42 protein-coding genes are annotated in these 57,671 nt (G+C 64.9%); 15 read left to right on the top strand and 27 right to left on the bottom strand.

Features of this window, described 5'->3' with window-relative positions; all coding sequences use genetic code 11:
• Window positions 1-20 precede the first annotated feature (20 nt).
• The 8 genes from KF708C_RS18890 (at window position 21) to KF708C_RS18865 (ending at window position 8,216) form a co-directional block, all read left to right on the top strand.
• Complete coding sequence (locus tag KF708C_RS18890) at window positions 21-1,859, top strand: copper resistance system multicopper oxidase (protein ID WP_029044097.1); 1,839 nt, start codon at window positions 21-23, stop codon at window positions 1,857-1,859.
• A gap of 28 nt (window positions 1,860-1,887) precedes the next feature.
• Entirely contained in the window at window positions 1,888-2,895 is a 1,008-nt protein-coding gene (locus tag KF708C_RS18885; RefSeq protein WP_186296745.1) for a copper resistance protein B, read from the top strand.
• A gap of 87 nt (window positions 2,896-2,982) precedes the next feature.
• A complete protein-coding gene (gene copC / locus KF708C_RS18880; protein WP_020205278.1) occupies window positions 2,983-3,369 on the top strand; it encodes a copper homeostasis periplasmic binding protein CopC in 387 nt (128 codons plus the stop codon).
• A gap of 3 nt (window positions 3,370-3,372) precedes the next feature.
• Window positions 3,373-4,314, top strand: a complete 942-nt coding sequence (copD, locus tag KF708C_RS18875; RefSeq protein ID WP_020205277.1) for a copper homeostasis membrane protein CopD — start codon at window positions 3,373-3,375, stop codon at window positions 4,312-4,314.
• Window positions 4,315-4,370: 56 nt separating this feature from the next.
• Entirely contained in the window at window positions 4,371-4,694 is a 324-nt protein-coding gene (locus tag KF708C_RS34725) for a DUF2933 domain-containing protein (RefSeq protein WP_081651510.1), read from the top strand.
• Window positions 4,691-5,338 carry a methyltransferase family protein gene (locus KF708C_RS18870; RefSeq protein ID WP_020205276.1) on the top strand — a complete coding sequence of 216 codons (648 nt, stop codon included), beginning with the start codon at window positions 4,691-4,693 and terminating at the stop codon, window positions 5,336-5,338. Before KF708C_RS34725 ends, KF708C_RS18870 begins: the two co-directional genes overlap by 4 nt.
• Window positions 5,339-5,381: 43 nt before the next feature.
• A complete protein-coding gene (locus KF708C_RS34720) occupies window positions 5,382-5,645 on the top strand; it encodes a heavy-metal-associated domain-containing protein (RefSeq protein ID WP_081651511.1) in 264 nt (87 codons plus the stop codon).
• 93 nt (window positions 5,646-5,738) lie between these two features.
• Window positions 5,739-8,216, top strand: coding sequence for a copper-transporting P-type ATPase (locus KF708C_RS18865; protein ID WP_222104603.1), 2,478 nt, complete (start codon window positions 5,739-5,741; stop codon window positions 8,214-8,216).
• 293 nt (window positions 8,217-8,509) lie between these two features.
• Here KF708C_RS18865 and KF708C_RS18860 read toward each other — a convergent pair whose 3' ends face one another.
• From KF708C_RS18860 to KF708C_RS18830, 7 genes are all read right to left on the bottom strand, one after another.
• Window positions 8,510-9,850 carry an MFS transporter gene (locus KF708C_RS18860; protein ID WP_020423910.1) on the bottom strand — a complete coding sequence of 447 codons (1,341 nt, stop codon included), beginning with the start codon at window positions 9,848-9,850 and terminating at the stop codon, window positions 8,510-8,512.
• Window positions 9,851-9,877: 27 nt separating this feature from the next.
• Complete coding sequence (cnrA, locus tag KF708C_RS18855; RefSeq protein WP_020205273.1) at window positions 9,878-13,108, bottom strand: nickel efflux RND transporter permease subunit CnrA; 3,231 nt, start codon at window positions 13,106-13,108, stop codon at window positions 9,878-9,880.
• Window positions 13,105-14,292, bottom strand: coding sequence for a CzcB/NccB family metal efflux transporter periplasmic adaptor subunit (gene czcB, locus KF708C_RS18850; protein ID WP_029044095.1), 1,188 nt, complete (start codon window positions 14,290-14,292; stop codon window positions 13,105-13,107). The genes cnrA and czcB overlap by 4 nt, the downstream gene beginning before the upstream one ends.
• Window positions 14,289-15,545, bottom strand: a complete 1,257-nt coding sequence (locus KF708C_RS18845; protein ID WP_029044094.1) for a TolC family protein — start codon at window positions 15,543-15,545, stop codon at window positions 14,289-14,291. Before KF708C_RS18845 ends, czcB begins: the two co-directional genes overlap by 4 nt.
• A gap of 75 nt (window positions 15,546-15,620) precedes the next feature.
• Window positions 15,621-16,196, bottom strand: coding sequence for an RNA polymerase sigma factor (locus tag KF708C_RS18840; protein WP_020205270.1), 576 nt, complete (start codon window positions 16,194-16,196; stop codon window positions 15,621-15,623).
• On the bottom strand, window positions 16,193-16,639 hold the full coding sequence (locus tag KF708C_RS18835) for a periplasmic heavy metal sensor (protein WP_029044093.1): 447 nt from the start codon (window positions 16,637-16,639) through the stop codon (window positions 16,193-16,195). The genes KF708C_RS18840 and KF708C_RS18835 overlap by 4 nt, the downstream gene beginning before the upstream one ends.
• The gene (locus tag KF708C_RS18830; RefSeq protein ID WP_020205268.1) at window positions 16,636-16,923 is read right to left on the bottom strand and encodes a CnrY/NccY family anti-sigma factor; all 288 of its coding nucleotides are present in this window, start codon (window positions 16,921-16,923) and stop codon (window positions 16,636-16,638) included. The genes KF708C_RS18835 and KF708C_RS18830 overlap by 4 nt, the downstream gene beginning before the upstream one ends.
• Before the next feature lie 134 nt (window positions 16,924-17,057).
• On the opposite strand from KF708C_RS18830, the gene KF708C_RS18825 reads away from it, so the two are divergent.
• The 4 genes from KF708C_RS18825 to KF708C_RS18810 are packed head-to-tail and all read left to right on the top strand — an operon-like array spanning window position 17,058 to window position 20,380.
• Window positions 17,058-18,032 (top strand): chromate resistance protein ChrB domain-containing protein, encoded by a 975-nt coding sequence (locus KF708C_RS18825; RefSeq protein WP_020205267.1) that lies wholly within the window; start codon window positions 17,058-17,060, stop codon window positions 18,030-18,032.
• Window positions 18,033-18,071: 39 nt separating this feature from the next.
• Window positions 18,072-19,277, top strand: a complete 1,206-nt coding sequence (locus KF708C_RS18820; RefSeq protein ID WP_029044092.1) for a chromate transporter — start codon at window positions 18,072-18,074, stop codon at window positions 19,275-19,277.
• Between the two features lie 18 nt (window positions 19,278-19,295).
• Entirely contained in the window at window positions 19,296-19,907 is a 612-nt protein-coding gene (locus tag KF708C_RS18815) for a superoxide dismutase (RefSeq protein ID WP_020205265.1), read from the top strand.
• An 11-nt stretch (window positions 19,908-19,918) separates the two neighbouring features.
• Window positions 19,919-20,380 (top strand): chromate resistance protein ChrB domain-containing protein, encoded by a 462-nt coding sequence (locus KF708C_RS18810; protein ID WP_020205264.1) that lies wholly within the window; start codon window positions 19,919-19,921, stop codon window positions 20,378-20,380.
• A 37-nt stretch (window positions 20,381-20,417) separates the two neighbouring features.
• On the opposite strand, the gene KF708C_RS34715 is transcribed toward KF708C_RS18810, so the two are convergent.
• On the bottom strand, window positions 20,418-21,584 hold the full coding sequence (locus tag KF708C_RS34715; protein ID WP_081651507.1) for an inovirus-type Gp2 protein: 1,167 nt from the start codon (window positions 21,582-21,584) through the stop codon (window positions 20,418-20,420).
• Window positions 21,585-22,245: 661 nt separating this feature from the next.
• Between KF708C_RS34715 and KF708C_RS35775 the strand changes: the two genes are divergently transcribed.
• Window positions 22,246-23,274, top strand: a complete 1,029-nt coding sequence (locus KF708C_RS35775; protein WP_144195994.1) for a hypothetical protein — start codon at window positions 22,246-22,248, stop codon at window positions 23,272-23,274.
• 217 nt (window positions 23,275-23,491) lie between these two features.
• Here the strand turns inward: KF708C_RS35775 and KF708C_RS34710 are convergent, their stop codons facing one another.
• The 5 genes from KF708C_RS34710 to KF708C_RS18775 all read right to left on the bottom strand — a co-directional run bounded on the left by KF708C_RS34710 (window position 23,492) and on the right by KF708C_RS18775 (window position 31,603).
• Entirely contained in the window at window positions 23,492-24,700 is a 1,209-nt protein-coding gene (locus KF708C_RS34710; RefSeq protein ID WP_231401679.1) for a tyrosine-type recombinase/integrase, read from the bottom strand.
• Window positions 24,701-25,146: 446 nt separating this feature from the next.
• Window positions 25,147-26,604 (bottom strand): TolC family protein, encoded by a 1,458-nt coding sequence (locus KF708C_RS18790; protein ID WP_059412922.1) that lies wholly within the window; start codon window positions 26,602-26,604, stop codon window positions 25,147-25,149.
• A 63-nt stretch (window positions 26,605-26,667) separates the two neighbouring features.
• The gene (locus KF708C_RS18785) at window positions 26,668-27,795 is read right to left on the bottom strand and encodes an ABC transporter permease (RefSeq protein WP_059412921.1); all 1,128 of its coding nucleotides are present in this window, start codon (window positions 27,793-27,795) and stop codon (window positions 26,668-26,670) included.
• 15 nt (window positions 27,796-27,810) lie between these two features.
• Window positions 27,811-30,612 carry a ribosome-associated ATPase/putative transporter RbbA gene (rbbA, locus tag KF708C_RS18780; protein WP_059412920.1) on the bottom strand — a complete coding sequence of 934 codons (2,802 nt, stop codon included), beginning with the start codon at window positions 30,610-30,612 and terminating at the stop codon, window positions 27,811-27,813.
• Window positions 30,613-30,616: 4 nt separating this feature from the next.
• Complete coding sequence (locus KF708C_RS18775) at window positions 30,617-31,603, bottom strand: HlyD family secretion protein (protein WP_059412919.1); 987 nt, start codon at window positions 31,601-31,603, stop codon at window positions 30,617-30,619.
• A gap of 374 nt (window positions 31,604-31,977) precedes the next feature.
• Between KF708C_RS18775 and KF708C_RS18770 the strand changes: the two genes are divergently transcribed.
• Window positions 31,978-32,229 (top strand): type II toxin-antitoxin system Phd/YefM family antitoxin, encoded by a 252-nt coding sequence (locus tag KF708C_RS18770; protein WP_059412918.1) that lies wholly within the window; start codon window positions 31,978-31,980, stop codon window positions 32,227-32,229.
• Window positions 32,219-32,638, top strand: a complete 420-nt coding sequence (locus tag KF708C_RS18765) for a putative toxin-antitoxin system toxin component, PIN family (protein ID WP_059412917.1) — start codon at window positions 32,219-32,221, stop codon at window positions 32,636-32,638. Before KF708C_RS18770 ends, KF708C_RS18765 begins: the two co-directional genes overlap by 11 nt.
• A 186-nt stretch (window positions 32,639-32,824) precedes the next feature.
• Here the strand turns inward: KF708C_RS18765 and KF708C_RS18760 are convergent, their stop codons facing one another.
• From KF708C_RS18760 to KF708C_RS36465, 14 genes are all read right to left on the bottom strand, one after another.
• Complete coding sequence (locus tag KF708C_RS18760; protein WP_269432158.1) at window positions 32,825-33,256, bottom strand: fimbrial protein; 432 nt, start codon at window positions 33,254-33,256, stop codon at window positions 32,825-32,827.
• A gap of 473 nt (window positions 33,257-33,729) precedes the next feature.
• On the bottom strand, window positions 33,730-34,152 hold the full coding sequence (locus KF708C_RS18750) for an SRPBCC family protein (RefSeq protein WP_059412914.1): 423 nt from the start codon (window positions 34,150-34,152) through the stop codon (window positions 33,730-33,732).
• A gap of 100 nt (window positions 34,153-34,252) precedes the next feature.
• The gene (locus KF708C_RS36925; RefSeq protein WP_269432157.1) at window positions 34,253-34,384 is read right to left on the bottom strand and encodes a hypothetical protein; all 132 of its coding nucleotides are present in this window, start codon (window positions 34,382-34,384) and stop codon (window positions 34,253-34,255) included.
• 58 nt (window positions 34,385-34,442) lie between these two features.
• Window positions 34,443-35,549 (bottom strand): fatty acid desaturase family protein, encoded by a 1,107-nt coding sequence (locus KF708C_RS18745; protein WP_059412913.1) that lies wholly within the window; start codon window positions 35,547-35,549, stop codon window positions 34,443-34,445.
• 4 nt (window positions 35,550-35,553) lie between these two features.
• Window positions 35,554-36,651 (bottom strand): sterol desaturase family protein, encoded by a 1,098-nt coding sequence (locus tag KF708C_RS18740; protein ID WP_059412912.1) that lies wholly within the window; start codon window positions 36,649-36,651, stop codon window positions 35,554-35,556.
• The gene (locus KF708C_RS18735) at window positions 36,648-37,253 is read right to left on the bottom strand and encodes a phosphatase PAP2 family protein (RefSeq protein WP_059412911.1); all 606 of its coding nucleotides are present in this window, start codon (window positions 37,251-37,253) and stop codon (window positions 36,648-36,650) included. Before KF708C_RS18735 ends, KF708C_RS18740 begins: the two co-directional genes overlap by 4 nt.
• Complete coding sequence (locus tag KF708C_RS18730) at window positions 37,250-38,548, bottom strand: F390 synthetase-related protein (protein ID WP_059412910.1); 1,299 nt, start codon at window positions 38,546-38,548, stop codon at window positions 37,250-37,252. The genes KF708C_RS18735 and KF708C_RS18730 overlap by 4 nt, the downstream gene beginning before the upstream one ends.
• Window positions 38,548-39,354, bottom strand: coding sequence for an MBL fold metallo-hydrolase (locus KF708C_RS18725; protein WP_059412909.1), 807 nt, complete (start codon window positions 39,352-39,354; stop codon window positions 38,548-38,550). The genes KF708C_RS18730 and KF708C_RS18725 overlap by 1 nt, the downstream gene beginning before the upstream one ends.
• A complete protein-coding gene (locus tag KF708C_RS18720; protein WP_059412908.1) occupies window positions 39,332-40,345 on the bottom strand; it encodes an NAD-dependent epimerase/dehydratase family protein in 1,014 nt (337 codons plus the stop codon). The genes KF708C_RS18725 and KF708C_RS18720 overlap by 23 nt, the downstream gene beginning before the upstream one ends.
• Complete coding sequence (locus KF708C_RS18715; RefSeq protein ID WP_059412907.1) at window positions 40,342-41,322, bottom strand: 3-oxoacyl-[acyl-carrier-protein] synthase III C-terminal domain-containing protein; 981 nt, start codon at window positions 41,320-41,322, stop codon at window positions 40,342-40,344. The genes KF708C_RS18720 and KF708C_RS18715 overlap by 4 nt, the downstream gene beginning before the upstream one ends.
• Before the next feature lie 531 nt (window positions 41,323-41,853).
• Complete coding sequence (locus KF708C_RS18710; RefSeq protein WP_059412906.1) at window positions 41,854-43,728, bottom strand: sensor histidine kinase; 1,875 nt, start codon at window positions 43,726-43,728, stop codon at window positions 41,854-41,856.
• Window positions 43,725-44,378 carry a response regulator transcription factor gene (locus tag KF708C_RS18705; RefSeq protein WP_059412905.1) on the bottom strand — a complete coding sequence of 218 codons (654 nt, stop codon included), beginning with the start codon at window positions 44,376-44,378 and terminating at the stop codon, window positions 43,725-43,727. The genes KF708C_RS18710 and KF708C_RS18705 overlap by 4 nt, the downstream gene beginning before the upstream one ends.
• 224 nt (window positions 44,379-44,602) lie before the next feature.
• Window positions 44,603-56,182 carry a GLUG motif-containing protein gene (locus KF708C_RS18700; protein WP_059412904.1) on the bottom strand — a complete coding sequence of 3,860 codons (11,580 nt, stop codon included), beginning with the start codon at window positions 56,180-56,182 and terminating at the stop codon, window positions 44,603-44,605.
• A 42-nt stretch (window positions 56,183-56,224) separates the two neighbouring features.
• Window positions 56,225-57,671, bottom strand: a 1,447-nt coding sequence (locus KF708C_RS36465; protein ID WP_197090387.1) for an MBG domain-containing protein, incomplete at its 5' end; no start/stop codon positions are given.

Here is a 57,671-nt window from a genome sequence, read left to right as displayed (position 1 = left end):
TGTTTCTGGAGTTTTTCGTCATGACGCGCTATCCCCCTCATGCCCCACGGCCACTAATGCTGTCGCGGCGGCGATTCGTACAGGGATTGGCGGCGGGCGGTGTCCTGCTGGGGCTGTCAACGACCGCATTGAAAGCCGTAGCCCAGCAAGCGCGGGCCGCCAGCGGAACCGCCCCAGTCCTGCAAGGTACGGAGTTCGATCTGGTGATTGCCGAGTCACCCGTAAACTTCACCGGCCAACCGGGCATGGCCACCACGATCAACGGCTCGCTGCCTGCGCCGACGCTGCGCTGGCGCGAAGGGGATACGGTCACCATCCGCGTCACCAACCGGCTGCATGAGTCCACCTCCGTCCACTGGCACGGCATCATCCTTCCCTACCAGATGGACGGCGTGCCGGGCATCAGCTTTGGTGGTATCGCGCCGGGGGAAACCTTCACCTACCGCTTCAAGGTCAGCCAGAGCGGCACCTACTGGTACCACTCGCATTCCGGCTTCCAAGAGCTGACCGGCATGTACGGGGCGATCATCATCGACCCCGCCGGCCCTGAAACCATCCGTGCCGAGCGCGACCACGTCGTGCTGCTTTCGGACTGGACCGATGAAGACCCCATGCGCGTCTTCATGAAGCTCAAGATTCAGAGCGGCTACTACAACTACCATCAGCCGACGGCGGTGGACTTCTTCCGCGACGCCTCGCGCGATGGCCTCTCGGCCGCGCTGGACAAGCGCAAGATGTGGAACCAGATGCGTATGAGCCCGACGGATCTCTCGGACCTTTCGGCACAGACCTTGACCTATCTGGCCAACGGCACCACGCCCGCAGGAAACTGGACCGGCCTGTTCCGTCCGGGAGAGCGCGTGCGCCTGCGCTTCATCAACGGCGCCGGCAACACCTTCTACGACGTGCGCATTCCTGGCCTGAAACTGAAGGTGGTGCATGTCGATGGCGTGGACGTCGAGCCGGTCACGGTGGACGAGTTCCGCTTCGGCCCAGGCGAGACCTGCGATGTGTTGGTCGAGCCGCACGACGATGCCTACACGATCTTCGCGCAATCCATGGATCGCACAGGCTATGCCAGAGGCACGCTTGCGGTACGTGCCGGGCTCAGTGCGCCCGTGCCGCCGATGGACGCGGCCCCGTGGCTGTCGATGGCGGACATGATGGGAGCGATGGACCACGGCGACATGTCGGGCATGTCCGGGATGGACCACGGCTCCATGGCCGGCATGGACCACGGTGCCATGCAGGGAATGACAGGCATGACAGGCATGACAGGCATGGATTCCGGCCAGATGCAGGGCATGGACAGCGCGAATCCCCTGGCCGCGCCCAGTACCACCGTGCGACACGCCCGAACGGAGTACGGGCCGGGTACGGACATGCGCGTGGACATGCCGCGCACCGCGCTGGACGATCCGGGCATCGGATTGCGCAATAACGGCCGGCGCGTGCTGACCCTGGCCGACCTGCACACGCCCGGCGGTCCGCTCGACCTGCGCGGCCCTGGTCGCGAGGTCGAACTGCACCTCACCGGCAACATGGAGCGCTACACCTGGTCCATCGACGGGCTTCAATTCGGCAAGTCCAAGCCAGTGCATTTCCGCCACGGTGAGCGGCTGCGCGTCATCTTGCACAACGACACGATGATGACCCACCCGATGCACCTACATGGGATGTGGAGCGAGCTGGAGAGCCCCGACGGGCGCTTCCTGGCACGTCGCCACACCCTGTCCGTGCAGCCGGCTCAGCGCCTCAGTTTGCTGGTCACTGCCGACGCACTGGGGCGCTGGGCCTGGCACTGCCACCTGATGCTTCACATGGATGCGGGCATGTTCCGCGAGGTCGTGGTGTCTTGAGCGCCGCTTGAAGAGAAGTGCACAAACGATGAAAACGACACACCTCCACGCATTGACCCTGGCACTGATTGTCACGATGGCGAACCCCGTGCTGGCGCAGTCACAGGCTGGTCAGGAAGACGACCATTCAGCGCACCATGGTGCGGCGGCCACGCCGCCCCCGCCAGCGGCTTCGCCGGGCGCGGCCCAAGCCGATCCTCATGCCGGCCATAGTGCGCCCCCAGCGCCCGCTACAGCGCTTGCCACACCGGTTTCCACGCCGCTCATGGACCATGGCGACATGCAGATGCAAGGCGGCTCCGCGCCCGCCGACGCGCGTGATCCCAATGCCTATTCCGATGGCCTGATCCGCGGCGCGGGCGCGTATGCGGTTCCCGGCGTTCCCGCCCTGAGTCTTGCCGATGGGCATAGCTTCGGTGCGCTGCTGGTCGATCGGCTGGAACGCTCCTATGCGAACCATGGCGGTAACGCCATCGCCTACGACCTGCAAGGCTGGTTCGGCTACGACTTCGACAAGGCAGTCCTCAAGGCCGAAGGCGAGGTGGCCCGCGGCAAGCTCCAGGACGCCCGCACCGAATTGCTGTGGGGGCACGCCATCACGCCGTACTGGGACACCCAGTTGGGCCTGCGCTATGACACGGGCACTGGCCCCGATCGTGGATGGCTTGCCTTCGGGGTCCAGGGGCTGGCGCCATACTGGTTCGATGTCGAAGCGACGGGCTATGTCGGCAATGGCGGCAGGACCGCGCTGAGGCTGGCCGCGAGCTACGACCTGCTTCTGACCCAGAAGCTCATTCTGCAGCCGCGCGCCGAGGCGCAGTTCTACGGCAAGAGCGACCCGGAGCGGGACATTGGTAGCGGCCTGTCGAACGCCACGGTCGGGCTTCGCCTGCGCTACGAGTTCAGCCGGCAGTTCGCCCCCTACATCGGCGTGGAGAGCAGCGGCAGTTTCGGCAAGACCGCTGGCTTCGTGCGCGCTTCGGGCGAACGCGCGCAGGAGATTCGCTGGGTCGCGGGTGTACGTTTCTGGTTCTAGGGGGCTGGCGCCCAGGCTCGTCCTGCCGATCACCGTCTGGACAGACAACCGTTTTTCAACCACCGACCACCCAACAGAGGAATGACCATGTTCTCGATTCGCAAATTTCTCCTCCCCATTGCCGCTGCCACCAGCATTCTGCTGTTCAGCGTCGCCGCGCAGGCCCATCCAAGGCTACTGACCTCCGATCCGCAAGCGAACGCTGAAGTGGCGGCTCCGGCGAAGATCGAACTGCATTTTTCCGAAACGCTGACCACTCAGTTCTCCGGCGCCAAGCTGGTCATGACCGGCATGCCGGGAATGTCCCACAGTCCCATGCCGGTGGACGTCAAGGTATCCGGTGGCGAGGACGGCAAGACCATGGTGATCACACCTGCCAAGCCGCCGATGTCGGGGGACTACCGCGTGGAGTGGCGCGCCGTGTCGGCCGATACCCATCCCGTGACGGGCGACTTCTCCTTCAAGGTGAAGTGAGCCATGGAGGGTTGGGGCAACATCATTGTCCGCTTCGTCAGCTACACCGATCTGATGCTGCTGTTCGGGCTGCCGCTGTTCGGCCTGTACGGCGTGAAGGGTAACGCGGCCGACGCCCATGCAGCTTTCGGTTTTCGAAGGCTGTTCTCCTGGCTCGCGGGCGTTGGTCTGCTGGTGTCGGGCGTCGGCATGCTGATGCTTGCGGTGACCATGAGCGGAGTGGCGGAGTTTGGCGAACTTGAACGCCATGTGTTCGGCATGATCATCACCGGCACCAACGTCGGTATCGCGTGGGTGGTCAAGATAGCGACGCTCGTGGGCATCCTGTTTTGCGCCGGCTTCTACGGACGGTCGCCCACGGCGAGCCTGGCGCTCGCCTCGTTGTTAGCAGCGGTTGGGCTGTCCACGCTGGTCTGGTCGGGACATGGAGCGATGGATACCGGCACACGCGGCGGTATCCATCTCGCGGCCGACACCTTGCACCTGCTCGGTGCTGGCGCCTGGCTCGGTGCACTGGCCGCCTTTCTGCTGTTGCTGCTGCGCCCGGTCCAGGGCGATGCCTACCGGCATCTGTTGCTCTTGCGCCAGGCCGTGACAGGGTTTTCGGCGGCCGGCACGCTCATCGTCGCGGTGCTGATCGTCACCGGCGTCGTGAACTATCTGCTTATCGTCGGCCCGAGCCTTCAGGGCATGGCATCCAGCCTTTACGGTATCTTGCTGCTGGTGAAGCTGGGCCTGTTCGGCACCATGCTCGCGCTGGCCGCGGCAAATCGTTTTCGGTTGGGGCCGCTGTTGGAGCGGGCAAGAAGTTCCACCGAGATCGCTTGCGCCAAGCGTGCCTTGTGCAAGAGCCTGGCGATTGAGGCGACGGCCATGACGCTGATCCTGCTGGCAGTGGCCTGGCTGGGCACCTTGAGTCCACCCGGCAACACGAGACCCTATTGATTTCGACAGGCATGGTCGGCGCTCGCTGGGCCGACCCTTTTGAAGGAAGGTTCATCATGAACGAACATCACCGTCACAACGAATCGCCTCCACGTTTCTGGCGCTCCCGATACGGGATCGGCCTGCTCGTTCTTGGCGCGATTGCGGGCTACTTCCTGCTCAAGGAACACGCCGCCCATGTGGTCGGGTTCCTGCCCTTCCTGTTGCTCGCGGCTTGCCCGTTGATGCACATCTTCATGCACCACGGCCATGGCCACGGCGGGCATGACCATTCCTCCCGCACACCGCCTGATACGACGCCGGGCACGCCGACCCAAACACCGAATCCAGGCGCCGGCTCCGACATCAACGCACGCGATCAACGCGGAGACCAGCCATGAGCCACGATCAACCCGCCTACGGCCTGTGGCTGCTGGTGTTCTTCAACTCGGCCATCTTCATCCTGTTCGCCTTCAGCTTCTTCAAACCGGCGACGGCGCGCGACTGGCGGACCTTCGGCGCGTTTGCCGCTTTCATCGTCGCGCTGTTCGTCGAGATGTATGGGTTTCCGCTGACCATCTATCTGCTCTCGGGCTGGCTGCAGACCCGCTATCCCGGCCTCGACCTTCTTTCCCACGACGCCGGCCATCTGTGGTGGACCTTGCTGGGTGAGAAGGGCGACCCGCATTTCGGCGTGCTGCACATCGCCAGCTACGTCTTGCTCGCCTACGGCTTCTATCTGCTGTCCAGATCCTGGCAGGTGCTTTATCACGCGCAGCGCCGGGGCACCTTGGCCACGGCAGGCCCCTACGCCCGCGTCCGTCACCCCCAGTATGTGGCGTTCGTGCTTATCCTGCTGGGCTTCCTGCTGCAATGGCCGACGCTGCTCACGTTGCTGATGTTCCCGATCCTGCTGATCATGTACGGCCGTCTGGCGGTGAATGAGGAAGCCGAGATGCGAGCCCGATTCGGGGCGGAGTTCGAGCGCTATACGCAAGCCACGCCGCGTTTTTTCCCCCGGTGGCGGCGGTCCGCCGCAACCTGATGCGCCCGATCCATTGGCGCCAATCCATCTGGAGATCACGACCATGACCACCATCGATCTTGACGTCCAGGGCATGTCCTGCGGCGCCTGCGTCAAACACGTCACTGAAGCACTCAAACCTCTGCCGGGCGTGCGAGAGGTGGAGGTTGACCTGGGCGCAGGCCGTGTTCGTGTCCATGGCGATCTTGCCGAAGGCATCGATCCGCTGGTGTCGGCGCTGAAACAGGCCGGCTACCCGGCGCAAGCCAGTGGCGCCGGGGCCAGCAAAGCGCCCGGCGCCGGCCGCGGGCGTTGCTGCTGCGGATAATCCGCTCGGTACCTCCCGTGTGGAATCAGAACACAGTTTCGTCCACCAGGTCGAAGCCGATATACCCATCCAAGAGAACTCGGAGAAACCGTCATGAGCCAGCCCCCGGGAAAAACACCCGAACGGGATCTTCCCGCACAGGGGACACTGCCGTCGGGCAACATGGTTCCCGGAGCGCATGTGTATTGCGGCCACACAGGCGCACCCGCAGCCGAGGGTCGGTCGGGCGCAACGCCGACGGGCGTGATCTACACCTGTCCGATGCACCCCGAAGTCCGGCAGGATCATCCTGGCGCCTGCCCGAAATGCGGCATGACGCTTCAACCCGTCCCGGCAGGGCAGACGCATGCCGGAGCCCCCGGCACCAGCGGCAGCACGGCGGGCCATCACCGCCATGGGCAGGACCATGGGCACGCACCGCAAGCAGCCCCGGTAGTAGCGGACTCGGCGCAACCGCCGAAGCCTGCGGCTCCAGGCACAATTTACACCTGCCCGATGCACCCGCAGATCCGCCAGGATCACCCCGGCAATTGCCCTATCTGCGGCATGACCCTCGAGCCGCTGCTGCCGGACCTGGAGGACGACAACCCAGAGCTGCGCGATTTCTCCCGGCGCTTCTGGTGGACGCTGCCGCTGACCTTGGTGGTGCTGGCACTGGCGATGTTCGGCGAACGTCTGCATCTGATGGACATGGCCACGCAGAGCTGGATGGAACTGGTGCTGTCGCTGCCGATCGTGCTGTGGGCCGGCTGGCCGTTTTTCTCGCGCGGCTGGCAGTCCGTGCTCAACCGCAGCCCGAACATGTGGACGCTGATCGGCCTGGGCACGGGCGCTGCCTTCGTTTACAGCGTCGTTGCCACCGTCGCGCCAGGGATCTTTCCGGCGTCGTTCATCTCGATGGGTCGGGTCGGCGTTTACTTCGAGGCCGCGGGGGTCATCATCTCGCTGACGCTGCTCGGGCAGGTTCTCGAACTCAAGGCGCGCTCGCAGACCTCGGCGGCGATCAAGTCGCTGCTGGGGCTGGCTCCCAAGACCGCGCGCCGCATCGGCGCCGACGGTAGTGAGGAGGATGTGCCGCTGACCCACGTGCACGTCGGCGACCTCCTGCGCGTGCGGCCCGGCGAGAAAGTGCCCGTCGATGGCGCGGTGGTCGAGGGTGCAAGCTCGGTGGACGAGTCCATGCTGACCGGCGAACCCCTGCCGGTGAGCAAGCGCGAGGGTGACAAGGTCATCGGCGCCACGCTCAATACCAGCGGCGCGCTCGTCATTCGCTCCGAGCGCATCGGCTCGGAGACCGTGCTCTCGCAGATCGTGCAGATGGTGGCTCAGGCCCAGCGGTCCAAGGCGCCCATGCAGCGCATGGCAGATGTGGTCGCCGGCTACTTCGTGATGGTGGTCGTCGCCATCGCCATCGCTACCTTCTTCATCTGGGGTTTGTTCGGCCCGCAGCCGTCCTGGGTGTTCGGTCTGATCAACGCCGTGTCGGTGCTGATCATCGCCTGCCCCTGCGCGCTGGGGCTGGCAACGCCGATGTCGATCATGGTCGCCACCGGGCGCGGTGCGACCCAGGGCGTGCTGTTCCGCGATGCCGCCGCGATCGAGAACCTGCGCCGGGTCGATACCCTGGTCATCGACAAGACCGGCACGCTGACCGAAGGCCGCCCTGCCTTCGATCAGGTGGTCCCGGCGGACGGCTTCACTTCCGCGGAGGTGCTGCGCCTGGCGGCCAGCCTGGACCAGGGCAGCGAGCACCCGCTGGCCGATGCGATCGTGCAGGCCGCGCGCGCCCAGGGCCTCGCACTGAGCAAGCCGGAGAACTTCGAGTCCGGTTCTGGCATCGGTGTGCGCGGACAAGTGGAAGGGCAGCCTCTCGCGCTTGGTAACACCGTCCTCATGGCGCAGGTCGGTGTCGCCGTCGATTCACGCGCGCAGCAGGCCGAATCTCTGCGCAGGGAAGGGGCTAGCGTGATGTACCTGGCGGTGGGCGGACGCCTTGCCGGCCTGCTGGCAGTCTCCGACCCAGTGAAGGCGAGTACGCCGGAGGCGCTGGCGACCCTCAAGGCGGCTGGCCTGCGGGTGATCATGGCGACTGGCGACGGCCTGACGACCGCGAAGTCGGTGGGGGCCCGCCTGGGCATCGACGAGGTCCACGGCGAAGTGAAGCCGGTCGACAAGCTGACGCTGATCGAGCGCCTGCAGAAGGAAGGTCGTGTGGTCGCCATGGCTGGCGACGGCATCAATGACGCCCCGGCGCTCGCCAAGGCTGACGTCGGCATCGCCATGGGTACTGGCACCGACGTGGCGATGAACAGCGCCCAGATCACGCTGGTCAAGGGTGACCTGCGCGGCATTGCCACCGCGCGCGGGCTGTCGGTGGGGACGGTGCGCAACATGAAGGAGAATCTGGTGTTCGCCTTTCTCTACAACGGCCTGGGCATCCCGGTTGCTGCTGGGGTGCTGTACCCGTTTACCGGCTGGCTGCTGTCGCCGCTGATCGCCGCGCTGGCGATGAGCCTGAGTTCGGCTTCGGTGGTCGGCAATGCGCTGCGCCTGCGGCACAGCAAGGTGTGAACCCCGGTTCCCTGCATCCTATCAGCATGACGTCTCAGGGCGCAAAACGGGCTGGTTCGATCTACCGCTCCGCCCTTGCCTTTGTCGATCAGGGGGAAATGCGATCAACGGATTCGCCAACGGAGTAGGGCGACGGACTGCGGCAGGTCGGAGACGGCCGCTTGTCCGGTAAAGACGACCGGCAACTTCCAGCGAAGAACAGTGCCCGGCGGCCATGAGTCGAACGGCCGAACTGAGATTGATCGGACGTCTCAATCTTGCTCGTCAGACCACCAGTGAACGGGCGACGCAGATCACCACTTGCCGGGCCATTCCCCGTGAAGGTCATCAATCGTGAAAGCGTGGCGATGCCTGCGTTGCCCCGTCCTCTCTCCCTCTTCCAGATGTCCATCCAATTCGTCGCCATCAGGGTGCTCGTGCTCGAGCATATCGGGATCATCGGCAGGCCATAGCCGCCATGCGCAAAGGACGCCAATCAGTGAGAGACCCGCCAACACCGCGAACGCCGCAGTCATCCCATACCCGGCACCGATCTGGCCAGCCAGCGGATAGGCGATCAACCAGCAGGCGTGCGACAGCGAGAACTGGGCGGCAAATACTGCGGGGCGATCGGGCGAGGCGGCAGATCGCCTGAGCAGGCGCCCGCTCGGTGTCTGTGTCATCGAGTAGCCAACGCCGATCACAAACCATGTCAGAAGAAATTCGGGCCATTCGACCGCCGGCGCAAAGCTGGTCAGCACCACGCCGAACGCAAGGCCAAGGGTCATGATGAACGCCCCGGTCAGCATTGGGGGCCGGTCTGGACGCTCATTGAGGAACCGCGGCAATATCAGTGCAACCAGCATCGAGCCGCATCCGAATGCCGCCAGTCCGAACGGAACGTCCGATGCCGGCCGCTGTAGTTTGCTCTGCACGTAGACTACCGTGTTGACGATCACCATCGAACTGGCGGCTGCCGCGGCAAGGTTCAGCGCGAGCAATCCTCGCAGACGCGGGGTGCGCAGATAGATGGAAATCCCGCGGAAGGTCTTCGCGTAGATGCTGCCGGTACGGTCCACGGCGCGGGACTGCGGCAGGCGTACCGATACCACGAGTGCGGCTGAGCAAAGGAAGCCAATGACCGTGCCACCAAACAGCCAGTGAAAGCTGATGACTGAGAGCAGCGCGGCAGCGAGCGCGGGACTCGCCAGGCTCTCCATGTCATAGGCCAGACGCGACAACGATAGTGCCCGGGTGTAGTCCTTCTCCTCCGGCAACACGTCTGGTATCGTCGCCTGGAAAGTTGGCGTGAACGCTGCCGAGGCAGATTGCAGCAGGAAGATCAGCACGTAAATCTCCCAGACTTGTGTCACGAACGGCAACGAGATGGCCACTGCGGCTCGCACCAAATCCATTGCCACCAGGAATGCCCGGCGCGGTAGCCGGTTGGCGAAGGCGCCCACCACCGGTGCGATGCCGACATAGGCGACCATCTTGATGGCGAGCGCCGTGCCGAGGACGCTTCCGGCGTTTGCTCCGGCGAGGTCGTAGGCCAGCAACCCAAGGGCAACGGTTGCGAGCCCGGTCCCGACCAATGCAATCACCTGCGCGGCAAACAAGTGCCTGTATGTGCGATTTCCCAGTACTTCAAGCATGACGTCTCCGACGCTTCATAACGATCACTACGCTTCGATCAGATCGCGGCCACCTGAGATGACCTGCGGTTGCCGGCGCAAAACGATACCGCACAGGGCGGGCAGGACAAACAATGTCAGCACGGTCGCCGTGATCAAGCCACCGATGACGACCGTCGCCAACGGCTTCTGGACTTCGGCACCCGTGCCCGTTGCAATTGCCATCGGCACAAAGCCCAGCGAAGCCACCAACGCAGTCATCAACACCGGCCTGACGCGCTCCATCGCGCCCTCGATCACGGCCGTGTCAGGCATCATGCCGTCTTCCAGACGTTTGCGGATGGCGGAGATCAGTACCAGTCCGTTCAGCACCGCCACGCCGGACACCGCAATGAAGCCAACTGCCGCCGAGATCGAGAACGGGATCCCGCGCAGTAGCAGCGCGAAGACGCCGCCAGCCAATGCCAGGGGTACCGCCGTCAGCACGGTTGCCGTCAGCGCGGCGCTGCCGATTGCCATATACAGCGTCGCGGCGATCAGGATGAAGCACAGGGGCACAATGATGGCCAGGCGCTTGGTAGCCGCCTGAAGGTTCTGGAATTGGCCGCCCCATTCGATATACATGCCCGGGGGCAGTTTGACTTCCTTGGCGATGCGCTCCGCGGCATCGTCAACGAAGCTGCCGAGATCCCGGCCGCCTACATTGGCTTCCACGTACACGCGGCGCTTGCCGTTGTCGCGACTGACCTCGTTGAGACCCTGCGTGAACCGGAATTGCACCAGTTGGCGCAGCGGCACGGAAGCGCGAGCCTGACCGTCGGTCACAGGCAGCATGACGGGAAGCGCGCCAAGGACATCGAGATTTTCGCGTTGGTCGCCCGGCAGGCGGATCACGATGTCGAAGCGACGGTCGCCATCGAAGATCTGTCCGGACGCCCGACCTGCCATGGCTGCGGAAAGGGTATCAGCCACCTCCTTGACCGTCAGGCCATACCGGGCGATCGCGGCGCGGTCAAAGACGATGTCGAACGTCGGAAATCCGCTGGTCAGTGGCACGCGAACGTCCGTGGCGCCCGGGGTTTTCTTCAACACGCCGGCGATGCGCTGAGCCGTGGCCGCCAGTTCATCCAGGTTTTCACCGTAGATTTTCACGGCGACGTCGCTACGCACTCCGCCGATCAGTTCGTTAAACCGCATCTCGATCGGCTGCGTCACGTCGTAGTTGTTGCCGACCATCGGCGCGGTCTTCTCGCGGATACGCTCGATGACCTGTTCCTTGGTCGTCACGCCTTTCGGCCACTCGCTCTTCGGTTTCAGGATGATGTAGTTGTCCGAGGCGTTCGGCGGCATGGGGTCGGCCGCCAGGCTGGCCGTCCCCGCCTTGGAGTACACGGTCTTGACTTCCGGCAGCGACAGCACGGCGCGCTCGAGCGGCAGATCGATGGCGACCGACTGGTCAATCGACGTCGACGGGATGCGCACCGACGACAGATTCAGATTCTGCTCGTCGAGCGTCGGCATGAATTCGCGCCCGACGAACGTGAATGCCACCGCCGCGATCGCCAGCGTCGCGACGCCGGCGCCAATGAACGGCATCGGACGAGCTACCGCATGCTCCAGCCAGGGCCGATAGCGCCGCTTGGTCACAACGATGACGCGCACCTCGTTCTCGGAGACCTTCTTGCGCAGCAGCACCGCCACCATGGCCGGCACGAAGGTCAGTGACAGCACGAAGGCAGACGCGAGCGCCAGCATCAGCGTGATCACCATCGGCGAAAACATCTTGCCTTCCACCCCCTGGAAGGTCAGGCATGGCAGGAAGACCATGAAGATCACGAGTTGCCCGTACACCGTCGGACGGACCATTTCGCGGGACGACTGGATGACTTCCTCCAGCCGCTCATGGAGCGTGAGCAGGCGTCCCTCGTGGCGCTGCCGTTCGGCCAGCCGCCTGAGCGAGTTCTCCACGATGATGACCGCGCCGTCAATGATCAAGCCGAAGTCCAGCGCCCCCAGGCTCATCAGGTTGCCGGAGATGTTGAACTGGTTCATGCCGATCGCACTGACCAGCAGGGAGAGCGGAATAACCAGGGCCGCGATGGCCGCCGCGCGCCAGTTGCCCAGCAGGGCGAACAGGATCGCTGCCACCAGTAGCGCCCCTTCCACCAGGTTCTTCGCCACCGTCTCGATGGTCGCAATTACCAATTGGGAGCGATTGAGCGTGGGAACGATCACCACGCCCGGCGGCAGCGTCTTCGAGATCTGTTCGAGCTTGTCGCCTACGGCTTGTGCCACCGTGCGGCTGTTTGCGCCGACGAGCATCAGCGCACTGCCCACCACCGTTTCGTTGCCGTTGCGGCTGGCGGCACCGGACCGCAATTCCCCGCCGATCTTGACGGCAGCGACCTGCGCCACTGTGATCGGCACGTTTTGGCGCTGGGCAATTACCGCCCGGGAAATTTCGTCGACGGACTTGATCCGGGCATCGGCGCGTACCAGATACGATTCCCCCGAGCGCCGGATGAAATTCGCGCCGACCGATAGGTTGGCATCCTCAAGTGCCCGGGCGAGTTCCCCGTAGGAGATGCCGTAGGCGGCCATCTTTGCCGCGTCGGGTTCTACGACGAACTGCTTGACGTAACCGCCGAGCGAGTCGACGTCGGCCACGCCAGGCGTCGTGCGCAATTGCGGCCGGATAATCCAGTCCTGCACCGTGCGCAGATAGGCCAGCCTGGAGACGCGATCGTCCAGACGCTCGCCACGCTCGGTGAGAAAGCTGCCGTCGCCCTGCCAGCCGGGCTCGCCGTCCTTGACGGGAGCGCCTGTGCCGTCCGGATGCTGGTATTCGACGCTGTAGTGGAAGACCTCGCCAAGCCCGGTCGACACGGGTCCCATCTGCGGCTCGACGTTCTCCGGCAGGTTCGGACGCGCCTGCGCCAGCCGCTCCGATACCTGCTGACGCATGAAGTACAGGTTCGCGCTTTCCTTGAAGATCACAGTCACCTGGCTGAAGCCGTTGCGGGACATCGACCGCGTGCTCTCTACACCGTTCAGGCCGGCGATCGCGGTCTCGATCGGATACGTGACGCGCTTCTCCACTTCCACCGGGCTCATCGTCGGCACCACGGTGTTGATCTGGACCTGCTTGTTGGTGATGTCAGGCGTGACGTCGATCGGCAGCAGGTTGAGTTGCCAGGCGCCGATCATCGCGACGACCGCCGTCATGAACAGCACCAGCCAGCGATAGCGGACCGAGCCGCTGAGGATACCTTCGATCATTCCTCGTCCCCGCCGCCCTTGTTCATTTCCGCCTTGACCAGGAAGGCGTTGCGGGTGGCCACCTGTTCACCAGCCCGCACGCCGGAGAGGATCTGTGCCGCGCCGCCGCTACGGGTCCCAACCAGCACGGCCCTTGGGCGGAAGCCGTCCTGCGTGCGAACGAACAGGACGTCACGGCCATCGAGGTTCTGTACGGCGTCTTCTGGCACCGAAAGGGACGCGGCCTCGCTCGCCGCCGTGCGCAGGCGCACTTGCACACCTTCGCCCACGACGAGGCGATCGGTCGGCCGCACCGGCTCCACGACCACGGTCGCGGCGCGCGCGGCGCCTGTTGCCGTCGGCGTGACGGCCTGTACGCGCGCTGGTAGCGGCGAGCCGTTGGCTAGCAGGATCGTGGCGTCGCTGCCAGCGGCAATGCGGCTCGTGTCGGCGGCGGTCACGGCGGCCTCCACCTGCACGGCGCCGGCTCCGGCCACACGGAAGAGCTCCGCCTGGGGGGCCACGAAGGCGCCGAGCGTCACGGATTGCGCCGTGATCTTGCCCGCAATCGGGCTCACGACCGCCACCGAGCGCCCGTCGCTGGACAGATGCGCGGACTGGGCCACCGTCGCAGCACGCAGCGCCTCGGCTTGGGCGACATCGAGCGCGGCCTTTGCCGCTTCCATTTCCTGGCGCGGCGTGACGCCTTGCTGGAACAGCGTCACCTCGCGCTCGTAGGTCTTGCGCGCCAGATCGGCCTTGGCCTGCGCGACCTTGCGCTCGGCCGCCATAGCAGCCGCGTCGGGGCTATCGACCACGGCCAGCACGTCGCCCGCGTGCACGACATCGCCGAGCCGGCGCTGGATGCGCTGCACCGCGCCGGCGGCGCGCGACGCGATGGCCGCTTCGCTGCCTGGCACGGCTGTCACCGTGGCCGGCGCCAGGATTTCCGTGCCGACTGCCGCGCTCGCCACCGGCTCCACGGCGATGTTGGCGGCCGCAAGGTAGGCGGCAGGTATCTTGACCTCCTGTTCACTGGGCTTCTTCGCGGCGGCTTCCGGCTTCTGTACTTCTGCTGCCAGCGAGGATGCGGAGGACTTCTCCGATCCCGACAGGCGCGCTGCACCGAAACCCACAGCCGCCGCCACTGCGGCCGCCCCCGCAACCATCGGCCAGTTCACAGACCGGCGCTCGTTTTTCATCATCGTGATTCCTCAAATGCCAGGCGGCCGTCCACCTGAGCCAGCGCCGCCAGAGCGCGCACGCGCGCCAGGCGCGCGTCGATCGTCAGTTGCCGGGCTTCGACCAATGCACGGCGCACGGCCAGCAGTTCCATTAGCGGCGTCTTGCCTGATTCATAGCCAATGCGCCCCATGCGATAGGCTTGTGCAGCGGCCTGTTCTCCTTCGCTGGCCGCGACGAGCTGCTTTTCCGTTGTGGCCACCTGGGATACGGCGGACTGACGCGCGGCATTGGCTTCCAGCCGGACGCTGTCCAGCCGCGCCTGGGCGGCCGCAACTCGCTCGACGGCGGCGTTGATGCCGTTGCGGTTCTGGTCGAACAACGGAATGGAGGCCGTGACACCTACCACGTAGCCACTGGCATTGGTCCAGCCGTAACGCCGTATGCCAGCGCTGACCCCGACGTCGGGAATCCAGCGCCGTCTTTCGACATCCACCTGTGCGTCCAGCGCACTGCGTTCTGCTTCGGCGGCCCGCACCGACGGCGACTCGCCGATCGTCATGGATGCGCCCGGGATGGCTGGCAGTGCGGTCAGCAATGAACTGGCAAGGGCGGTGTAGGGCTCAGCGGCGCCAGACATCGCGGACAACCTTGCCAGAGCCTGCGTGGCGTCGTTGATGGCTGCGGCCTCGGTGGCCTGCGCCGCTGCCACGCTGGCCTTTGCCTGCGCGCTGCGCAAGCTGGCCTCCTTCCCGGAATCGACTAGGGCGCGCGCGGCTGCCAGTTCCTCATTGGCGCGCGCCAGGTTCTCGGTTGCCAGCGCTTGGCGACCCAGCATGGCTTCCGCCGTTGCGTAAGCGACGGCGAGTTCCGCGGCATAGGCTACCTGCGCCTGCCGCTCCCGCGCCTGTGCGGCGGCAAAGTTGCGCTCGCCGACCGCGACGCGGGCTCCCCGCTTGCCCCCGATTTCAAAGGGCTGCGTGATCGAGTAGGTGTTCTGGCGCTGACTCACGCCATCGCTGGCCGGGGCGCCTAGGTTCTCGAGCACGGTATCGACCCGCGGATTGAGCCACGCCCGCGCTTGGGCAGCATCTGCGCCGGCAGCTCGAACATCGGCGGCCTGCGCAACCATTGCCGGGGCAAGTGCCAGCGATTGCTGCAACAAATTCGAATAGGGAGGCGCCTCGGCGGCATGGCTCAACGCTGCGGGCACGAGCCACACTGCGGCGCCGATGTAGCGAGGTCGACAAAGCAACGAAAGGTTCACCTGTTTCATCGAAAGGAGAGACGGTTGACGGCTATCCCTCTCTATACGAGGCAGGTCGGTGCTTCCCCTCGGCGAGTTCCAGTTTTATTTTTCCAAGACGGTTTCGAGCACGGCGGCAAGTTTGGCCCGCGCGCGCGCGATTCGCCCTTCGACGGCCTTCGCGCTCATCCCCAGCACGGCTGCCGCCTCCGGCTGGGACATCCCTACAATGGCCGTCAGCACGATGGCTTCGCGCGAGCTCCTGTCCAGCTTGTCCAGGGTCCTGATCACACGCGCCAGATCCCGGCGAGCCGCCACGCGCTGTTCCGGGCCGGGCTCTTCATTGGCGACGCCGCCTGCTAGCTCCATTTCGCCAAGGTCCTCGGCACCAAAAAGAAATTGCCTGACGCGCCGGAAGCGATACAGGTCCCGCATCTTGTTCAGCCCAATACGGAAAAGCCAGGCGCGGAATGGCCTGTCCGGATCGAAATCATCAAGCGCGTGCCATGCGGCGACAAAGGTATCCTGCACGACGTCGTCAATGTCGGTTTCGGGAACGCCGAAACTGCGCGCAGCCTGGGCCAGGGCGATGCCATGTCGTTCCACGAGCTGGCCGAATGCGCGCTGGTTGCCGTCAGCCGCCTGTCGGGCGAGCAGCCTGTCCGCGTCGTCCAGATTCACTGCGATCCACGGCGAAGCGCATCGACAAGGACGTGGTCGTATGCAGGCCGATGCTCGGGCTTGAGGCCTGCACGCATTTCAAACACGTGGACCAACGTGGCGCGCTGCAGGTCGCCGGCTGCGCGCTCGACCTCTTGGATCGCGGCCTCCACCTCGGGCGACCAGTTCGGATTTCTGGCAATGGCGTCCGCCAGCTTGCCGTTCGCAGCCCGCAACCGCATCTCGATTTCCCGCCGGCGCTGCGCAAATGCCTCTTCTTTCAGCTCCAGAATTTCGCGCTCATTGGCGTCGAGCGGCACAGCTTCGTGCAGCATTTCATGCAAGTCGGTATGTCGGTCATGCGCGGAACGCGTGGCATAGACACCTGCGATGGCCACAGAGATGCCGACCAGCGCTCCAACCAGCGTGGAAATGGATAGACGTCGAGTTCGCGGCGTCATCATTCGCCTATCAGCAAGCCGAACGGCGACGCGGCAGAAGGCGTGGCGACCCATGTCGGCGCTGTCTTGACCATCAGGCTCGTCGCTACCCGGTCCATTGCCGCATAGGCCACCAGCGCCGCAACGGCAGCGCACAGGACAGCGCGCCACACATCGTGGCGCGCCACGAGTACTTCCTGCGTCGGCTCTGCTGCGATGCGCTGCTGAATGGCTGCGACGCGCGTGCCGGAAGATGCCTCAAATGTGATTTTTGAGGCGCTATTAAGCCATTCGTCGACGTCAGCCATTGCTCATCTCCATACCCTTGACCTAGCTAATACGGCGCGCGACAGCAAACACCCTCGCACCTGTATCCAATTTTCGAGATTGTAGAGGTCTCTACAACATTGAAGACAAGGCTACGGACGGCTACGCTTGGCGCATGATTCCTCTCCAATCGAGCCCCCGGGCCACCTGGCTGCTGCTGATCGTCAGCCTGCCGACATCGTCCGCTACTCCGCGCATGCGACTGTGGCGCGGCATCAAGTCGCTCGGCGGCGCACCACTGCGCGATGGCGCCTATCTTTTGCCCGATCAGCCGGGATTGCGCGGCCAGCTCGAAAAGATGGCCGAGGACGCGACCAGCGAGGACGGCAAAGTCTGGATCCTCTCGGTCCAGACGAAAGATGCACAGGAAGATGCCGAGTATCGCGCATTGTTCGACCGGTCTGCCGAGTATGCGGCCTGGACGGCCGAACTCTCCGGCGCGCGCGCAACGTTGGGCGACGCGGACGAAGCGGAACTGCTGCGCCTGGTGCGCCGTCACGGCCGGGGATTCGACGCGATCCGGCATATCGATTTTTTCCCCAACGACGCGTCGGCGCGAGCGGAAGCGCAATGGCGCGACTTCAACGCGGCCGTCGATATCCTGCTGTCGCCGGGCGAACCGCACGAGGTAGCCGGCAGAATTCCGCGACGCGATCCCAGCCAATATCAGGGAAGGCGCTGGGCAACCCGCCGGCACCTCTGGGTGGACCGGATCGCATGTGCCTGGCTGATCCGGCGCTTCATCGACCCCCATGCCACGTTTCTCTGGCTCGACGACGTTCGCCAATGCCCGGACGACGCGCTGGGATTCGATTTCGACGGCGCAACCTTCACGCATGTCGGCGACCGCGTTTCTTTTGAGGTGCTGCTCGCCAGCTTTGGGCTCGACGAGGACAAAGGACTGACGCGCCTCGGCCAGATGATTCATGTACTCGACATCGGCGGCACGCCCGTCGCGGAAGCGAGCGGCTTTGAGGCCGTACTGACCGGTGCCCGCGAGAGGCTGCCCGATGACGATGCCCTGCTGGGCGAGATGAGCCATGTCCTCGATTCGCTCCATGCGCATTTCTCCAGCAGCCGCAGGCGCTAACCACTTTCCACCAATCAGGCTCACCCTTCAAGGCTGACGATGAACTCGCCCCAACCAACCGATACCTCCTCGGCGCAGTCAACTCAGAAGCGCCCCGGATACACGCTACGGCAACTGGTGCTTTACTTCCTGCGGCTTGGCACCTTGGGCTTTGGCGGCCCGGTGGCCCTCGCCGGCTACATGCACCGTGACCTGGTCGATGCGCGGCAGTGGATCACCGATGCCGACTATAAGGAGGGCATCGCGCTGGCACAACTGGCGCCAGGGCCGCTGGCGGCCCAGTTGGCGATCTATCTTGGCTATGTGCACTACCGCATCCTGGGTGCCACGCTCGTCGGGATCGCCTTTGTGTTGCCATCCTTCCTGATAGTGCTGGCGCTCGGCTGGGCGTACGTGCGCTTCGGTGGGCTGACGTGGATGCAGTCGGTGTTCTATGGCGTGGGTGCGGCCGTCATCGGCATCATCGCGATCAGTGCCTACAAGCTGACCAAGAAGAGCGTGGGCAAAGACAAACTGCTGTGGTTCATCTACCTGGTTCTCACCGCAGTGACGGTCATTACGGAGTCGGAGGTGGCCTGGTTGTTTCTCGCGGCCGGCGTGCTGGTCTGGTTTTGGCGTGCGCCGCCCAAGTGGCTGCGTCAAGGCAAGCTGAATGCGATAGCCGCAATGCCCTTGCCGGCGGCGAGCAACCTGCTGAGCACTGTGGACTGGCCTCTGCTCTCGCAGATCGGTGTGTTCTTTGCCAAAGCCGGCGCGTTCGTCTTCGGTTCGGGGCTCGCCATCGTGCCGTTCTTGTACGGCGGTGTGGTGACGGAACACCACTGGTTGAACGACAAGCAGTTTGTCGACGCCGTGGCGGTGGCAATGATCACGCCTGGCCCGGTCGTCATCACCGTCGGCTTCATTGGCTATCTGGTCGCGGGCCTGCCAGGCGCCTGCGTGGCAGCGGCTGCGACATTCCTGCCGTGCTACCTCTTCACGATTCTGCCGGCGCCGTACTTCAAGAAGTACGGCAAGCTGCCGGGCATCCTGGCGTTCGTGGATGGCGTTACCGCAGCGGCCATCGGTGCCATTACAGGAGCGGTCATCGTGCTCGCCAAGCGCTCGATCGTCGATATTCCCACCGTGCTGCTGGCGCTAGTCACCGTTGCGCTGCTGCTGAAGTTCAAGAAGCTGTCCGAGCCCATGATCGTTGCGGGTGCTGCCTTGATCGGGCTCGTGGCCTATCCGCTGCTGCATCACTGACTTGCCACAGGAGACGCCATGATTTACCAGATGACACCGCTCTCATGCGATTCAGCCAGGCTGCCTGGCCTGTCCGAGAAACTGATCGTCAGTCACTACGAGAACAACTATGGTGGTGCGGTAAAGCGACTTAACGCCATTGCGGCCGAGCTTGCTGTCATGGATGCGGCGACCTCGCCCGTGTTCGTGCTCAATGGGTTGAAGCGCGAGGAACTGCTCGCCACAAACTCGATGATCTTGCATGAGGTCTATTTCGACAGCCTAGGTGATGGTGGGCCGCTGGAAGGCAATCTGAAGGCCGCTATCGAGCGCGATTTCGGTTCGCTCGCACGCTGGCAAGCCGAATTCACGGCAATGGGCAAGGCGCTTGGCGGCGGCTCGGGATGGGTATTGCTCACCTACTCGCCGCGCAACCGGCGCCTCGTCAACCAGTGGGCGTCGGATCACGCCCATACGCTCGCAGGTGCTACACCCATCCTGGCGCTCGATATGTACGAGCACTCCTACCAGATGGACTACGGCGCCAAGGCAGCGGCCTATGTGGACGCGTTCATGCAGAACATCCACTGGAAACACGTGGCCGACCGTCTGGCGGCCCTACAGCAGCAAGCTGTTCATCCCGCAAACTAGCGGAGGCTGTCATGCAATGGATTACGCGGGAGCGCCCCAAGATCGATCGTATCGCCTGTCCTTGGCTGATCGCGCGCTTTATCGACGAAACACCGGACTTCTTGTACGTGCAGGCCGGGGATGTCCTGCGCATCGCCAACGAGAGTGGCGCAGTTCCCTATGACATCCCCGGTGTCGAACTTACGCATGTGGGCGAGCTTTGCAGCTTCGATGCCTTCCTCGCCAAGTACAACCTTGGTGGTGATCCGGCCCTGCAGCAAATGGCCGGAGTCGTGCGCGGCGCGGATACATCACGGCTGGACCTGACGCCGCAGTCCAGCGGGCTCTATGCGATTTCATTGGGACTGTCTCACGTTTTCGCCGACGACCATGAAATGCTTGAACACGGCATGGTGATGTACGACGCGCTATATGCGTGGTGTCAAAGCTGCCAGGCGGAGACACATGTGTGGCCACCAAGAATGTCCGTATGAAAGCACTTGGAGGCATTGGCAGTGGCTCAGTATCTGATCAGCAAGGAGTCGAGCGAGGGCGCCCAGGCCCTTTAGTACGCTTTTTTATCGCACGGCCCATCGTCAGCGCGCGTGCTTTGAGACTGGGTTTTACACGAAGAAGTTGGCCGTCCTTCGTGAAGTACTCGGCAACGTTGTCGATCATTCTCTCGAGCGCTGCGGTATCTCGGCAGTCAATGTTTCCGAAGTCCCACCGACCTTGATCGATCAGCACTTTCTTCCGATAGTGAGTACTGTGACCATACCCGGCATCACCGGTTATCGCCTCCCACCGATTGAACACGTGTTCGATGCGTTGAATATCATCTCGAACCCTCTGGCCATCGAAAATGAGCAGGACATGGTGATGAATGGCTGTCGATTGTTCGATCTTCCAGACATAGCCAATGAGATATTTGAAGAGTTCGGCATCTTTCCCATGAGGGTTGGAGAAGAAGCGCTTCCGATGATTCATGGCCTCCTTGATGTCGATTCGACCTCGATATTCGGCCCTGTATTTATCGTGAATGTGAGAGCGCTCGATGCCCATGTGAGTACCGAAGGCCTCCCGAAAGACAATATCTTCCTCAGTAACTGCCTCTTCCCTGTATTGCAGTTCACAACGGACAGCCAGGAGCTTCGTCGTTCGGATCGGCATAGTACGAAGGTAAGCCTTAATGAGCTCTCGCTGTATGCTTGTCTGTCCGTACCGCCAGTCGTGGAGCTCTTTCTTGATTCCCAATCGGATGGCTTCATCGCGTAGGTACGCAATGAACTCATCGAATACCTCGGCCTCCATGCGCCCGTCAGCGACATACCGTCGAGGACTAGTAAATAAGCAAGCTCCAATTCCAGGGTGGGTTATATGGCAGCGACGGAATAGCTCAATATCCGGCGTGTAGACATAGTGCTCAAAGAGCACGCTATGCAGATAACCGAAGTGACGGAAGTGGGTTGCCAGCTTTGAGCACTCCTTTACTGACCGTCGACCATGTCGTTCCTGAATTACATAGGCCTTGTCCTGAGTATAGAGTACGGCTTCGAGGAAGCTCACAAGCTTCTTGAACAGTTTGCTGTACTCTCCAACTTCCCATATGGTTGGTACATCCTCTACCTCGATGACATCCCATGTTGGAGTATGGTTGACTCTGAGTATATCGGGTATGTCGATTGTTGAGTTCAGCATGATCGCGTCCTTATCAGGTTCTCTGGTGGTCAATCAAAGGGAACATGTTGGCGACTTCGAGTCAGCTCATTCTTGCCGGTACTGTTGGAGCTGCTATATCATGCTGCCTTGTTGAGTTATTATTTCTCTGCTACTTCTCCATTTCTCCATTGCTATACTACTTCTCTGCTACCTTATTACTTTCCTAAATTGGAGGGTGATGGACGACCAGTCATTACTGGAGCTTGGTCGTGAACATCCTTCGTTATTGTGGCTCTTGTGCCTCAGGCATATTCTTCCGAATTGTCCAGTCTCGCTGCTATCAGTCTTCGCTAGATCCCGAGGGGCATCAAGCATCCCGCATGCAGTCCTGATGGAGACATGGGGTTCCACAGTAGCATCGGGTGCGGTGCTTCCCAACGAGTTTGCTAGCTTGGGAACTAACTTTATATCTCTGATGAACTAACAAATAGCTCATCAGAACTAACTAGAAGCCCACTGAGAACCAAGTATACGATGCTGCTGCTACCAACTCTGCTACCACTTCGTGCTAACCTAATAATTCTTTCGATACTTTGCTGTGCTCCGAGCAGAATTTGCAGGGCTACGTACCCGTTGGGTATTTGCTGAAATGAAGTATTGATTTTTGCGAGGGTTTTTAAATGGAGTGGAGTATAAACTGATGCTGGGAAAGCCGAGCATTGAGCAGGTGGAGGAGTTCTGGGGGAGAGATGCGGATCGATTTATTCGGACTGTCAAAGGAATATCGGTATGGATTGCCGGTCTGATAATTGAATACCGTAGAGGCAGGAGGTCAATTTTTAAGGTTGAGAATGATGTGGTGAATTACTCGAGAAATTATGACCTTGAGAATTTTGTGGGCTTGGTGTTTTCTGAGGATATTCTCAATGAAGTGGTGAAGATTTCGGTGAATCATCATCGGGAGTGTCGCCATCCATATTTTCGTTTGTGTGTGGATGTCATTTTGGAATGGGCCGGTAGCCAAGGTGTGTACGGAAATGATCCAAAAGATATCCGGCGTCTTGCGGTGCCGAAACTTATAATGGATCGCAAGGCTAGGTTAAAGGATTGCGAGGAGACTCGCCGATCCTTGTATGACCATTTTGATAAAGCTCTTGAGCGGGAGGCAAAGTCAAAGGAGCTTGTGCGGGAGATCAATTCTTGGCGGAAAGCTGCGGAAAAAGTTCAGAGTAGCATGCTGCGACTGACAAGTACGATAGTTATGTCTCATGAAGGCTTGCATGTATATCGACTGCAATTCAAAGGATTGGCGGTGCAGATTTATGATGCCATGCGAAGATTACGAAACGGCTTGGCTAGGAATCTAAAACATGAATTGAGAGATCAATATCTTGGGCACGCAATCTTCTTGAAGCAAGATGAAGGTGGCAGGTATTATATTGAGGTTTTGTTGTTTACAAAAAATAATGTCATTTGGCTCTTTGATAGATTAATAGAAATGGCTTCTCGTGAGGTGCTGCCGGTATTCGGGACGGTGGAGTTCTATGTGCGAGACCACATTCAGTGTGGAAAGATGAATGGTGAGATGGCATTAAGATTTGTCGTAATATTGACGGAGCCTGAATTTTATTTTAGAGCGAAGGTATTGAATGGTGATCGACGATTCTGGAGTGGTCGGAGGATAGTCAAGCCTAAACAAGTCGAGCGGATATCGCGGCAAAAAAAATAGTATTGTAGGTATATCAAGGCCGTTTTTTAGTTTCATTGGTCGAATATCAATTGTTGATTGTATTGGCCGGTTGGTGTAAGTGTTTTTGTAGTCGGAGACCGTAATGGCTACTGTTCTGGAGATGAAGCTTGTGAACTGTTTGTAGCTAGACAGTTACTCTGTTGGCCTATAGCTGCGGCGATGGAGGAGCAAGGGGAGTGTTGTCCGAACCTGGGGATTATGATTCTGTGGGAGCCACCGAGGCGTAGACATGGTTCGCCCACGACTCCATCAGCGGCCGCCGCTGCTCCAGTAAGTCCGTGCGATGGTAAGCCGCCTCAACTTTGTTAGCGACGGTATGTGCAAGTGCCCGCTCTGCAAGATCGCGCGCGTAGCCGTGCTCACTTGCCCAGTCGCGGAAGCTTGATCGAAATCCATGGGCCGTAGCAAAGCGGCCGGGGGTATCGCTTTCGGCCTTGGCCCTACGAAGGAATGCTGTGAGGGTCATGTCGCTAAGTATCTTTTCCCGCGGGGAGGGAAAGACTAGCGTATCGTGCAATTGACGTTCCTTTATCCTTTCGAGTAGCGAGACCGCTTTTTCCGACAGTGGCACACGGTGCATTTCGGCAGCTTTCATCCGATCCGCTGGAATGCTCCAGACGCGATTACGTAGATCGAACTCAGCCCAGGTCGCACCGCGAATCTCGCCGCTGCGTGTCGCGGTGAGGATCAGGAACAGGAGGGCCATGCGCGTGCTGTCGCCAGCATCAATCTCCTTGAGATGCTGAGAGACGAACGTCGGAACTTGCCGCCACGGCATGGCAGGTTGGTGGGTCTTCTTTCCCGATTGCTTTGGCAGGATGTGGTCGATAACGGTAAGCGGATTTGCCGCGATGTGGCCATGTGCCCAGGCCCATTGCATGACGGCGTGCATTCTTTGTCGGGTGCGACCAGCCGTTTCAGCCTTCGACAGCCAGATCGGACGCAGGGCATCGGCGCAATCCGCGGGCGTGATCGCATCCAGTTTTCTTGCTCCTATCTTCGGAAATACATAGGTTTCGAGCGTGCTGATCCATTGCGCTGCATGCTTCTTGTTCTTCCAGCCAGGCTTGAGTTCTTCATGCACTTGGCGGGCCGCTTTCTCGAAAGTGAGGGCCGCCGCGACAACAGCGGCGGCTTCGCGTTCTCGGTTCCGCTGGTCGATGGGGTCTTCCCCATTGTCGATGAGCTTGCGCATGGCGAGCGCCTTTTCGCGTGCCTCTGCAATTGACGTTTCGGGATAGGTGCCAAGACCCGCGTCGCGTCGTTTGCCTGTCGTCGGGCTGGTGAAGCGCAGAGTCCATTTGCAGCCGGATTTTGCTGGTGTCAGCAGTAGCCCAGTGACTTTCCCATCGAAGACAGGCTTGTCGTTTGGCTTGAGTGCTCTTGCTTGTTTGTCGGTTAGCATCGAATTCTGGCCCATCATTCAGCCCATCAGGAAACGTTGGATGGGGTTGGAAGATGCTAGCGTACATTGGACGGAGGGACGGTGCAAGCTATTGAATTTATTGAGAAATATTGGATGCCGTTGAACTGCCTTGGATCGGTATTTGGCAGACTCCGTCTCCGCCAGCAATGGCGGCAGAACCCCGGAAGATTGCGGTCTTCCGGGGTTTTGTTTTTTGTGGGCCGTCAGCGGACACATCACTGGGTGAATCCGTCTGTCGATTGCCCGCTTCCGCGTTGTCACGCGCCGCGCGTCCCGGCACGTTTTCACGGTCACGTCGGCACAGTGCACGTCGGCACGGCGCACGGTCGACGCCGCCCCGGCACTGCCAGCCGGTCACGCCAGAAAAGCCGATCCCGTTCTGCCGGTCTGGGCGGAACGCCCGATGCCGCTCACTTGCGCGCTGCTCATTCGCTGGCGTTCGTCGCCCGGCCGGCGGGCCATCCTCCGCCCAGCGCCCGGTACAGTTGCACGGAGGCAATGGCCTGGCCCGTCTGCGTCTGGACCTGCTCGTCCTCGCGCCGCAGCGCGTCGACGCGCGCATCCAGCACGTCCTGCAGCGTGCGCAGGCCGCCTTCATAGAGGCGCACGGCGCTTTCGCTGTTGCGCCGCGCGGTGGCCACCACCGTATCCAGCGTGGCGTTGCGCTGGTCCAGGCCACGGCGAACGCCGTAGGCGTTGTCCACCTCTTCGAGCGCGCGCAGCACGACCATGTCGTAGTTCGCCTGCGCCGCTTGCAGGCGGGCATCCGCGGCGTCGATATTGGCCTGGACGCGCCCGGCCGTGAAGATCGGCAGCTGCACGCCGACGCCCAGCAAGCCGCCGGAGCCGCTCAGCGCCGGCAGTCCCTCCAGGTGCAGGCGCCCGTCCTGGCCGAGGAAGGTCAGGTAGAAGCGCGGGAACAGCTCCGCCTTGGCGCTGCCGAGCTTGGCGGCCTGTGCCTGCACGAGCGCGGCGTTGGCGCGCACGTCGGGCCGCCGCTGGATGACCTCGGACGGCAACTGTCCGGCGGGAGGCGCCGGCACGAAGAACGCCGCCGGCGCGGGCAGCGCGGCGGTGCCCTGGGGCGCGTCGCCGGCGAGCACGGCCAGGCGGCGCTCGCGGACCGAGATCTGGCTCAGCAGCACGGGCCGCTGCGCGCGCAGCGCGTCGAGCTGTTCGCTCACGCGATCCACGTCGAACGGCAGCGCCTGCCCGGCGGCACGGCGCGCGCGGGTGTAGCGCAGCAACTGCGCCACGGTGTCGACGCTGCGGTCCAGCACCTGCAGGCGGCGCTGCAGGCCGCGCGCCGCGAAGTAGTTTTCGGCCACGTCGGCGGCGATCATCAGGCGCGTGCCGCGCATCTGCTCTTCGGCGCCGAGCGCGACGGCCGCGGCGGCCTGCGCGTCGCTGCGCCGGCCGCCGAAGACATCGATCTCCCATGCCACGGTGGCCCCGGCAAGGTAGCCGTCCACGCCCGGCGACATGTCGGGCAGGCCGGCCGGGCTGCGCAGGTCGGTCACGCCGCGCGCGGCGCGCGCCTGCGCCGAGAGCGTCGGGTAGAGCGCCGAATCGGCGATCCGGCCGGTGGCGTGCGCCTCCGCCACGCGGGCCTGCGCCAGGCGCAGATCGGGATTGGCCTGCAGGGTGCGGGTGATCCGCTGCGTCAGTTCGGGGTCATCCCAGTTCTGCCACCACTGCGACAAGTCCTGCCCGGCGCCCGGCGCGGCCGGATCGGGGGCTTCCGTGAACGCGGCGGGCAGCGCGACGCTGCCCGGCACGGCGACGCTCACCGTGGTGCAGCCGGGCAGGCCGAGCGCGACGCACGCGACAAGGCCGGCAACGGTGACAAGGGTGGCGAGGGTGGCTCCTGGACTATGGCTCAAGGCAGAAATCCGCTTGGGTGGCGTGGTTGCGGGGGAATGTGCGTGGCGTTCCGGCATGGCGGCCTAGCCCTGCTGCGCCAGCATGGAGCGAAAGCGCGCGAGCGCCAGCGCGAGGAAGATCCCGCCCGCGGCCGTGACGCCCAGCAACTGCGGCCACACGACCTCCAGGCCCGCGCTGCGGAACAGGATGGCCTGGGTGAGGTTGACGAACTGGGTGGTCGGCAGGAATTGCACGGCGCGCTGCATGGCGGCCGGCATGCTTTGCACCGGCGTGGCGGCGCCGGACAGCAGGTAGGCCACGGCGTAGGTCGGCACCGCCAGCAGGCCGAACTGCGGCATCGACGGCGCCACCGTGGCCAGCCACATGCCCAGCGCCGTGACGGAAAACAGGTACAGCGCCGTGCTCAGCGCGAACAGCGCCGGCGAGCCCGAGAGCGGCACCTTCAGCCACAGATGGACCACCAGCCACAGCGACAGCAGGGAGGCCACGAAGATCACCGCGCCGTTGGCGAGGATCTTGGCCACCGCGATCTCGCTGGCGCGCACCGGCATCACCAGCAGGTGTTCGATGGTGCCGTGCTCGCGTTCGCGGATGACCGCGGCGCCGACCAGGATGATGGCCAGCACGGTGATGTTGACCACGATCTGCATGGTGGACGTAAACCAGTGCGATTCCGTATTGGGATTGAACATCACCGTGCTTTCCACGCGCACCGGAAGCTGCGCCTCGATGTCGGCGGCGTGCAGGAATTCGAGCACCTCGCGCGTGAAGATCTGCTGCAGGTAGGCCGAGCCGAGCCCGGCCTGCGTCATCGCCGTGGCATCGACGAGCACCTGCACGGTCGGCGTCCTGCCGGCGAGCACGTCGGCCTCGAGGCGCGGCGGGATCTCGATGGCGAAGATATAGCGTCCGCGGTCCATCTCCTCGTCCACGGCATGCCGGTCCACGTCGACGGGCGTCTTGAAATACGGCGGGCGGATCGCGTTGCGCAGGCGGCGCGAGAGTTCGGAATGGTCGGCGTCGACGATGGCCACCGATGCGTTCGATACTTCCGCCTTGATGCCCTTGGCCACCGACTGCACGGCCAGCGTAAAGGCGAACGCGATCAGCACCATCAGCGTGATGTCGCTCGACAGGCTGCGCAATTCCTTGCCGCACAGCCGCGCCACGTTCTTGCACCACTGGTTCATCTCGGCGGCTCCGGGCTAGGTTTCCTGCTTGCGCAACAGCAGGCGCGCGGCAGCGAGGTATGACAGCGCAAAACCCAGCAAGGCCAGGTACATGGAGCCGAAGCTGCCCGCGCCCAGGCCCTTGGTGAAGCTGCCCAGGCTGACCAGCTGGAACCACGACGACGGAAATCCCAGCCCGATCCAGTAGCTGCTGCCGGTCAGCGTGGACACCGGATAGAGCAGGCCGGAGAAGTTGACGGACGGGATCAGGCACAGGATGGCGGTGCCGAAGATGGCCGCCACCTGCGAGCGCACGAAGGTGGACACCAGCAGGCCGAGGGCGGTCGCGGCCAGCACGAACAGCGCCGCGCCCAGCGACAGGGCGAAGAAGGAGCCCTTGAGCGGCACCTGGAGCAGCACGATCGCCAGCGCCACCAGGGTCAGGTAGCTGACCATCGCCAGCGCCACATAGGGCATCTGCTTGCCGATCAGGTATTCGCCCACGCTCGCCGGCGAGGCATACAGGTTGGTGATGGATCCCATCTCCTTTTCACGCACCACGCCGAGCGCGGTCAGCATGGTGGGGATCAGGATCAGCGCCAGCATGACGATGCCCGGCGTGATGGCGTAGATGCTGCGGAATTCCTGGTTGTAGACGAAGCGGGATTCGATGGCAATCGGCAGCGCCGGCGCCCGGGCCGGCTGCGCGCGCATCTGCGCCTCGGCATAGGCCAGCAGCACGCCGGTGACGTAGGCGCGCGTGGTCGCGCCGGGGAAAGGGCTGGAGCCGTCGATGCGGAACGCGACCTGCGGCTGCCGGCCGGCCAGCAGGTCGCGCGCGAAGCCGGGCGGGATCTCGATCACCATCGTGGCGGCGGCCGCGCGCAGGCGCCGGTCCGCATCCGCGTCGTCTCGCGCGGCGTCCGTCTGCACGAAGTAGCGCGAGCCGGAGAACTGCTCCACCAGCTCGCGGCTCGCGCGGCTCTGGTCGCGGTCCAGCACGGCGAAGCGCACGTTCTCCACGTCGAACGACACGCTCCACGCCGCGGCGCAGAGCAGCACGATGGGGCCGAGGATGGCAAACGCCAGCCGGAGCTTGTCGCGCGCCAGCTCCATGGCCTCGCGCCGGCCGAACGCCCACGTGCGCGCCAGCGCCGAGCCGCCGGACCTGGCCGCGCGGCGGCCGTCCGGCGGCGGGGCCGGCGCCGGTTGCGCGGGCGATGCCGGCGCGGAAGCCGCCGCCGCCGCAACAGCCGCAACAGCCGCGGTAGCCGCCGCCGCGTCACGAGCCGGACTCTCGGCTTCCTCCAGGTAGCTGACGAAGGCATCCTCCAGCGTGTGGGCGTGGCGGCTTTCCTGCAGCTCCGCCGGCGTGCCCACCGCCAGCACCCGGCCGCGATGCATGAACGAGATGCGGTCGCAGCGCGCGGCCTCGTTCATGAAGTGGGTGGAGACGAAGATGGTGACCTGCTGCTGGCGCGAAAGCTGCGCCAGGTGGCGCCAGAACATGTCCCGGGCGGCCGGGTCCACGCCGGAAGTCGGCTCGTCGAGGATCAGCACTTCCGGGTGGTGCAGGCAGGCCGCGGCCAGTTGCAGGCGCTGGCGGATGCCCAGCGACAACGCGGCGGGCTGCGCATCGGCATATGGCTCCAGCTCGAAATCACGCAGGGCCTCTCCCACGGCCTGCCGCGCCGCGGCGTTCTCCATGCGGTAGAGCTTGGCGTGCAGGTCGAGGTTCTGCCGCACCGTGAGCTCCTCGTAGAGCGAGAACGCCTGCGACATGTAGCCCACCCGCATGCGCGTGCGCATGTCGCGGGCGTCGATGGTCTGGCCGAGCAGGCGCGCGCTGCCGCTGGTGGCGTCGAGCAGCCCGGTCAGCATCTTCATGGTGGTGGTCTTGCCGCAGCCATTGGAGCCGAGAAAGCCGAAGATCTCGCTGCGCCCGATGCGAAAGCTCACGTTGTCCACGGCGACGAAGTCGCCGAAGCGCCGCGTCAGGCCCTCGGCCTCGATGGCGGGCCCGCGGTCGTCGGGCGGGCGCGGCGGCATCACCAGGCCCGCGGCGCTGCCGCGCCGCGAGGCCGGCAGCAGCGAGACATAAGCCTGTTCAAGATCGCTGGTGCCGGCACGCGCGAGCACGTCGGCGGTGCGATCGCACACCAGCACCTTGCCCATGTCCATTGCCACCAGATGCTCGAAGCGCTGCGCTTCCTCGATGTACGCGGTGGCGACGATCACCGTCATGTTCCGCAGCTCCGCCCGCAGGTCCTCCACCAGCGTCCAGAACTGGCGCCGCGACAGCGGGTCCACGCCCGTGGTGGGCTCGTCGAGGATCAGCAGGTCGGGATCGTGCACCAGCGCGCAGCACAGCCCCAGCTTCTGTTTCATGCCGCCCGAGAGCTTGCCCGCCGGCCGGTCCGGGAACGGGGCGAGGCCGGTGGCCGTGAGCAGGCGCGCGATGCGCCGGCGCCGCTCGGCCGCGTCCAGGCCGAACAGCCGGGCGAAGAAATCGATGTTCTCGACCACGGACAGCGTCGGGTAGAGATTGCGCCCCAGCCCCTGCGGCATGAAGGCCACGCGCGGCGACAGCGCCTCGCGCGCGCGCCGGTCGCGCAGATCCGCGCCCAGCACCGAAACGCTGCCCTGCTGGATGCGCTTGACCCCGGCGATCAGGCCCAGCAGGGTCGACTTGCCGACGCCATCGGGGCCGATCAGGCCGATGGTGGCATTGCCCGGCAGCGTGAGCGACACGTTGTCCAGCGCCACGCTCGCGCCATAGCGGTGCGAGACGCCCTCGACGCGGATGGACGCGGCCTCGCCGGCGTGCTGGCTGGCCACGGCGTCAGTCCGGCCGCTTGCGCGGCGCCAGCGCGGCGGGCCAGGGCTGGGAGGCGTCCAGGCGCACGAAGCCGTCGCCCGTCATGCCGGCCTTCAGCCTGGCCGCGTAGTGCCGCGCCATCTCCGGCGTCAACTGCAGCTTGACGCGGTACATGAGCTTGGCCCGCTCGGCATCCGTCTCCACGTACTTGGGCGTGAACTGCGCCTCGCTGGCGACGAAACCGACTCGCGCCGGGATCGGCTCGTCCGGCATCGCATCCAGCACGATGCGGGCTTCGTCGCCGATGGCCAGCTTGCCGGCGGCGCCGGCCGGCAGGAACACGGTGAAGTACATGTCGGCCAGATTCAGCAGCGACACCACGCGCCCGCCCGCCGGCAGCACCGCGCCGACCTCGATCACGCGGTATTCCACGCGGCCGGCCACGGGCGCATGGATCACGCTCTCGTCGAGCAGCACCTTCAGGCGGGCGATCTGGGCATCGGCCTCCACGATCGCGGCCCGGGCCTCGCCGAGCGCCGCCCGCGCGCCCGCCGCGCCCGCGTTCTCGCCATCCAGGCCAAACTGCCGGCGATCCCGCTCCACCGAGGAAATCTGCTGGTCCTGATAGAGCTTGACCGCCTCGGTCAGCTCCAGCCGCGCCAGCCGCTGCCGGCTCGCGCGCGCATCGATTTCCGCCTGCGCCCGCGATGCCGCCTGCATGGCGCGCTCCCGCGCGGCGTTGGCCAGGCTCAGCTGGGCCTGCAGTTCGGCGTCATCCTGGCGCGCGACCACGGCGCCGGCAGCCACGGCATCGCCCTCGCGCACGGGCAGGTCGATCACGCGGCCGCCGTACTTCACGGCCACGTCGAGCCGGCCGATCTCCATGCGCCCGTTGCTGTGGACGACATACGCGGGCCAGGGATCGCGATGCGTGCCAAGCCACCACAAGGTGCCCGCGACGACCATGACCGACAACAGTGCTGCGATACCCCAGCCAGGCTTCTTTTTCATCGACTATCGTGCCCCGAATGGGCAGGCGTTGTTGGATGGCTCCGGGAACCGGGCTATCAGCGCGAGGGGTGGGCGAGAGGGGAGGGACATCGGGAAAGCCTTGAGCCGTGGGGCGACGGGTGCGGGTGTCGAAATGTTATCCCGGCGATGGTACGGCGGCTTGATCTGGCGCAAGCCAGCGGCGGTGTCGCCTCTTTTGCGATGGCGGGCTCTCGCTCCGTGATCGCCGGCTCGCGCGTGCCGATGTGCGGCGCGGATTCTCTCGCGCCGGTGTGCCGGGCAAGCAGCATGGCAAGAACATGCCGATATCCCCTCCAAATTGACTTCGCCTGTAAGTGGTGTACGATTTGTACAAAACGTACAGAGAGTGAGTCATGCGAACCATTACAGCAAGTGAAGCCCGGCAGGGGTTTGCCGAGGTGCTTGAAGCTGCCCGGCGGGAGCCCGTGGTGATCCAGCGCCAGAAGCGGGATGTGGCCGTGGTGATGTCGATGGACGAATACGAGCGCCTGGTACACCTCAACGTGGCCGAGTTCCAGCGCTTCAGTGATCGTGTCGGTGCCAAGGCGAAGGAAGCTGGCCTGACGGAGGACGTGTTGCAGGGATTGCTGAGCAGTGAGAACTGACCGAAAGCTGGTAATCGATACCAACCTCTGGATCAGTCGCTTGCTCATGCCTGGCGGGACGGCAGCCAAGGCTGTGGATCACGGACTGGCCTGGGGTGTGCCGCTGATGACGGAGGAAACGTTGGCGGAGCTGGCGGATGTGCTGGCCCGACCGAAATTCGACCGCTACGTCTCCCGCGAAGACCGCCAGCAATTCGTGCTTCTGCTCGGTGGGGTTGTTCGGGTGGTCACCGTCACCCGCCGGATGACGGCATGCCGCGACCCCAAGGATGATAAGTTCCTGGATGCGGCGCTGAGTGGCGAGGCGAAGGTCATCCTGACCGGAGACTTGGATCTGCTGGAACTGCATCCTTTCCATGGCATCGACATACTGAGGCCGGTTGATTTTCTGAGTCGGCCAATCGATTGAAGAAGGTCCTTCCAGCTTTGGCCAGCGGGGGAAATCTCGACATTCCCGGAGCATTTGAGAGGCGCTGTAGGAGGAAACACCATGGCCAGGACCATCCCCATAGCAATGCGCAACGCATCGGCTGCCGGCTCGGTCGTGGATGGCGCGCCTATGCGTGTGGCGAACGAGCGCCGCGCTGACCCCCTTTTACTGGTAGCTCATGATGAAGGTGGCCACGCCGTTGATCGAACCCGCACCAACGGCGCCGGTGGCGACGTAGCGCACGCTCAGCGGGATGTTGAGGGCGCTGGCGCCGGTGGTGCCGCCCACTCGCCACTGGCCGGGGTTGCCCGGCGCAACCGAATCCGGCCCGTAGCTGACCGGTGTGCTGCCGCGAAAGATGCGCAACCGCACGCCGGTGGCGGTGGAGCCGGATGCCGGAGTCAGCAGGTCGCTGCGGTTGCCTGGCGTGGTGAGGTCGGTGAGGGTGATGTAGACCGTGGGGCCGGAGGCGCAGTTGCTCAGGCCGATATTGAAGCCGGTCTCGCCGCCGCTGCCTTGTGCGCTCAGCACGGTAGCGTTGATGGGATCCATGGGGACCCTGATCGATGCGTTGGTCACGGTACACGTCGTTTGCATCATCTTGCCCAGGGATGCATTTCGAAACCACGTTTGCCAGGTGAAAGGAGAGGCGGGGTCCCATATCAATGTGGCGCCAATCATTCTGGTGAGGATAGGGGATCAACGCGGCGAAGAGATCGACTTTCCGGTGAGAGCCGACCCGACGCCCTCCATGCGTAGTGGATGGCGCTGCACGCTGCGCGGATAGCGTGCAGCCGGCTCGCCTGGTTGAGCGTACTGATGGCGCCCGATCGGCGGAGCGTGCTCCAACTCGGGAAGACGATCGCGTCCGAGTCGTTTGAGGTGGCGAGCGATGGTGCCGACTTCCAGCCTTGGCTCGTTGGCAGTGAGATGAACGCCGAGGTGGTATCGGCGTGTCCGTCGATATTGGTCTGACCTGGCGTTTCTTCAGTGCCGCCGTGATGTGACGCCGTCAGGCTGGCGTCGCGCGCCTCGGACGAAGTCCAAGGCTCTGGCTGGATCGAATGGATTCACGCACCCAACTGTTCCGCACGAGAACCGAGGGCAGCGATGACATCGGCGAAGTCGGAAGTAACCGCAGCCCCCACCTCGCTGGCTGCCGGCTCCGGTCCGTCGACTTCGCAGCGATAGGTGATCCGGGTGCTGTGCCCGGTCGCCGATAGTTCGTGGCGAACGCGGACGACCACACCGGCGTCGGGGACCTCGGTCACATCCTCGAAGCCCTTGTCGGCCTCAACCCACGCGAAGCGGAACGGCAGCGCCGTCGAATCCGGCAGGACCATCACCGCCGTCGTGCCGGCCCGGAACGGCCCATGCATCTCGATTCTGAGGACGCCCTTGTTCCACTCCGACCACTTCTCCGGCTCCGCCAGGATGCCGAAGACCTGGGCCGGTGTCGCGGCGCATTCACCTGTGACCTCGACTGTCCACATATCAACTCCTTTCAACATGGCAAGCGCATATACATGTCACGGCCTGCATCGCCTGGAGACCGTTGCCGACGATCTTGGCCAATTGCGGTCAAGTATGGCGTCATTTGCCGAAAGCTTCGTTGATGCGTGTCATCGAGGTGTCGGGTCGTCCGGTCTGGCAATGACAGATCGCTGAGCCGATCTCGTTGGCGCCGTGGACGAGAACGGTACGAGTAGCCAACATGTCTTCCATCCACCTATCGCCGACTTCGTTCGCGCAAACGGAGCCATCTTCCGCACATCATGTTGGTTCAGCGTGGGCCCGGGGCACCCATCCGTTTCAGGAACCGCTGCTGGGCGGCGATGAGCTCGCGATACGTGAGCACGCGATACGGCAGGCCGTGACGGGCAGCGATCGGCGCCGCCAGTGCCGCGAGCGCGTCGCAATGGCGGTGGTGCCATGATGGAAACAGGTGATGGGTGGCGTGGCGATGGAGCCCTCCCAGCCAGAAACCGATCCAGCGCGGCCGCGGCAGCCAGTCCACCGCGGTGTACAGGCCGTGCTCGCGCCGGCCATGCGGCATCGTCCCGCCTGGCGGTTCCCGGTAGAACGCGACATCGGCCCAATGCGTGCCGAGCAGCAGCCCGACGACGAGGCAGGACGCCGCCATTTGCGCAACGACATAAGTGCCAAGCGCGGCGCTCCAGCCGATGCCCATCCTGGACAGGATCCAGGCCGGCAGCACCAGCATCAGCGCGAAGTGTGCCAGCTTCGTTGCAACGAACAGAAGCCAGCCGCCGGCACCACGCAGGGCGCGGCGCTTGCCGACAGGGGTCAGCCCGAGCCGATCGGACCAGTCGTAGACCCAGCCGACATATGGCATCGACAAGGCTGCGATCAACGGCCAATACAGGTGCTGACAGCGATGGTGGGCGCGTCTTTTCTGAAATGGCGTCTGGCACAGGAAGAAATTCTCTTCCATGTCGAGGTCACGGCCTTCGATGTTCGCGTAGGGATGATGGAATTCGACATGGCGAACGCGCCAATATGCCGGCTCGATGCCCAGGGGCAAGGCGGCGACCCGCGCGATCAGCGCTTGCCAGTGCCGGGATGCCGCGCGGGATGTGCGCATGGGATCGACAAGGGTCCCGTGGGCTGCGTCATGCAGGACATTGACGGCCAGCAGCGCGAACAGCATGACGCAGGCGATGTAGCTGACCATGAAACGCATCGATCCGTCCGCCGTCAGCGCGAGTGCGCCTGACCCGGCCGCGGCGGCGAGAAGAACGGCGCCTTTCATCCAGTGCCGTGCGTTCGCGTAGCGATGATCGCCCGCCTCGCGCAGATAGGCCCCGGCCGCCTCGCGCAGTGCAATATCGAAGGCCGATTCGCCGGTGGGCCAGAAGCGCGTCGTCATCGCGTCATGCCTCCGGAGCGCGCGCGAACAGACAGGCGAGGCCGTGCAGTGCCAGCAGCGCGAGGAGCACGCAGCCGAGCGGATCGCGCCAGCCAAACAGGCCCGCGAAGCAGGCGGGCATCGCCAGCGCCATCGCGCTCCAGGTGCGGCGGGCGCTGCGCCATCCATCCGACAGCGCGCCGAGCGCGATCGTCTGCATGACGATCCACACAAACAACAGGGGCTCCTGCGGTGACGGAAGCAGGCCTTGCCACCGCACATAGTAGATGGCGAAGCCGAACAGGATGAGGCCACCGCTGGCGATCCAGCCGTCGGCCATCGGTGACGACGGGGTGGCGGCCCCGCGCCTGGGCACGTCCAGGCCGAAGCAGCGAAGCACCGGGATGTTGTTCGCCCAGAACGGATTCGCCGAGCCCACGGCGTCATGGACGCCGTAGCGGATCTTTACGCGGGGAAGCTCCGCCTGATAGGTGCCGAACAGCTTGTCCCAGAGCAGCAGCGTGCCGCCGAAGTTCTTGTCGATGTACTCGGGATTCAGGCCATGATGAACCCGGTGATTCGCCGGCGTGACGAAGACGCGGTCGAGCCAGCCGGAGCGGTGGATAGTGCCGCAATGGTTGTAGAACTGGACCGAGTAGTGAAAGGCCGAGACCAGCACGAACACCTCCACCGGAACGCCGACCACGGCCAGGCCGGCGAAGAATGGGATCGATGTCAGCGACGAGTACCAGGAGTTCCGCACGCCCAGGGACAGGTTGTAGTGCTCGCCTTCGTGATGGACCGCGTGGACGGCCCACATCAAGGGAATGCTGTGATGCAGCCGGTGAAGCCAGTAGAAACAGAAGTCCCAGGCGAAGAAGGCGAATATCCAGACGCCGAGGGCGCCGGTCCGGGTGACCCAGTGGAGATTCAGGTGCGCCGACAGCCATGCGAACAGCATGACCTCGAGGCCACGGAACAACCACATCACGATATGGCCGGAATTGAGGTTGAAGATCACGTCGCGCCATGGCGTTCGCTGCCCTCGGAGCCAGCGCAGGCCGGCAACGTCGGCAAGGACCAGGACGAGCATCAGTGCCAGCGGCAGCGCGAACATGTTCATGGCAGCATCCTCATGGAGCGGAATGGCCGGCGTGATGCGATCGCGCCGCATACAAGCGCGACGAGCAGGCCCGCGGACGTGTCGAGCGCCAGATGGCGGCGCGTCTGGACCATCGCACAGGCGATGGCCAGCCCCCAGAGCGCGGCCAGCGCGCTTTGCCATGGGCGCCGGGCGTCCGCCAGCGCCCATACCGAAAGGTAAGTCAGCGCCGCATGCAGCGATGGAAGGCAGTTTTGTGAGGAGTCGCCGGCAATCAGCAGGCGAAGCAAGCGGGTAGGGATAGACGCATCATCGAACAGGGGATAACTCAGCGTCGTGGGGTACAGCACGAAGACCACGCCCGACACGATCGCGCTCAGTTGCATGGATCGTGCGAGCCAGGGCAGGCGGAGCGCCTCCGCGCGCAGATAGGCGAACGGAATCAGCGCGAAGAACGACAGGTACAGCCAAATGCCTCGCGGGTCGAATGGAATGAGCCGGTCCAGCGCGGTCTCCGGAATCGCCGTGCCGGATCCCTGCGCGAGGGCGGCGGTCGTGTAGACGATGCCGACCGTGCCCCAGCCGAGCGCCATTGCGCGCAGTCGGAAGATCCATCCGTTCATCGGGGCTCCCTCGCGCGGGTGATGCGCCGTCGCTTCAGCATGAAATCGGTGTTCGGCAGGCGGTCTGCCACCGTCCATTCAATGGCCTGGGTGGCGACGCCGAGCCGGGCGAACACGTCCTCCAGGTGTTGCCGGCAGGCCGAAGCGCAAATGCTTGTGCCGGGTCCCGCATCGACCGAGAGCGCCAGCGACGTCGAGCCGGTCTGTATGAGCCGGTAGTCGGCATGCATGGGAAGCGCCTGGGCAAGCGCCCGGGCACACACATCGGCGAAGACGGTGCGCTCCACGCCGTCGATGCCCGGCAGCACGAGCATATCGTCGCAGCGCCCTTCAATCCGCTCGATCGCCCTTGCGGGATTCCCGCAGGGGCAGGCCGCGTGGCGGACGGTGAGCACGTCGTCGAGCCGATAGCGGACGATGGGCTGGGTGCTGCGCGTGAAATCGGTGATGATCGGCACAAACCGCGACTCGTCCAGCCACTGGGGTTCGATGTGCACGAACTCTTCGTTCAGGTGCATTGTCCCGTGCGGGCAGGTCGCACCGAGGAAGCCCTCGGTCGCCTGGTAGACCTCGCCGACGCTGGCGAAGGCTTCGCCGAGCAGTGCGCGGTCCAGCGGCTCGAGCACTTCGGCGACGGCGACAGCCCGGCACTGGCGCAACGTGGCGGCTCGATTCCCGTGCACGCCCAGGACGATGGCGCGCAGCACCTGTGCCGGCGCGACGATGATGGTCGGACGGTACGCTTCGAGTCGATTCAACAGGGACTCGAGCGGCTGGAAAAGATCGTAAAAGACGAATGAGAGCCACGGTGTCCGTACTGTCGAATAGAGCCGGTTGTTCGCGCGCAGAAACAGTGCCACGCGCTCCCGGTGCATCAGTCCCCGGGGCAGCATCTTCGCCAGCATGATGCCTGCCCATGTGGCGCGCTCATCCGCGCTGGCGACGAACACGCCTCGGCTTCCCGAGGTGCCCGACGACAGGCCGACGCTGTAGCCGCCGAGCGTGGCACTGAAGTCCCGGTCATGCTCCGCGCGCATCGCGCACGCCAACACCTCCTGAAGTTTCAGTCCGGCGGTATTCATCTCGTCGAAATGGGCGAGCATGACCTGCTTGTCCATCAACGGCCAGGTGTGGCGCGGCCGATCGGCGTATGGACGGAACCACGGACTGTGTCTCAAGACGGTGCGCGCGAATCGATCGATCGCGGCCGCCTGGTGGCGTTCCAGCGCCGCCCGATCCGCATGGCGGCGCAGACGTGCATTCGCGTAAGCCCACAGCAGGCGGTGCAATCGCATCAGCGGGCTTCCTCATGCGTCAGCAGAATGGACACGCGGCCCGTGGCATGGAGCCGGTGCAGCTTGTCGAGCGTCGCGTAGTACGCCACCGGATCGTCCATGATCAGGTGCGCCAGCCGGGAGGGGCCCCGCGGCTCCAGGTAGCCTTCCGGGGACCACGCGGCATCGGAGGCGAGCAGCACCCAGCCGTCGCGGGTGTCGACGAACGCGCCGATGTGGCCGGCCGCATGGCCGGGCAGTTCGACGAGCAGGATCTCGTTGCCCGCATTCGGCAGGGCGTAGGCCCGGCCGAACGGCGCCAGCGCGGCGGACAGCGCCATGTGTCGGAACGTTTCGACGAATCGGGCGCGCGTGCCGAAATCGCTCGGGACAAGCTCGGGAACGAAGCCGCGGCTAAGCGCCCGAATGCCGCGCAGAGGATGCGTCGCCCGCCAGCCGTTTCCCGAACAGATCAGCGGCACGCCGGGAAAATCGCGCAACCCGGCGATGTGATCGCCGTGAAAGTGCGACATGATGATGCCGTCCAGGTCGGCCGGACGCAGGCCCGCTCTCGCGAGCTGGTGGACGAGAGCCTCGGCGGCATCGAAGCGTACCGGCGTGACCCAGCGATAGAGCGCATGGATGCCGCGCCGTGTGTGGTCGAGGAAATGCGATGCATAGCCGGTATCCCACAGCCAGCGGCGGCCCTTCGCTTCGAGCAGATAGCCGCGCGCGGGGAAGGCGCGCGCCGAGAGGCCCGCGCCCCGCAGCGCAATGCAGGCCGGATGGATGCAGTAGCCCGCCTCAAATGCCGTAATGGTCGCCATGGCCACGAATCCAGTCGGCAGTCAGGCGAATGCCCTCGTCGATGCCGTGGCGAGGGTGGTAGCCCAGCCGCTGCCGCGCTCGCGCATTGCTCAGTGTCATGTCGAAATGCAGCGCGCCTATGCCATAGCGCGTCAACAGCGGCTCGCGGCGGCGCAGCCGCGCCCCGAGTTCGGCCGCGCGCGCAGCCGCGTCGAGCAGCGGGTACGGAAGCGCGCGAATTCGGTATCGCAGGCCCAGGCCGTCGCCGAGCAGGCGCTGGAGCATCGACGCCAGCGTGCATGGCTCGAAGTTGGTGATGTTGAACGCCTCGCCGGAGGCAACGGGCGCATGGGTGGCGGTCTTCATGGCATGCACCACGTTGCCGACGTAGGTCATGTCGATGAACGCCTTCCCGCCACGCGGCAGCGGAAGCACACCGTGCCGGGACCGCAGCAGTTGCAGGATGCGCGGCACGATCACCCGATCATGCGGGCCGAAGAGACCGCGAGGCCGCAGGATGACGAAGGTGGTCCCGCGCCATTGGCTGGACAGCGTCAGGATGCGATCCTCGGCCGCCGCCTTGGTGGCCGCATAGTGATTGGCTAATCTTGCCGCGCGATACGTTTCTTCGATGCCGCGATGGTGCCGGTAGTCGAAATAGATCGAAGGCGTCGATACGTGCACGAAGCGGCGGACGCCGCGTACCGCGGCAGCCTGCGCCATATGCCGGGTGGCCGATACATTGGCCGCCACGAAGTCCGCGTGACGGCCCCAGGGTGCGGACAAGGCGGCGCAATGCCAGACCGCGTCGACACCGTGAAGCAGCGCATCGGCTTTCGCCTCGTCGAGCGTTGCCAGATCCGCGGGAACGAATTCGGCGCCGTTGCGCTCCAGTGCCTCGCCTGCGGCGAGGTTGCGCCCGGTCGCACGCACGGCGATGCCGTCGCGCAGCAGCGCGTCGACCGCATTGCGGCCCAGCCCGCTGGTCGCGCCGGTGACCAGGATCGTCATATGACCAGGACCATTCCGCCAAGCGTCAGTCCGGCCGCGGTGCCGATCAGCAGCACGCGGGTACCGCGGAAGATGCGGCGCTGTGCGAATGCCTCATGCAGTGCCGTCGGGATGGACGCGGCTACCTGGTTGCCATGTTGCCGGTAGATGTCGACGACATCCTCCGGCCTTATCCCGAGACGCTTGCGCACGTGTTCCATGCCGAGGTGGCTGGCCTGATGCGGTATGACGATGTCCACGTCGCCGGGGCCGTATGGCAGGCCGGAAAACAGGCGTTCCACGAACCCGCCCATCAACTCGGACGTCAGCCTGAACAGGCGCCTGCCATCCATTCTGAAGAGGTAGTCCGCCGGTTCGGCGCCGGTGCGCGGGTTGCGGCGCGTGCCGCCGGCGCGGACCTCGCAGAGGGTATTGCCTGCCGGGTGCGTCTCCATCCGGAACGCGTCGATGCCTGTACGGGCGTCGCCTTGCTCGACGATGGCCGCGGCGGCGCCGTCGCCAAAGATCAAGGAGGCCTCGGGGTTGTCCCAGTCGACGCCGCGCGATGCCAGGTCGGATGCCGCAATGGCGATGCGCCGGTAAGTGCCGCTTGCCAGCAGGCTGGCTGCCAACTGCAAGGCGGCCAGAAAGCCCAGGCAGCTCGCGTTGATGTCGAACGCCGGCGTGCCGGCGGGCAGTCCGGCCGGCTCCAGAATCCGGCTGGCGGTGCTGGGCAAGGCCTGCTCGCCGACTCCCGACACCGACAGCAGCAGATCGATCGACGCGGCCTCGCACCGGCCGCGCCGCATCGCATCGCGCAGCGCGGCCGCGGCCAGTCCGGATTGCGTCTCGCCGGGTGCGGCAACGTAGCGGAAATCGATGCCCGACTTGCTCCGGCAGAAGCCGGGCAGGGCTCCCAGCTTCACGTCGAGTTCGTCGGATGAAACGCGCTGCGATGGCAGTGCCTTGCCGGTACAGAGAATCGTGAGGGACAGCATGGTGTTACTGCGGCGTTGCTCGTGAGGCACGCCGATCTGTCTCGACGAGGGTTGTGTCGATCATCATGGGCGTTCGTCGGAGCGGAGCCGCTTCATCCTCGGGTATCGGGGGCGCATTGCCGGCGAGGGCCGGAGATTCATTCGTGTCATGCGCCATGCAGATATCGGAGCATGCATTCGCTCCACACGCGCAAATTGGCTTTATACAGGGCGGCGGAGCGGTCGCGGGGAGGGAAATTTCCGAAAATAACGGAGCGCGGTCTGAATTTGCACCTGAAAGACGGCGGCGCGTTTCGGCCGATGCGCTCGCCTTGGTTGGCAGTATCCATCCGGCAGGCGGATTGCCTGAGTTGCCGCTCCGGCTGTTTGCCGCGCGTGGCGCGGGCGGTGTCCGGTTCGATGTCCGGTTCGATGTCCGGTTTGAGGTCAGGTAAGGGCGCCGTATCGTCGCGCCACCGGAGATCCCTCAGGCCGACCGAGGATGCCCGCCTGCGCAACGCCGCGCCCCTCTTCAACCAGGTACCGGGTGCCCTACGGTGTCGGCGGCATGGCCGTCGGGATCGTCAGGCTGACCTCGGTGCCGTGGCCGGGCGCGCTGCGCACGTCCAGCCGGGCGCCGATGCGCTCGGCGCGCAGGCGCATGCCGGCCAGCCCGCGCGAGCCCGGGTTGGCAGCCGGCTGATCGAAGCCCTGTCCGTCGTCCGCGACCCGGATGACGATGTGCTCGCCCTCGGGCCGCACCGATACGCGGATGTGGGCGGGTGCGGCGTGGCGCAGCGCGTTGTTGATGGCCTCCTGCACGATGCGCAGGATGGCCAGCGCCGACGTCGGCGTCAGCGCGTCCAGCTCGGGCGGCGGCAGCACGTCCCACGTCAGGCGTATGCCCAGCGTGGCCAGGCGCGGTGCCAGGCGGAACCGCAGGTTGCCCAGCAGCGACAGCAGGTCGCTGTCGGTCAGGTCCAGCGAGTCGATGATCAGGCGCAGGTCCTGCAGCGATTCCTCGATGGCGCGCTCCAGGTCCCGGCGGTCGACGTCGGGCCGCTGGGCCAGGCGGCGCGCGGTGATGAGCTGGGCGCCCATGCCGTCGTGCATGTCCTGCAGGATGCGGCCGCGCTCGGTGGCGATGGCCGCCTGCCGTTCGCGCGCGCTTTCCTCGCGGTCGAGGATGAAGCGCTCGGCGAAAACGAAGATCAGCACGACGCAGAAAGGCAGCGCGCCGGCGACGCTCCAGCGGAATGCGTCCCAGGGCAGCCACTCCATCAGGATCAGGTAGGACTGCGCCACCGTCGCGCACCACAACGCCGCGCTCAATGCCAGCAGTACGAGCTTGGGCGAACGCCGGCGCCAGCCGGCCACCAGCAGCAGGCCGCACAGCAGCACCCGCAGGGCGAGGTGCGGCCAGGTCAGCATCCATATGTCGTCGCCGGAGTCGCCCAGGGCCAGCGCCGCCACGATGGCCGCCACGGTCAGCGCCGACAGGCCGTGGATGACGGCATGCATGCCACGTATGGCGAAGCCGCTCAGGCGATAGCCTTCCACGCACAGCAGCCAGTACATGGGCAGGCTGGCCAGGGCGCGCAGCCCTTCCAGGCTGTCGCGCGACACCGGCAGTGCCTGCGTCAGGTACAGCAACAGCGTCACCAGGCCGGCCAGAAAGGCCTGCGGCGTGGCCCCGAAGTGCCGCTGGCGCCGGGCGTAGGCGGAGAGAAAGCACAACGCGCCGGCGACCAGCACCAGCAGGATGTAGGGCGCCACGACCTGCGGCAGGTAGCGCAGCAGCCAGACCGGATGCAGGACATGGGTGGGCCCGAGCCGGATGGCCGGCAGGCCGCTGCGCAGGCCGCGATCGCCTTGCAGGCGCACGTCCAGCATATTCTCGCCGGGGCGGAACAGGGCGGAAGGCAGCACCAGATAGAGGGGCGCATCGGCCATGCTGTCGCCCTTGCGGCCCGCTTCGTCGAAGCGCACGTCGGGACTCAGCAGCGAGCCGTTGAACCATAGCTCGCCGATCAGCGCCAGCCGCGGCAGGTACAGGGCCTGGGGCTCGCGTGGCACCGCGGGCAGGGTGAAGCGCAGGCGGTACCAGCCGTAGCCGCTGTATTGCGGCCGGCTCAGGCGCCAGTTGTCGGGCAGCGCGACCGGCGTCCAGCCGGCGGCGGGCGGCAGCGGCGCGTCGCTGGCGACGAATTCGCCGTGCTCCAGCCACAGCACGCCGTCGTCGGTGGCGGGCAGCGCCGGGGTGAGCGTCCCGGGTATCGTGGCGGCGGGCGTGGTGGCGGGAGGGGCAGCCGCGGCCTGTGCCGTGGGCGTGACCGGGTTGATGGCCTGGACGCTATCGGGCAGCACAAGCAGGCAGGCCAGCAGCGCTACCACGCAGGCCGGCAGCCGCATCCACGGGCGCTTCATCGTATCAGGCCCTGGCGGCGCGCCAGGTTGACCGCTTCGACCCGGTTGCGCACCGCCAGCTTGCTGTAGATATTCTTGACGTGCGTGGAGGCCGTATGCGTGGAGATATGCATGAGACTGGCGGCCTCGGCCACCGTGTAGCCTTGCGAGATGTGGGTCAGGATGTCGATCTCGCGGCTGGTCAGCGCGTTGGGGCCAGCCTGCCATGCCGACTGCGCCGCCGGCGCCAGGCGCCTGAGCAGATGGCACGCGATCCGTGGCGACAGCGGCGAGCCGCCGTCGTGCACCACGCGCAGGGCGTGGGCGAACTCTTCCAGCGAGGTGTCCTTGAGCAGGTAGCCGCGCGCGCCGGCCTCGATGGCGCGAATGACATGGGCCTCGTCGCCGAACACGGTCGCCACCAGCGACGCGGTCTCGGGCCATTCGCGCGCCACGGCCGCGATCAGTTCGACGCCGTCGCCGTCGGGCAGGCCCAGGTCGACGATCATCACGTCCGGGCGGCAGCGTTGCAGCAACGCACGCGCCTGCGCCAGCGTGCCGGCGGCGCCCAGCAGGCGCAGCCCTTCGTGGGCCTGGACCATGCGCTCGAACTCCTGGCGCAGCGGCGCATCGTCTTCGACGATGAGGATGGAGATGGATGAGGTGGACAAGGCAGCAAGCATGTTTCGACCAATATCGCAGCCAGGCGACATTGGCAAGCCGTGCAAGTGCTGAGTCTGTTTGGGAATTATCTTATTTCGCAGTCGGATGTTCGCGCGCAAAAGACGAGTGCTGCGACATGCGCGACGATGGCGCCCAGGCGCGCGCGTCTCCGAACCGCGTCGGTGGCCTGTGGCGATGGCGCGATCTGGAGGACCGCGATAGGCGCAGGGTTTCATGGTTCCACGCGGATGAAATTCTCGGCGAAGCTCAGCGGCAGCCGGGACGACCCCTGGTCGGGCTGCGAGAGGCTCGCCAGCCGCGAGGGACGGGGGCCGAACGGGGTGTCGTGGCGGGCAGCGTAGCGCGCGTCGATGGCGCTGTTTTCCAGTTGTCCGGCGGTAATCATCCCCTGTGCCACGCCGATCGTCAGGGAGCCGTCGCGGTAGTCGATGCGGTAGTTGCCGGAACGCAGGCCTCCCGCCGTCAGGCCATAGACGCCCGGCTGCGTAGCGCCTTGCGCGCTGCCGCCATAGGCCAGGGCGCCCTCCAGCACCGAGGCGTCCTCGCCGTTGACGAAGCCGGTATAGCCCACGCCGTTGCCGCCTTGGTAGGGGATGCCGTTGGCGATCCGGATGGCGTTGTTGGCGGTGATGAGCAGGTGTGCCGGGTCGACGATCCAGGTGCCGTCGCGGGCTTCGGTGACGGTGTAGTTGCCGTTGGTCAGCGTGCCGTTGACGCGCAGCGTGTGGCTGCCGGCGTTGGTGCCGTGGTTGATGCCGAAGCTGTTGGTCAGTCCCGTTAGCACACTCACGTCTTGCCCATTGACCAGGCCGTTGGCGGTGAGGCCAGGGTTGATCTGGTTGGTATCGCCGTAGGTGGAAAGCCCGCCGTTGGCAGTGACCGCGATCTGTCTCGGGTCGACGCCCCAGGTGCCATCGTTGCGCTCCGTGACGATGTAGTTGCCGTTGGTGAGCGTGCCGTCGACGCGCAGCGTGTGACGACCGGCGTCGGTATCGTGGTCGATGCCGAAGCTGTTGGTGAGGCCGGCCAGCACGCCGATGTTCTGGCCGTTGACCAGGCCCTCGGCGGTGAGGCCCGGATTGGTCGGGGCGTCGCCGTAGATGGAGCGGCCGCTGTTGGCGGTGACGGTGATGGCCTTGGGATCGACGATCCAGCGGCCGTCGCGAAGCGCGACGCGGTAGTTGCCGTTGGTCAGCGTGCCCGAGACGGTGAGCACGTACTCGTCGGCATTGGTGGTGGGGTCGATGCCGAAGCTGTTGGCCAGGTCGCCCAGCACGCCGACGTCCTGGGCGTTGACCAGGCCCACGGCGGTGAAGCCCGGGTTGCTCGGGGTGTCGCCGTAGGTGGAGCGCCCGCTGTTGGCGGTGATGGTGAGCGGCGCCTTGTCGATGGTCAGCGTGCCGTTGACGTAGCGAACGTCGTAATTGCGGGCGCTCAGGTCCTTGGCGGTGATGGTGTAGTCGCCGGCGTTGAACGCCTCCTGGGCGTTGCCGCCGAAGGCGAGGGTGCCATCGAGTGCCGCCTTGGTCTCGCCGTGGACGAAGCCGTCGTACCTGACGTCGTAGCCGCCCGTGTAGATCAACCCATCGTAGACCTTGCCCTTGTCGAGGGCGGTGATGGTGAGCGGTGTCTTGTCTATGGTGACCGTGTTGTCGGCATAGATGATGTCGTAGCCGGATTGTCCGGAATAGAGGCCCGTATCCAGACCCAGGCCCGCCGCGTAGCGGCCGGCGTTGGCCGAACGGGTGCCGTAGGTAGCCGCGCCGTCCAGCAGGGCGTCGGCGATGCCGGTGGTGTAGGTGAATGTGCCGCTCGCGGCGGTGCCATCGTAGACCTTGCCATCCATGCCGCTGGCCGTGACCGTGACTGGCTTGAGGAAGCTGCGCAGCAGCGGCATGGTGTCGCCGTCGTAGATGCGCCAGACGCTGCCGGTGCCGCCCTGGCTGTCGATGTCCCAGCCGGCGTAGGTGCCCAGGTTCATCAACTGCGCGCCGGTCTTGCCGCTCGCGCCCGGGGCGGGGGCGGCACCTACGCCGATGGCGGCCAGATCCATATTCCAGAAGCTGTCCTGGATGGCGCCCCCGACGTAGCTACCGACGAGGCCGCGGGCATAGTCACCATCGCCGTTGACCGTGGCCGTGGCATAGGAATTGGAGATGATGCCGCCGCTGTGAGTGCCCACCAGTCCGCCCACGAAGCTGTTGGCGGTGACTGTGCCGGTGGCATAGCTGTTCTCCACCGATCCGGCATTCTGGCCGACCAGGCCGCCCGTGCCGAAAGTGAAGAGGCTGCCGGTGACGACACCGTCCGCATAAGAATTGGAGATAGTGCCGAGGTTGTTTCCGACCAATCCGCCAAGGCCTCCCTTTCCCTGGATAGTCCCGTTGCGGGAATAGACTCCCGTGATGACGCTGTCGACCCTGCTGGTACCGGCCAGGGCCCCAGCGCCGGTATTGGCGGTCACGGTGGCGTTCACCAGGCCGAGATTGCTGATCCGTGCGCCCTGCAGTTTGGAAAACAGGCCCACCGTCGAGCGATTGGGGGTGTTGATAGTCAGGTTGCTGATGATGTGGCCCTGGCCATCCAGGCTGCCGGTGAAGGGCGCGGAGGAGCCTATGGGCGCGAAGCCCGTGCCGTCGTTCCACGCCGCCGAGGCACCGGCATCGATATTGCCGCCCAGCACGAAATGGCCCCCCAGCAGGCTGCCCATGCCCTGCAGGCCATAGACGTCGGTCAGCAGGTAGGGGGTGGTGGCGCTGCCGTCGCTCCCGGTGGCGCGCACGAAGGTGCCGCCGGCCAGGCGGAAGTCGCTGGCCGAGAACATGGGCAACGCGGGCAGGGTGCCGATCTGGCGCCAGTGGCCCGCGTTGAGGGTGTAGCGGCTGACCTCCACCTTGTCAGGGGCCGTGATGTTGCCGGCGACGTTCAGGCTCAGGTGGTTGCCGGATAGCTCGATGGTGCCCAGTGATGCATTCCCGCGCGTGGCCGTCACGGTCAGCGTCTGGCCGCTGGTGCCGGTGCCCTGGGTGACGCCGCCCAGCAGGTTGACGTCGCCACGGGCGGCGCTGATGGTGCGATCTCCGGTCAGCCGGTAGCCGCTGTTGCGGATACTTCCCCCCTGGGTGCCCACCAGCGAGCCGACATTCGTCACGCCGCTGACATCGCCGGAGGCCCATGCGTCCTTGACGGTGCCGTCATTGCGCCCGACCAGGCCACCGACATTGCTATCGCCCTCTACGGTGCCCGTGGCATAGGCGTCGCTGATGCTGACCGTGCCGCCATTGTTGGCATGGTTGATGCCGACCAGACCACCGATGGCGCTACTCGCACCCGTTACGGCGTCGTTGCTAGTTACCGTGCCTGTGGCGTAGGCGTTGCTGATGCTGGCCGAGCCGCTGTCGGCAACGTTTTGTCCGGCCAGGCCACCGACGAAGTTCTTGCCCGTTACCGCGCCCGTGGCATAGGCGCTGCTGATGTTGGCCGTGCCGCCAGCGTCAGCATAGTTGTATCCAACCAGGCCACCGAAGTTGTAGGTGCCGGTACCCGTTACGTTGCCCGTGGCATGGGCGTTGTTGATGCTGGCCGTGCCGCCGTTGGCAATGTTGACGCCAACCAGGCCGCCGACGCTAGCGGAGCCATTCACCGTTCCGCTCGCCCAGGCGTTATCGATGCTGGCGGTGTCGCTGTTGGTGGCTTTGAGTTGTCCAACCAGTGCGCCGACGTTCGAATTTCCGGTGATGTTGGCGTCATCCAGTCCGACGTTGCGAATCGTGGCGTTCTGCGCGGCACCGAACAGGCCCACGAATTCCTGGCCGTGCCGGTTGATAGTCAACCCGCTGATGACGTGGTGTCGGCCATCGAAGGTGCCCTTGAACGGGGTGATGCCGTCGCGCCCGATGGGCGAGAACCCGGCGCGGTCGTTCCACTTGGCCGTGCCGCTGGCGTCGATATCGCCAGCCAGCGCGAAATGTCCGGACAGCAGGGTGCCCATGCCTTGCAGGCCATACACGTCGGTCAGCAGGTAGGGGGTGGCGGCACTGCCATCGCCATCGGTGGCGCGCACGAAGGTGCCGCCGGCCAGGCGGAAGTCGCGGGCCGACAACGCGGGCAGGGTGCCGATTTGGCGCCAGTGGCCCGCGTTGAGGGTGTAGCGGTCGACGGTCACCGCATCAGCGGCCGTGATGTTGCCGGCGATGTCCAGGTTCAGGTGGTTGTCGGGTAATTGGATGGCACCCAGATTCGCGTTCCCGCCGGCCTTTACGGTCAGCGTCCGGCCGCTGGTACCGGCGTCCTGCGTGACGCCGCCCAGCAGGTTGATGTCGCCCTCGGAGGCGCTGATGCTGCGATCATCGGTCAGCACGTAGCTGCTGCGGATGAGGCTCGCGTTTTCCCCCTGGCCCACGAGCGAGCCGACATTCGTCGCGCCGCTGACATCGCCGGAGGCCCAGGTGTCTTCGATGGTGCCGCCATTGCTCCCCACGAGGCCGCCGATGCGGTCGTTACCCTCGACGGCGCCTGTGGCATAGGCGTTGCTGATGCTGGCGGTGCCGATAAGGGCATCATTAGCTCCGACCAGGCCGCCGACTTTGCCGTTGCCTGTCACGGCGCCTGTGGCATAGGCGTTGCTAATGCTGGCGGTACCGCCGACGGCAACGTTGATGCCGACCAAGCCGCCGACATAGTCGCCCTGATACTCACCCTGATCCTCACTCAGACCTGTGACGGCGCCTGTGGCTTGGGCGTTGCGAATGCGGGACGTGCCGCCGATGGCAACGTTGACTCCGACCAGGCCGCCGACGTGTTGCTTGCCCGTCACGGTGCCTGTGGCATGGACGTTGCTGATGGTGGCCGTGCTGCCTTCGTCAGCTTGGTTGGATCCCACCAGGCCACCGACATTAGCGACGCCATTCACCGTCCCGCTCGCCCAGGCGTTGTCGATGCTGGCGGTGCCGTTGTTGGTGGCGCGGAGTTGTCCCACCAGCGCACCGACGTCCCCACTTCCGGTGACGTTGGCGTTATCCAGTCCGACGTTGCGAATCGACGCATTCTCCGCAGCACTGAACAGCCCCACCAAATCCTGATTGGGCCGATAGATGGTCAGCCCGCTGATCACGTGGCTCTGGCCATCGAGGGTGCCCGTGAATGGGGCGCTCTCATCCCGGCCGATGGGTGAAAACCCCGCGCCCTCGTTCCATCCGGCGGTGTGGCTGGCGTCGATATTGCCAGCCAACGCGAAATGTCCGGACAGCAGCGTGCCCATGCCTTGCAGGCCATAGACGTCGCTCAGCAGGTAGGGGGTGGTGGCGCTGCCGTCGCCACCGGTAGCACGCACGAAGGTGCCGCCGGCCAGGCGGAAGTCGCGGGCTGAGAACGTGGGCAGTTCGGTCAGGGTGGCGACCTGGCGCCAGTTGCCCCGGTCCAGCGTGAAGCCGCCGACCTCTACCTTGTCAGGGGCCGTGATGTCGCCGGCGACGTCCAGGCTGAGGTGGTTGTCGGGCAACTGGATGGTGCCCAGACTCGCGTTCCCGCCGGCCGTCACGCTGAGCGTCTGGCCGGTTACGCCATCGCCTTGCACCACGCCGCCCAGCAGGTTGATGTCGCCCTCGGAGGCGCTGATGCTGCGATCTCCGGTCAGCCGGTAGCCGCTGTTGTGGATACTTCCCCACTGGGTGCCCATCAGCGAGCCGACATTTGTCTTGCCGGTGACATGGCCGGAGGCCCATGCGTCCTCGATGGTGCCGTCATTGCCCCCGACCAGGCCCCCGACCCTGTCGTTACCCTCTACGGCGCCTGTGGCATGAGCATTGCGGATGCTGGCACTGCCGCTGTAGGCAACGTTGACGCCGACCAGGCCGCCGACATGGTTGCTCTGATCCTCGCCCTGATCCTTACTCAGGCCTGTTACGGCGCCTGTGGCATGGGAGTTGCTGATGCGGGCCGTGCCGCTGATGGCAGCGTTGACGCCGACCAGGCCGCCGACATAAGCGAAGCCATTCACCGTTCCGCTCGCCCAGGCGTTATCGATGCTGGCGGTGTCGCTGTTGGTGGCGAAGAGTTGTCCCACCAGCGCGCCGACGCTCGACTTTCCGGTGATCTTGGCGTCGTCCAGCCCGACGTGGAGAATCCTGGCGTTCTGCGCGACACCGAATAGCCCCACAAAATCCTGGTTGGGCCGGTCGATGGTCAGCCCGCTGATGACGTGGTCCTGGCCGTCGAAGGTGCCTGTGAATGGGGTGATGCCGTCGCGCCCGATGGGCGAGAACCCGGCGCGGTCGTTCCACTTGGCCGTGCCGCTGGCGTCGATATCGCCAGCCAGCGCGAAATGTCCGGACAGCAGGGTGCCCATGCCTTGCAGGCCATACACGTCGGTTAGCAGGTAGGGGGTGGCGGCACTGCCATCGCCATCGGTGGCACGCACGAAGGTGCCGCCGGCCAGGCGGAAGTCGCTGGCCGAGAACGTGGGCAGCGCGGCGCTGACCTGGCGCCAGTGGCCCCGGTTCAGCGTGAAGCCGCCGATTTCTATCGCGCCGGCAGCGGTGATGTCGCCGGAGATATCCAGGCTCAGGTTATTGCCGGATAGCGCGATGCTGTCCAGGCTCGCATTTCCGCCGCTGGCCGTTACGCTCAGGGTCCGGCCGCTGGCGTTCCCGCTCTGTATGACAGTGCCCAGCAGGTTGACGTTACCATTCGAGGCGCTGATGCTGTGATCGTTCTGAAAAAGAGTATAGGCACTGTTGAGACTGGTCCCGCCCGCCCAGGTCCCCGCGAGTGAACCGACATCTGCCACGCCGCTGACATCGATGCCGAAGGCCACGGAGGCGTCGATGGCCCCTTCGTTGCGCCCGACCAGCCCGCCGGCGCCGCTGCCGCTGCCGACGACATCGCCCCTGGCGCTGGCATTCTTGATGAGGCTGGCGCTGCCCGCGTTCAAGCCGACCAGCCCCCCCACGTTATTGACGCCGCTGACCTTGCCGCTGGCATATACCACCGAGAGGCTGTCGCTCTCGTCGGCGTTGAACCAGATGCTGCCGCTGTTGTAGCCGACCAGCCCGCCGGTATTCGAGCCGGTGCCGGTCACATCGCCCGTGGCATAGGAATTTTCGATATTGCTGGACGTGCCCTTGCCCCAATTCCAGCCGACCAGGCCACCGACGTTGTCGACCCCTTCCACCGTCCCGCTGGCGCTGCCGCCGATGATGGAAGCTGACCCGTCATTCAGGCCCACCAGGCCGCCGACATCCGTAGTGCCGCTGACCTTGCCGCTGGCGCCGGCATTGCGGATGGTGCCTTGGCCGTTCCACCCGGCCAGGCCGCCAACCCTGTCGCCGCCGGCCACGTCGCCGGTTGTCCAGACATCGGAAACATGGTTGTTCGCGCCGTACCATATCCTTCCGACCAGGCCCCCGGTGAAGTCGCCGCCATCGACATCCACGCCGCTGCGGACATTCGTGAGGGTGCCGGAAAAGGCGCCGGCCAGCGCGCCGGTATAGTTGCTGCCTGTTATCTTGCCGCCTTGCAGGCTCAGGTTGGAGATGCTGGCGTTATTGGCATTGCCGAACAAGCCGATATACGACACGCCGGGACGATCGATGACCAGGCCGGAGATGGCATGGTCTTGTCCATCCAGGCTACCTATGAAGTAAAAGCCATTGCCGCCCACGGGCGTGAAGCCGGCGCCGCTGTTCCACGTGGCCGTGCCGCTGGCATCGATGTCATTGGCCAGCGTGAAACGGCCGGACAGCAGGGTACCCATGCCTTGCAGGCCATAGACATCGGTCAGCAGATAGGGAGTGGCGGCGGCGCTGCCGTCGCCGCCGTTGGCACGCACGAAGGTGCCGCCGGCCAGGCGGAAGTCGCTGGCCGAGAACGTGGGCAGTTCGGTCAGGGTGGCGACCTGGCGCCAGTTGCCCCGGTCCAGCGTGAAGCCGCCGACCACTACTTTGTCAGGGGCCGTGATGTCGCCGGCGACGTTCAGGCTGAGGTGGTTGTCGGGCAACTGGATGTCGCCCAGGTTCGCGTTCCTGCCGGCCTTCACGCTGAGCGTCTGGCCGGTCACGCCGTCGCCTTGCACCACGCCGCCCAGCAGGTTGACGTCGCCCTCGGAGGCGCTAATGCTGCGATCTCCGGTCAGCCGGTAGCCGCTGTTGTGGATACTTCCCCACTGGGTGCCCATCAGCGAGCCGACATTTGTCTTGCCGGTGACATTGCCGGAGGCCCATGCGTCCTCGATGGTGCCGACATTGCCCCCGACCAAGCCACCGACGCGGTCGTTACCCTCTACGGTACCCGTGGCGTAGACGTTGCGGATGCTGGCCGTGCCGTCGAAGGCATAGTTGTATCCGACCAGGCCACCGACGTAGTCGCTCTGATCCTGACCCGTTACGTCGCCTGTGGCATAGGCGTTGTCGATGCTGGCCGTGCTGTCGACGGCGGCGGCATTGTGTCCGACCAGGCCGCCGATGTAGTTGCTCTGGCCCTTCACGTTTCCGGTCACCCAGACGTTGTCGAGAGAGGCCGTGCCGTCATCGCGGGCGACGAATTGTCCGACCAGCCCACCGACGTATGCGTTTCCTGAGACGCTGCCCCCGTCCAACCCGACGTGGAGGATCGCGGCATTTGTCGCCCGGCCAAACAGGCCCACATGGTTCTGGCTGGGCCGGTTGATGGTCAGCCCGCTGATCACGTGGCCCTGGCCATCGAAGGTGCCCGTGAATGGGGTGATGATGTCACTACCGATGGGCGAAAATCCCGCGCCAGTCCACATGCCCCCCGAGCGGTCCGCTGTGCCGTTGTTGAGGCCGGTTGCACGGGCGTCGATGTTGCGCGCCAGGGTGTAGTTGGCCCCGAGGTCCATGGCCATCAATTGCAGTTGATGGGCGTTGGTGACGGTGGTCGTGTATTCCGAGGCCAGGAAGGGCCGGGTCTGGCCCTCGATCATGTACCAGCCGGCGTCGGTTTTCTTGCTGGTGGCGACCGTGCCCAGGTTGGCGTAGGCGCCGACCTTGAAGGCGTACTCGGCGGCGTCCGATTGGGCGGGGTCACTGGTGACCCAAAGCAGGTTGGTGAGAATTCCCGAACTGCGGCCGTTGCCTTCGTCTTGCTGAGTGGAATGGCGGTCCCAGTAGCTGTCGCGAACCGTGCCGCGGGCGTTCCATCCGACAAAACCGCCGACAAGGTTGCTGCCTGTCACGGCGCCTGTGGCATAGCTATTGCTGATGCTGGCCGTGCTCGTGCCGCCAGTGTTGTTATTGTATCCGGCCAGGCCGCCGACATTGGTATTACCCTCCACGGCGCCTGTGGCATAGGCGTTGCTGATGCTGGCTGTGCTGCCTTCGATGGCTTCGTTGGATCCGACCAGGCCGCCGACGCTGGCGCCACCAGTCACGGCACCTGTGGCGTAGGCGTTTCTGATGCTGGCCGTGCCGGTGCTGGCCGTGCCGCCGCCGCGGAGGGCTTGGTTGAGTCCAACTAGACCGCCGACAAGGTTGTTGCCCTTCACGGTGCCTGTGGCGTAGGCGTTGCTGATCTTGGCCGTGCCGCCACTTTTGGCAGAGTTGAGTCCAACTAGACCGCCGACGTTGAGGCTCTGACCCGGCCCCGTTGTTACGTTGCCTGTGGCATAGGCGTTGCCGATGCTGACCGTGGCGCCATTGTTGGCAGAATTGACTCCGATCAGGCCGCCGACGCTATTCTGGCCCGTTACGGCGCCTGAAGCATGGGCGTTGCTGATGTTGGCCGTGCCATTGTCGCCGGTGTTGAATCCGATCAGGCCACCGACGTTCAGTGTTCCTGACACGGCTCCGCTTGTCCAAGTGTTATCGATGTCGATCGTGCCGCCGGCTGAAGCCTTGTTGTATCCGACCAGCCCGCCCACAAAGCTGCCCTGGCCCTTGACGTTTCCGGTCACCCAAACGTTGTCGATACGGGCCTTGCCACTGCCGTCGGAGGCAAATTGCCCGACCAGCCCGCCGACTCCGTCCTTCCCTTCTACACTGACCCCGTCCAACCCGACGTGGCGGATCGCGGCGTTATTGGCGGCACTGAACAGCCCCACATAGCTCTGGCTTGGTCGGTTGATGGTCAGCTCACTGATGACGTGGCCCAGGCCATCGAAGATGCCGGTGAAGTCCCCGCTACCCTCCAGTGGTTCGAACCCCTTACCGTAGTTCCACCCACGGGTGGCGCTGGCATCGATATCGCTGCCCAGCACGTAACGACCGCTCAGGTCGCCGTTGATGCCCTGCAAGTCCGTGCTCGTGCGGCTGCCTTGCTCCCCCAGGTGCGTGATGATGATGTAGTCGAGCGTGGGGCCATCGTTGCCCAGCCTGGTGCTGAAGCGGCCCTTGGAGGTCAGGTTGACCGGCGCCCGGACCTGGTAGGTGGCGGCATTGTTCGCGGCCGGTGCGCCCTGGCCGTACCTTAACGCCAGCCCTGCCGCTTCCGAGCCGTTCATGGCGGCGTTGATCTGGATATCGCGCTCGGCGGTGAGGGTGAGCGTATTGGCGCGCCAATTCACCGTGTCGTTGACGAAGATATCGCCCTTGCCGGACTTGCCCCCCCTGACGCTCTGGATCTCGAAGTCGGTGCTCTGCAGCGCCGCGCTGACATCCGCGCCGGTCATGTCGCCGTCGGCCGCGGCGATGGTGAAATCGTTGGGATCGATCAGCCAGGTGCCGGTCTTGCCGTTCCCGGCGCGGGTCGTCACCGTCGTACCGGCGGCCACCGTCACGCGCGCGGCGCTGGTTTCGATGAAACCGCCGTTGCCGCCTTGCGGCGCGCTGGCATCGAGCATGCCGGCCACCTTGGTGGTGCCGCCGCGATCCTGGTCGGCCAGCAACAGGATACGGCCTTCGCGCGTCGCCACGGTACGCGCCTGCACGGTGCCGGTGTTGCTGACCACGGCCGAGGCCAGCGCATTGGCGCCCTGGGCGGTGAGGACCACCTGGCCACCGTCGGCCTGGATCAGGCCGCCGTTGCTGGCCAGCGTAGCCACATCGGCCGGATCGACGGCGATCTGCAGATGGCCGTTGGCACCCGCGGCGAGTGTGATCTGCCGGCCGGCGGCCAGGGCCACGTCGCCCAGCGGGGCGAGGATGGTGCCGGTGTTGGAGACGCGCGCCCCGAGCAAGGCCACGCGGCCGCCGTCGGCCGCCGTGATGCGTCCCTGGTTGCTGACCTCGCCGGTGGCGCCGTCGAGGGTGAAGCGGTCGCGGCCGGCGAGGAAATCGGCATCGGCAAGGCGCAGGGTCGAGGCCACCAGGCTGCCGACGTTGACCTGCGCGCTGGCGCCGAACAGCACGCCGGCCGGGTTGACCAGGTAGACCTGACCGTTGGCGGTCATGGTGCCCAGGATCTGGCTGGCGCCGCTACCGGTGACACGGTTCAAGGTAGCCGCCGTGGTGGAGGGCTGCACGAAACGCACGCTGGCGTTCGTGCCGACATCGAACGACTGCCAGTTGACGATGGCGCGGTCGCTGTCCTGGGTGATGGTCAGCGCGTTGCCCGAGCCGGTAATGTTCGCCGCGCCCGCGGCGACGCTGCCGCCGGTAGGCAGGGCGCCCGCGTCAAGTGCGAGTGCCGGGTGCGCGAGGAACGCGCCGGCCAGGGCCAGGCTCAGGAGGCGCCAGCGCGGATGCGCGCGCGGAGGGAGGCAGGCCGATGCGCGGCTGCTGCGGGCCACGGCGCTGCCTGCGCCGTGGCCGCGCGCGGTTTCCGGGGCCGGCACGAAGGCCTGCTGGACGCGGTTCCAAACCAGCCGGTAGGCGCGGTTGATGCTGGCGTGCTTCCACATGGATGGACCTCTTCTATAAGCAGTTTGCGGTTCCGGCGGACGTCAGGGCCCCACGCGGATAAAGTTCTCGGCGAAGCTTAGCGGCAGCCGGGACGGCCCCTGGTCGGGCGGCGACAGGCTTGCCAGCCGCGAGGGACGGGGGCCGAACGGAGTGTCGTGGCGATCGGCGTAGCGTTCGTCGATGGCGCCGTTTTCCAGTTGTCCCGCGGTAAGCAGCCCCTGTGCCGCGCCGATCGTCAAGGAGCCGTCGCGGTATTCGATGCGGTAGTTGCCGGAGCGCAGGCCTTCCGCGGTCAGGCTATAGACGCCCGGCTGCGTAGCACCCTGCGCGCTGCCGCCATAGGCCAGGGCGCCCTCCAGCACCGAGGCATCCTCGCCATTGACGAAGCCGGCATAGCCCACGCCGTTGCCGCCGCGGTAGGGGATGCCGTTGGCGATCCGGGTAGTGTTGTTGGCGGTGATGAACAGACGCGCCGGATCCACGATCCAGGTGCCGTCACGGGATTCGGTGACGGTGTAGTTACCGTTGGTGAGCACGCCATCGACGCGCAGCGTGTGGCTGCCGGCGTTGGTGTCGTGGTCGATACCGAAGCCGTTGGTCAGTCCCGTTAGCACGCTGACGTCTTGCCCATTGACGAGGCCGTTGGCGGTGAGGCCGGGGTTGGCCTGCTTGGTATCGCCATAGGTAGAGCGCCCGCCGTTGGCGGTGACGGTGATGTTCTTGGGATCGACGACCCAGGTCCCGTCGCGGCGTTCGGTGATGGTGTAGTTACCGTTGGTGAGCACGCCATCGACGCGTAGCGTGTGACGGCCGGCGTCGGTGTCGTGATCGATGCCGAAACTGTTGGTGAGGCCGCTCAGCACGCTGACGTCCTGATCGTTGACCAGACCCACGGCAGTGAAGCCGGGATTGCTCGGTGTGTCGCCGTAAGTCGAGCGCCCGCTGGTGGCGGTAACGGTGATGTCCTTGGGATGGACGACCCAGGCGCCAACGTTGCGCTTCGTGACGCGGTAGTTGCCGTTGGTCAGCGCACCGGTGACGGTGAGCACGTAGTCGTCAGCGTTGGTGTGGCTGTCGATGCCGAAGTTATTGGTGAGGCCGGCCAGCACGCTGGCGTCCTGATCGTTGACCAGGCCCACAGCAGTGAAGCCCGGATTGGTAGGGCTGTCGCCGTAGGTGGAGCGCCCGCTGGTGGCGGTGACCGTGATGTCCTTCGCATCGACGATCCAGGTGCCATCGTTACGCTCGACGACACGGTAGTTGCCCTTGGCCAAGTCGCCGGTGACGGTGAGCACGTAGTCGTCGGCGTTGGTGGTGCGATCGATGCTGAAACTGTTGGTGAGGCCGCTCAGCACGCTGACGTCTTGCCCATTGACCAGGCCGGTGGCGGTGAAGCCGGGATTGCTCGGTGTGTCGCCGTAAGTCGAGCGCCCGCTGGTGGCGGTGACGGTGATGTCCTTGGGATCAACGACCCAGGTGCCATCGTTA

The organism is Cupriavidus basilensis (assembly GCF_000876015.1).
Taxonomy (GTDB): Bacteria; Pseudomonadota; Gammaproteobacteria; order Burkholderiales; family Burkholderiaceae; genus Cupriavidus; species Cupriavidus basilensis_B.
Note: the sequence above shows the minus strand (reverse complement) of the source record. Positions and strands in the feature narration are given on the sequence as shown.

What these genes read in the sequence shown, in the direction of transcription:
- KF708C_RS18775 (WP_059412919.1), bottom strand. Translation starts at nt 31,603, where the DNA reads ATGAAAAAGAAGCCTGGCTGGGGTATCGCAGCACTGTTGTCGGTCATG.
- KF708C_RS18760 (WP_269432158.1), bottom strand. Translation starts at nt 33,256, where the DNA reads ATGCAAACGACGTGTACCGTGACCAACGCATCGATCAGGGTCCCCATG.
- KF708C_RS18860 (WP_020423910.1), bottom strand. Translation starts at nt 9,850, where the DNA reads ATGCTTGAAGTACTGGGAAATCGCACATACAGGCACTTGTTTGCCGCG.
- KF708C_RS34715 (WP_081651507.1), bottom strand. Translation starts at nt 21,584, where the DNA reads ATGCTGAACTCAACAATCGACATACCCGATATACTCAGAGTCAACCAT.
- KF708C_RS18820 (WP_029044092.1), top strand. Translation starts at nt 18,072, where the DNA reads ATGAACTCGCCCCAACCAACCGATACCTCCTCGGCGCAGTCAACTCAG.
- KF708C_RS18720 (WP_059412908.1), bottom strand. Translation starts at nt 40,345, where the DNA reads ATGACGATCCTGGTCACCGGCGCGACCAGCGGGCTGGGCCGCAATGCG.
- KF708C_RS18885 (WP_186296745.1), top strand. Translation starts at nt 1,888, where the DNA reads ATGAAAACGACACACCTCCACGCATTGACCCTGGCACTGATTGTCACG.
- KF708C_RS18715 (WP_059412907.1), bottom strand. Translation starts at nt 41,322, where the DNA reads ATGCTGTCCCTCACGATTCTCTGTACCGGCAAGGCACTGCCATCGCAG.
- czcB (WP_029044095.1), bottom strand. Translation starts at nt 14,292, where the DNA reads ATGATGAAAAACGAGCGCCGGTCTGTGAACTGGCCGATGGTTGCGGGG.
- KF708C_RS18825 (WP_020205267.1), top strand. Translation starts at nt 17,058, where the DNA reads ATGATTCCTCTCCAATCGAGCCCCCGGGCCACCTGGCTGCTGCTGATC.
- KF708C_RS18750 (WP_059412914.1), bottom strand. Translation starts at nt 34,152, where the DNA reads ATGTGGACAGTCGAGGTCACAGGTGAATGCGCCGCGACACCGGCCCAG.
- KF708C_RS18865 (WP_222104603.1), top strand. Translation starts at nt 5,739, where the DNA reads ATGAGCCAGCCCCCGGGAAAAACACCCGAACGGGATCTTCCCGCACAG.
- copC (WP_020205278.1), top strand. Translation starts at nt 2,983, where the DNA reads ATGTTCTCGATTCGCAAATTTCTCCTCCCCATTGCCGCTGCCACCAGC.
- KF708C_RS18870 (WP_020205276.1), top strand. Translation starts at nt 4,691, where the DNA reads ATGAGCCACGATCAACCCGCCTACGGCCTGTGGCTGCTGGTGTTCTTC.
- KF708C_RS34710 (WP_231401679.1), bottom strand. Translation starts at nt 24,700, where the DNA reads ATGCTAACCGACAAACAAGCAAGAGCACTCAAGCCAAACGACAAGCCT.
- KF708C_RS18835 (WP_029044093.1), bottom strand. Translation starts at nt 16,639, where the DNA reads ATGATGACGCCGCGAACTCGACGTCTATCCATTTCCACGCTGGTTGGA.
- KF708C_RS18740 (WP_059412912.1), bottom strand. Translation starts at nt 36,651, where the DNA reads ATGAACATGTTCGCGCTGCCGCTGGCACTGATGCTCGTCCTGGTCCTT.
- KF708C_RS18830 (WP_020205268.1), bottom strand. Translation starts at nt 16,923, where the DNA reads ATGGCTGACGTCGACGAATGGCTTAATAGCGCCTCAAAAATCACATTT.
- KF708C_RS36925 (WP_269432157.1), bottom strand. Translation starts at nt 34,384, where the DNA reads ATGGAAGACATGTTGGCTACTCGTACCGTTCTCGTCCACGGCGCCAAC.
- KF708C_RS18725 (WP_059412909.1), bottom strand. Translation starts at nt 39,354, where the DNA reads ATGGCGACCATTACGGCATTTGAGGCGGGCTACTGCATCCATCCGGCC.
- KF708C_RS18785 (WP_059412921.1), bottom strand. Translation starts at nt 27,795, where the DNA reads ATGAACCAGTGGTGCAAGAACGTGGCGCGGCTGTGCGGCAAGGAATTG.
- KF708C_RS18745 (WP_059412913.1), bottom strand. Translation starts at nt 35,549, where the DNA reads ATGACGACGCGCTTCTGGCCCACCGGCGAATCGGCCTTCGATATTGCA.
- KF708C_RS34725 (WP_081651510.1), top strand. Translation starts at nt 4,371, where the DNA reads ATGAACGAACATCACCGTCACAACGAATCGCCTCCACGTTTCTGGCGC.
- KF708C_RS18700 (WP_059412904.1), bottom strand. Translation starts at nt 56,182, where the DNA reads ATGTGGAAGCACGCCAGCATCAACCGCGCCTACCGGCTGGTTTGGAAC.
- KF708C_RS18890 (WP_029044097.1), top strand. Translation starts at nt 21, where the DNA reads ATGACGCGCTATCCCCCTCATGCCCCACGGCCACTAATGCTGTCGCGG.
- KF708C_RS34720 (WP_081651511.1), top strand. Translation starts at nt 5,382, where the DNA reads ATGACCACCATCGATCTTGACGTCCAGGGCATGTCCTGCGGCGCCTGC.
- KF708C_RS18730 (WP_059412910.1), bottom strand. Translation starts at nt 38,548, where the DNA reads ATGCGATTGCACCGCCTGCTGTGGGCTTACGCGAATGCACGTCTGCGC.
- KF708C_RS35775 (WP_144195994.1), top strand. Translation starts at nt 22,246, where the DNA reads ATGCTGGGAAAGCCGAGCATTGAGCAGGTGGAGGAGTTCTGGGGGAGA.
- KF708C_RS18770 (WP_059412918.1), top strand. Translation starts at nt 31,978, where the DNA reads ATGCGAACCATTACAGCAAGTGAAGCCCGGCAGGGGTTTGCCGAGGTG.
- KF708C_RS18810 (WP_020205264.1), top strand. Translation starts at nt 19,919, where the DNA reads ATGCAATGGATTACGCGGGAGCGCCCCAAGATCGATCGTATCGCCTGT.
- copD (WP_020205277.1), top strand. Translation starts at nt 3,373, where the DNA reads ATGGAGGGTTGGGGCAACATCATTGTCCGCTTCGTCAGCTACACCGAT.
- KF708C_RS18815 (WP_020205265.1), top strand. Translation starts at nt 19,296, where the DNA reads ATGATTTACCAGATGACACCGCTCTCATGCGATTCAGCCAGGCTGCCT.
- KF708C_RS18735 (WP_059412911.1), bottom strand. Translation starts at nt 37,253, where the DNA reads ATGAACGGATGGATCTTCCGACTGCGCGCAATGGCGCTCGGCTGGGGC.
- cnrA (WP_020205273.1), bottom strand. Translation starts at nt 13,108, where the DNA reads ATGATCGAAGGTATCCTCAGCGGCTCGGTCCGCTATCGCTGGCTGGTG.
- KF708C_RS18710 (WP_059412906.1), bottom strand. Translation starts at nt 43,728, where the DNA reads ATGAAGCGCCCGTGGATGCGGCTGCCGGCCTGCGTGGTAGCGCTGCTG.
- KF708C_RS18845 (WP_029044094.1), bottom strand. Translation starts at nt 15,545, where the DNA reads ATGAAACAGGTGAACCTTTCGTTGCTTTGTCGACCTCGCTACATCGGC.